We start from the raw sequence: 55,750 nt of genomic DNA on the forward strand, positions 1-55,750 counted from the left end.
TCGACGTCACCGACCGCACCGTCCGCAAGGACGTCGACCGGCTGCGCGCGCTCGGCTACCCGGTCGAGGCCGTACGTGGCCCGGGCGGTCACTACCGCCTCGGCGTCGGCAGCCGGCTCCCTCCCCTGCTGCTCGACGAGGACGAGGCGGTCGCGGTGGTGGTCGGCCTGCGGTCGGGCACGGCCATGCCGGGGATCGAGGAGATCAGCGCCCAGGCCCTGGCCAAGCTCGAGCACGTGCTGCCCGATCGCCTCCGCCGGCGGGTGGACGCCGTCCGCGAGGCCGTCACCGCCGGCCCGGAGAACACCGACACCAACGTCGAGGACCCGGTCGTCGACCCGGCCCTGGTCGCCGAGGTCGCGGCCGCCGTGCGCGACCGCGAGGAGCTGCGCTTCGACCAGCGCGTCGGCGACCGGGTCACCCGCCACCAGGTCGAGCCCTACCGCCTGGTGAGCTGGCAGCGGCGGTGGTGGGTGGTGGGCCGCGACGCGGCGACCGACACCTGGGCGCCGTACCGCCTCGACCTGATGGAGCTGCGCCGACCGGGCGGACGGCGGTTCGCGCCGCGGCCGCTCCCCGGCGAGGACTACACGGCCTTCGTGCTGCGCGAGGTCGCGCACGCCGGCTGGACCGTGCACGCGCGGATCGCGGTCGACGCCCCCGCCGAGGAGGTGATGGCCCGGATCAACCCTGCCGTCGGCGTCGTGGAGACCGTCGACGACGGGCACTGCGTGCTGGTCACCGGCGCCGACAGCGTCGAGATGATCGCGGTCTACATCGGCCTGCTCGGCCTCGACTTCCACGTCACCGACCCGCCCGAGCTGGTCGAGCAGGTCCGCGCCGTCGGGGAGCGCTACCGCAACGCGGTCCCGTAGCCGCCCGCTGGTCGAGCAGCGAGCGCCAGCGAGCGTCGTCGAGACCCGGTGGGACGAACGCCCTCCGGTGGGGACGGGAGGGCGTTCGGGTGCGGGGGTCTCGACGGACGCTCCTCGCTGGGGCTCGTCGCTGCTCGACCAGCGCGCGTCAGAGGCGCTCGATGATCGTGACGTTGGCCTGGCCGCCGCCCTCGCACATGGTCTGCAGGCCGTAGCGGCCGCCGGTGCGCTCGAGCTCGTTGAGGAGGGTGGTCATCAGGCGGGTGCCGGTGGCGCCGATCGGGTGGCCGAGCGCGATGCCGCCGCCGTTGACGTTGACCTTCTCGTGCGGCACGTCCAGCTCCTGCATCCAGGCCAGCACCACCGATGCGAACGCCTCGTTGCACTCGAACAGGTCGATGTCGTCGACGGTGAGGCCGGTGCGCTCGAGGGCGTGGCGGGTGGCGCGGATCGGGCCGGTGAGCATCCAGACCGGGTCGTCGCCGCGGACAGTGAGGTGGTGCACCCGGGCTCGCGGGGTCAGGCCGTGCTCGGCGACCGCGCGCTCGGAGGCGACGAGCAGCGCCGAGGAGGCATCGCAGATCTGGGAGGCCACCGCGGCCGTGATCCGGCCGCCGGGGGCGAGCGGCTCGAGCTCGGCCATCGTGGCCAGCGACGTCTCGCGCGGGCACTGGTCGGTGTCGACCACCGAGCCGTCGGCCAGCGTGACCGGCTCGACCTCGTCCTTGAACCGGCCCTCGCCGATCGCCGTGCGGGCCCGCTCGTGCGAAGCCAGCGCGAAGACCTCCATGTCCTCGCGGCTGATCCCCCACTTCTCGGCGATCATCTCGGCCGAGCGGAACTGGCTGACCTCCTGGTCGCCGTAGCGGGCCTGCCAGCCGGGCGACTCGGCGAACGGCGTGGAGAAGCCGTACTGCTGGCCCACGAGCATCGCGGCCGAGATCGGGATCGCGCTCATGTTCTGCACACCGCCGGCGACGACGAGGTCCTGGGTGCCGGACAGCACGCCCTGGGCGGCGAAGTGGACCGCCTGCTGCGACGAGCCGCACTGGCGGTCGATGGTCACGCCCGGCACGTGGTCGGGCAGGCCGGCGACCAGCCAAGCCGTGCGGGCCACGTCGCCGGCCTGCGACCCGATCGTGTCGCAGCAGCCGAGCACCACGTCGTCGACGGCGCCGGGGTCGATGCCGGTACGGCGCACCAGCGCCGAGAGGGTGTGGGCGGCGAGGTCGGCGGAGTGGACCTCGGCGAGCGCGCCGCGGCGCTTGCCGACCGGGGTGCGCACGGCGTCGACGATGTAGGCCTCGGGCATGTCAGGACTCCTGGGTCGGGCTGGCGGTCGGGCTGGCGGTCGGGCTGGCGGTCGGGCTGGCGGTCTGGCCGGCGGTCGGGCTGGCGGTCTGGCCGGCGGTCGGGCTGGCGGTCGGTCTGGACGAGGGACGGGCGATGCCGTCGAGCAGGATCGTGAGGTACTGCGAGGCGATCGCCTCGTGGCTGAGCTTGCCGCCGGGGCGGTACCACCGGACCGCGACCCACACGGTGTCGCGGATGAAGCGGTAGGTGAGCTCGATGTCGAGGTCGGCGTCGAGCACGCCCTCGCGGACGCCGTCGTCGAGCAACGTGATCCACACCTGTCGCGACTGGGCGTTGCGCTCGGCGAGGTAGGCGAACCGGTCGAACCCGCCGAGGTACGCCGCCTCGTTCTGGAAGATCGCGACCTCGTGGGGGTGCTCGTCGATCGCCGCGAACGACAGCCGCACGCACCGCTCGATCTTCACCCGCGCGTCGACGTCGCTGGCGAGCACCGCGTCGTACGCCGCGAACAGCTCGTCCTGGAAGGTGGACAGGATCTCGTCGACCATCGACTCCTTGGAGTCGAAGTGGTGGTAGAGGCTGCCCGACAGGATGCCCGCGGCGTCGGCGATGTCTCGCACCGTGGTGTTCTTGAAGCCCTTCTCGGCGAACAGGCGGGCCGCGATGGCCAGCAGCTCCTGGCGCCGGCTGTGGGCCGGTACGGCGTCGGCGGTCATGGCACCCAGTCTCCGGGTCAGGCCTGCTGGCTGCTGACCGCGACGACCTCGCCGGTCATGTAGGAGGTGTAGTCGCTGGCGAGCATCACCATCACGTTGGCGACCTCCCACGGCTCGGCGGCGCGACCGAACGCCTCGCGCTGCTTGAGCTCGGCCAGCAGCTCGTCGGAGGTGACCTTGGCCAGGAACGGGTGCATCGCGAGACTGGGCGAGACCGCGTTGACCCGGATGCCGTGGGGCGCGAGATCGATCGCGGCGCAGCGGGTCAGCGCCATCACCCCCGCCTTGGCGGCGGCGTAGTGCGCTTGGCCCTCCTGGGCGCGCCAGCCGATCACCGAGGCGTTGTTGACGATCACGCCCCGCCGCCCGGCCGCCGCCATCCGCTGGCCGGCGGCACGCACGCAGCGGAAGGTGCCGGTGAGCGTGATGTCGAGCACCCGCGACCACTGCTCGTCGGTCATCTCCAGGACGCTGGCCGTGCCGCCCAGGCCGGCGTTGTTGACCATCACGTCGACGCCGCCAACCTCGTCGGCGAGGTCGAGCAGCGCGCCCACCTGGGCCTCGTCGGTGACGTCGCAGACCCGCTGGCGCACCCGGTCGGCACCGAACTCCGCGGCCAGTGCCCCCTCCGCCTCGGCCAGGCGACGCTCGTGGGTGTCGCTGAAGACGACCGCGCGGGCGCCCTCCTCGAGCGCGCGTCGCACGACGGCGGCGCCGATGCCGGCACCGGCGGCGGCCGTCACGACCACCACCCGGCCGGCCAGCAGGTCGTGGCCGGGCACGTAGTCGGGCGCGGGCTGCTCGGGTCGGACGGTGGTCACTCAGGCCCCCTTGGGCTCTCGCGGGAGGCCGAGCACGCGCTCGGCCAGGATGTTGCGCTGCACCTCGTCGCTGCCGCCGTAGATCGTGTCGGCGCGGGAGAAGAGGAAGAGTCGCTGCCACGGGTCGAGCTCGTACGGCGCCGCGGCGATGGTCAGCCCGGCCGTGCCCAGCACGTCCATGGCGACCTCGCCGAGCCGGCGGTGCCAGCCGGCCCAGACGAGCTTGAAGATCGAGCCGGCGCCGCCGCCGGCCGCGGAGTCGTCGCCGCCGGTCACCTGGGAGAGGCCGCGCAGCGCCTGGAAGCGCAGCACCTCGAGCTCGACCTTGAGCGCGGCGAGCCGGTCGCGCAGCACCGGGTCGTCGAGGGCGCCGTGCTCGCGGGCCAGGCCCACGACGCCGTCGAGCTCGCGGGCGAAGCCGACCACCTGGCCGAGCACCGAGACGCCGCGCTCGAAGCCGAGCAGCCCCATCGCCACGCCCCAGCCGGACCCGGGCTCCCCCACCACGAGGTCGGCGTCGGTGCGGGCACCGGTGAGGAAGACCTCGTTGAACTCCGAGCCGCCGGTGAGCTGCTCGATGGGCCGGACCTCGACCCCCTCCTGGTCGATCGGCACCAGCAGGAAGCTGAGGCCGCGGTGGCGCTGCGAGCCGGGCTCGCTGCGCGCGACCACGAACAGCCACTGGGAGAAGTGGGCGTTGGAGGTCCACACCTTCTGCCCGTCGAGCACCCACGCGTCACCCTCGAGCCGGGCCCGGGTCTGCACGTTGGCGAGGTCGGAGCCGGCCCCGGGCTCGGAGTAGCCCTGGGCCCACAGCTCCTCGACGGCCAGGATCCGCGGCAGGAAGCGCTGCTGCTGGGCCTCGGTGCCGAAGGCTATCAGCGTCGGGCCGAGCAGCTCCTCGCCGAGGTGGTTGACTCGCGCCGGGGCGCCGGACCGGGCGTACTCCTCGTGGAAGATCACCTGCTGCCACAGGCTCAGCCCGCGGCCGCCGTGCTCGGTGGGCCAGCCCACGCACGTCCAGCCGTGCGCGGCGAGGTGGCGGTTCCACGCGAGCCGCTCCTCGACCGCCTCGTGGTCCTTGCCGGGCCCGCCCAGGCCGCGCAGCGCGCCCCACTCGCCGGCGAGGTGGTCCTCGAGCCAGGCACGGACCTCGACGCGGAACGCCTCGTCCGCCGCCGAGTAGCCCAGGTGCATGTTTGCTACAGTACCAAGCAACTGCTTGGTTGGGCACCCAGGAGGCGAGATGGAGCGCACCGTCCCCGGCGTGCTGCGTGCCGCGGCCGAGCGCCACGGCGACCGGCCGGCGTACGTCGAGGGCGGCGCCGCGACGTCGTTCCGCGAGCTCCTCGACCGGGTGCGGCAGGTCGCCGCCGGCTACGTCGGCCTCGGCGTCGGGCCCGGCGACCGGGTGTGCGTGTGGGCTCCCAACAGCGTCGACTGGGTGGTGGCCGCCCTAGCCGTCCACTACGCCGGCGGGACCCTGGTCCCCTGCAACTCCCGCTACACCGGTCACGAGGTCGCCGACCTGGTGCACCGCACCGGCGCCCGGCTGGTGCTGCTCGAGGACGGCTTCCTGGGCCGCACGCAGGCCGCCGACCTGCGCGCCGCGGGGGTCGGCGACGACGTGACCGTGCTCGACCTGCGCCGCGACCTCGACGGGCTGGCCCCCGGTGACGTCGACATCGACGCGGTGGCCGCCGCGGTCTCGCCGGACGACGTGGCCGATATCCTGTTCACCTCCGGCACGACCGGCCGCCCCAAGGGGGCCATGTCGGCCCATCGCCAGACCGTGGGCGTGGCCGCGGTCTGGGGCCGGCTCGGGGGCGTGACCGCCGACGACCGCTACCTGGTGGTCAACCCTTTCTTCCACTCCTTCGGCTACAAGGTCGGCATCGTCACCGGGTTGGTCACCGGGGCGACGCTCTACCCCCTGGCCACCTTCGACCTCGACGAGACGATGCGGCTGGTCGAGGAGGAGCGGATCACCGTGCTCCCCGGGGCGCCGACCATCTACCAGTCGCTGCTCGGCGCTCCCGGTCGCGACCGGCGCGACCTGTCGTCGCTACGGCTGGCGGTGACCGGCGCGGCCGTCGTGCCGGTGGTGCTGATCGAGCGGATGCGCGCCCCCGCCCCGGAGGGCCTGGGCATCGACCAGGTCGTGACGGCGTTCGGGATGACCGAGGCGGTCGTCGTGACGATGTGTCGCGAGGGCGACCCCGCAGAGCTGGTGGCGACCACCTGCGGGCGCGCGATCCCCGGCATGGAGATCCGCACCGACCCCGGCACCGGTGAGCTGCTGGTGCGGGGCGACCACGTGATGCTCGGCTACCTCGACGACCCCGCGGCCACCGAGGAGGCGATCGACGCCGACGGCTGGCTGCACACCGGCGACGTCGGCGAGCTCGACGCGGACGGCAACCTGCGGATCACCGACCGGATCAAGGACATGTACATCTCCGGCGGCTTCAACGTCTACCCCGCCGAGGTCGAGCAGGCGCTGATGCGGATGGACGGCGTCGCCGACGTCGCGGTCGTCGGGGTGCCCGACGAGCGGCTGGGCGAGGTCGGCCGGGCGTACGTCGTGCCGGCCGCGGGCGCGACCGTGGCACCCGACGAGGTGATCGCCTTCGCCCGGGAGAGGCTCGCGAACTTCAAGGTGCCGCGCGAGGTCGAGCTCACCGACGCGCTCCCCCGCAACCTGTCCGGCAAGGTGCTGAAGACGGCCCTTCGAGGCTCTCCGGCCGACACCTCAGGAACCGAGAAGGACTGACGCATGGATCTGGAACTCTCCGAGTCGGAGCTGGCCTTCCAGGCCGAGGCGCGGGAGTGGCTGGCCGCCAACGTGCCGGCCCAGCCGCTGCCCTCGATGGACACCGCGGAGGGCTGGGTCGCCCACCAGGAGTGGGAGCGCCGGCTCGCCGACGCGAGGTGGTCGGTCGTGTCGTGGCCGCGGGCCTACTCCGGCCGCGAGGCGTCACTGGTGGAGTGGGTGGTCTTCGAGGAGGAGTACTACCGCGCCGGGGCCCCGGGTCGGGTGTCGCAGAACGGCATCTTCCTGCTGGCGCCGATCATCTTCGACCACGGCACGCAGGAGCAGCAGGACCGGTTCCTGCCTACGATGGCCACGGGCGAGCAGGTCTGGGCGCAGTGCTGGTCGGAGCCGGAGGCCGGCTCGGACCTCGCCTCACTGCGCTCGACGGCCCGGCGCGACGAGGCGCGCGGCGGCTGGGTGCTCAACGGCCAGAAGACCTGGTCGTCGCGGGCGTCGTTCGCCCACTGGGGGTTCGGCCTGTTCCGCTCCGACCCGGAGGCGCAGCGGCACCAGGGGCTCACCTACTTCCTGTTCCCGCTCGACGCCGACGGCGTGACGGTGCGCCCGATCGCCCAGCTCGACGGCGAGGCGGGCTTCGCCGAGGTGTTCTTCGAGGACGTCTTCGTGCCCGACCGCGACGTGCTCGGCGCCCCCGGCGACGGGTGGCGGGTCGCGATGTCGACCGCGGGCAACGAGCGCGGGCTCTCGCTGCGCTCCCCCGGCCGGTTCTGCGCGGCGGCCGACCGGCTGGTCGAGCTCTGGCGCGAGCACGGCGACGCGGTGCCGACGGCGGCCGACGGCGTCGTCGACGCCTGGCTCAAGGCGCAGGCCTACCGCCTCTACACCTGGGGCACCGTGACCCGGCTCGCCGACGGCGGCGAGATGGGGGCGGCCGGCTCGGTGAACAAGGTGTGGTGGTCGGAGCTCGACATCGCGCTCCACGAGACCGCGCTCGACCTGCTCGGCCCGACGGCCGAGCTGGAGTCGCGGTGGCTCGACGGCTACACGTTCTCGCTGTCGGGGCCGATCTACGCCGGCACCAACGAGATCCAGCGCAACATCGTGGCGGAGCGGATCCTGGGGCTGCCCCGCGAGCCGAAGGCGAGCAGCAAGCAGGGCGAGCCGAAGGCGAGCAGCAAGCAGGGCGAGCCGAAGGCGAGCAGCAAGCAGGGCGAGCCGAAGGCGAGCAGCAAGCAGGGCGAGCCGAAGGGGGTGGCCCGATGAGGTTCGAGCCGACGAGCGACCAGCGCGACTTCGCAGCCGCGGTCGACGGGCTGCTGTCGGCGTCCGACACGGTGGCGGTGGCGCGGGCCTGGGCCGAGGGCGACACCGAGCCGGGGCTGCGGCTGTGGTCGCGGCTGGCCGAGCAGGGCGTCAACGCGCTGCTGGTCCCCGAGGACGTCGGGGGCCTGGGCGCGAGCCGCGTGGAGCTGGTGATCGCCTTCGAGCTGCTGGGCCGGCACGGCGTGCCCGGCCCGTGGGTCGAGTCGGCGGCGTACCTGCCGGTGGCGCTGACCGACACCGAGACCCTGGCTGCGCTGGCCGAGGGCGCCGTCGGCACCGTGGCGGCACCCCCGCACGCGCCGCTGGCGCTCGACGCCGACGTCGCCGACCACGTCTACCTCGCAACGGCCACCGGGCTGGTCGGCGGTGCGGTCGGCACCGGGAAGGTGTCGGTCGACCGGACCCGGCGGCTGTTCGAGGTGTCCGGGGTGGACGGCGACGGGTCGCCGGCGCCGCTCGACGCGGCGTTCGACTCCGCTGCCCTCGCGACCGCCGCCCAGCTGCTCGGCGCTGGTGAGCGGCTGCTCGCCGACTCGGTGACCTACGTCAAGCAGCGCAAGCAGTTCGGCCGCGAGATCGGTTCCTACCAGGCGATCAAGCACGCGCTCGCCGACGTGCGGATCGGGCTCGACTTCGCCCGCCCGCTGCTGCTGGGCGCCGCGCTCGGCGAGGTGCCGGCCGGCGCGGCGAAGGTCGCCTGCGGCGACGCCGCGTACCGCGCCTCGCGCACCGGCCTGCAGGTGCACGGTGCGATCGGCTACACCCAGGAGTTCGACCTCAGCGTCTGGGTCACCAAGGTGCGCGCGCTGGTGACCGCGTGGGGCACGCCCGCGCTGCACCGCGGCCGGCTGCTCGAGTCGCTCGTGGGGGCCTGATGGACTTCGCGCTGTCGGAGGAGCAGCAGGAGCTGGCCGCGACCGTGCGGTCGCTGCTCGCCAAGCGGGCCGACAGCGCCGCGGTCCGCGCCGCGGCGGTCTCGGAGCAGGGGCACGACCAGGAGCTGTGGCGCACGCTGTGCGAGCAGATCGGCGTGGCGGCCCTCGCGGTGCCGGAGGAGCTCGGCGGCGCCGGCTTCACCCTCTTCGAGTCCTACGTCGCGCTGGAGGAGCTCGGGCGCTCGCTCGCGCCCAGCCCGCTGCTGGCGTCGCTGGTGACCGCCGAGGCCCTGCTCGCCGGTGCGGACGACGACGCCCGCGCCCGGCTGCTCCCCCGCCTGGGGGCCGGTGAGGTCGGGGCGTTCGCCGACGGGGTCGAGGCCACGCACGTGCTCGACGGCGACCGCGCGACGGTGCTGGTCGTGGCCACCGACGACGGCCTGTTCGAGGTCGATCCGGCCGAGGCGACCCGTGCCTGGACCCCGACCATGGACCAGACGATCCGCCTGGCGTCGGTCACGTCGTCGCCGACCCGCCGGATCGGCGAGGCCGCCCCCGCGCGCGAGCGCGCCGCCCTGGTCGGCGCCGCCGGCGTCGCGGTGCTCCAGACCGGGCTGGCGGCGCGGGCCCTGGAGATGACGGTGGCCTACAGCAAGGAGCGGGTGCAGTTCGGGCGGCCGATCGGCTCGTTCCAGGCGCTCAAGCACCGGATGGCCGACATGCTGGTGCTCGCCGAGATGTGCCGCTCCGCGAGCTGGGCGGCGGCGTACGCCGTCTCGGTGGGCGCCGACGACGCCGCCCACCTCACCTCGGTCGCCAAGTCCTACTGCTCCGACGCCCTGGCCCAGCTCGCCGCCGAGACCGTCCAGCTCCACGGCGGCATCGCGATCACCTGGGAGCACGACGCCCAGCTGGTCTTCAAGCGCGCCCACGCGCTCGGTCAGCTCTTCGGTGCCGCTCACGAGCACCGCGCCCGGGTTCAGCTGTAGCCGGTCGGTCGTCGCCGACCCGGCGCTGGTTGACGCCGGGTCGGCGCGCACGGGCGTCGACAAGCGCCGGCTCGGGGATCACGGACGGGGCTGACCCACCGCTGCCGTGCCGGTCGGCGAGGCGGCGGTGACCAGGCCCCGGTCCGAGGTGGTCGGACGGCGGCTCACTCACCGCTGCCGTGCGAGTCGGCGGGGCGGCGGTGACCAGGCCCCGGTCCGGGTCGGTCGGACGGTGGCTGACCCACCGCTGCCGTGCGGGTCGGCGGGGCGGCGGTGACCAGGCCCCGGTTCGAGTCGCCCGGAAGGCGGCTGACCCACCGCTGCCGTGCGGGTCGGCGGGGCGGCGGTGACCAGGCCCCGGTTCGAGTCGGTCGGACGGCGGCTGACCCACCGCCGCCGTGCGGGTCGGCGGGGCGGCGGTGACCAGGCCCCGGTTCGAGTCGCCCGGAAGGCGGCTCACTCACCGCTGCCGTGCGGGTCGGCGGGGCGGCGGTGACCAGGCCCCGGTTCGAGTCGGTCGAACGGCGGCTGACACACCGCTGCCGTGCGGGCCGGCGGGGCGGCGCTGACCAGGTCCCGGTCCGGGCCGGTCGGACGGCGGCTGACACACCGCTGCCGTGCGAGTCGACGGGGCGGCGGTGACCAGGCCCCGGTTCGAGCAGGTCGGACGGCGGGTCACTCACCGCCGCCCCGCGGGCCACCGTGGCGAGCGGGTGCGCCTGGTCGTCACGGTCCGGTCATCACGGTCCGGCGTCCCGCCTACGGGGATCTGGTGTTCAGGTTCGTGTCCGGCAGGGTCCGGCGCTCCTGAGACCGGCTCGCACTACCCCAGCTCGATCCGCATCACGACCCGGCGCGGGGTGGGGCGGTGCACGACCTCGAGGCCGGCGGCCTCGAAGGTCGGCACGGTGCCGACGTGGAGCTCCTCAGCGATGACCGAGGTCGTGGTGATCGGGTACGCCTCGAGCGCACGGGCACCCGTCGTTCGCGCGTGGCCGACCGCGGCGACGGCCAGCGCCCGGCTGGTGCCGCGGCGGCGGTGGCCGGCGCGGACGAACAGGCAGGTGACCGCCCACACCGACGCGTCGGTACGGTCCTCGTCGCGGCCCTCCCACGGCACCTTGCCGACGCGCACCAGCCCGGTGTACGCCGGCCGCGGCTCGACCGCACACCAGCCGACCGGGGTGCCGTCGTCGTCGTAGGCCACCAGGCCGCTGCTCGGGGAGCCGGGATCGTCGCAACCGGCCTGCTCGCGCAGCCGCCAGGCCCGCTCCTCGGCCGGTGTGCCGGCGAACGTCTCGCGGGGGGCCAGCTTGTAGCGCTGGCACCAGCAGCGGGCGCCGGTGCCGCGGGTGCCGAACACCGCGGCGAGGTCGTCCCACGGGGCGCGGTCGGCGGTCACGATCTCCACGCGGTCGATGCTGCCAGCAACCATCCCCACCCGGCACCGGCTGTCGGTGGCCGCCCCTAGCGTGGAGGCAGCCATGGCGACCCTGCAGCGCATCCTCGACGTCCGCACCATCTTCCACGAGCCCGACGTGCCCGACCGGCCGCGCGGGGCGGAGGTGCTGGCGCGGTTCCCCGACGCCGAGCGCGTCGTGGTGCCCTCCCACCAGGACATCCCCGGCCTCTACGGCAACCCCGGCAGCGTCGACGACTGGGTGCGCACCAAGCAGACCGTGCTGGTGCTGGGCAGCAAGAAGAGCCTGCAAGCGCGTCCCAACGGGCGCTCGGCCGACTTCATCGGCCCCTCGACGTCCAACGGTTGCGCGATGGCGTGCAGCTACTGCTACGTCCCGCGCCGCAAGGGCTACGCCAACCCGATCACCGTCTTCGTCAACATCGAGCAGGTGCTCGGCTACCTCGAGCGCCACGCCGGCCGGCAGGGCCCGAAGACCACGCCCAACCAGTGCGACCCCGTCGACTGGGTCTACGACATCGGCGAGAACGGCGACTGCTCGGTCGACGCGCGGGTCAGCGACAACGTGCGCGACCTCGTCGACCTGTTCGCCCGCCTCGACGGGGCCAAGGCCAGCTTCGCCACCAAGCACGTCAACCGCGACCTGCTCCACTGGGACCCGCGCGGCGGCACCCGGGTGCGCTTCTCGCTGATGCCCGACCGGATGGCCAAGAGCCTCGACCTGCGCACGTCGCGGGTGGCGGAGCGGATCTCGGCCGTCGACGACTTCGTGGCCGCGGGCTACGAGGTGCACCTCAACTTCTCCCCCGTCGTCGTCCACGAGGGCTGGTACGAGGAGTGGTCCGAGCTCCTCGACCAGGTCGCCGACGGCGTCGGCCCGGCCGCCCGGCGCCAGCTCGCCTGCGAGATCATCTTCCTCACCCACAACCAGGGCCTCCACGAGGTCAACCTCGGCTGGCACCCCCGCGGCGAGGAGTGGCTGTGGCGCCCCGACCTCCAGGAGGCGAAGCGCAGCCAGAGCGGCCAGGACAACGTCCGTTACCGGGCCGCCTGGAAGCGGCGCTGGGTCGACCAGCTCACCGGCCTGGTGGCCGAGAAGCTCCCGGAGTGCCGGGTGCGCTACGCGTTCTGACCCGGGCCGGACACCCGAGGCCGGGCCCACCTCGGCTTCCTACACTGGTGCCGTGGCTGAGCAGCGGACCGAGTGCAGCGACACCGGCTCCGAGTTCGACCACCAGGTCGCCTCGCCGCTGCGCCACTTCATCCACACCGAGTCCGGCAGCGCCGGCATCCTCGTCGTCGCCTCGCTGGTGGCGCTGCTGTGGGCCAACTCGCCGTGGTCCGACGCCTACGAGTCGCTGCTGCACAGCACGGTGTCGCTGACGGTCGGCGGCCACGGCATCACCATGGACCTGCACCACTGGGTCAACGACGGCCTCATGGTGCTCTTCTTCTTCGTCATCGGGCTGGAGGTGCGCCGCGAGCTCTCGCTGGGCGAGCTCACCGACCGGCGCCGCGTGGTGGTGCCCCTCGTCGCGGGGGTCGGCGGCATGGTGGTGCCCGCGCTCGTCTACCTCGCGATCAACCGCGACGCCGACGCGCTCGGCGGCTGGGGCATCGTCATCGGCACCGACACCGCGTTCCTGCTCGGGGTGCTGGCGCTGGTCGGGCCGGCGGTCTCGACCCAGCTGCGGATCTTCCTGCTCACCCTCACCGTGATCGACGACGTCGTCGCGGTCAGCGTGATCGGCGTCGTCTACTCCGACGAGGTGCGGCTGGTGCCGCTCGCGGTCGCCGCGGCCGGGCTGGTCGCCCTGGTGGCGCTCGCCCGCGTCGGCGAGTGGCGCGCGTCGCCGTACGTCGCGGTCGTGGTGGTGATGTGGCTGGCGACGCTGGAGTCGGGCATCCACGCCTCGATCGCGGGCATGCTGGCCGGCCTGCTGGTGCCGGCGGCGGCGCCGCGCCGCGAGCTGGTGGAGTCGGCCGCCTCGCAGTTCCGCGCCTTCCGGCAGTCGCCGCTGCCCGACGTGCAGCGCTCCGCGCGCCAGGGCCTCAACCGGGCGATCTCGGTCAACGAGCGGCTGCAGGAGGTGCTGCACGGCTGGACCAGCTACGTGGTCGTGCCGGTCTTCGCGCTCGCCAACGCCGGGGTCGACCTGCGAGACGGCGTGCTCGGCGACGCCCTCACCTCCTCGCTCACCTGGGGCATCGCCCTCGGCCTGGTGCTCGGCAAGCTGGTGGGGATCGGCAGCGGGGCGCTCCTCGCCGTGCGGCTCGGCTGGGGCCGCCCACCGCAGGGGGTCGGCGGCGGGCACGTGCTGGCCGGAGCCGCGCTCTCCGGCATCGGGTTCACGGTGTCGCTGCTGATCGCCGGGCTCGCCTTCGACGATCCCGTGCTGCGCGACCGGGCCACCGTCGGCATCCTGCTCTCCACCGTGCTCGCCAGCGCCACCGGCTGGCTGCTGTTCCGCTGGGCCGCGACCATGCTCGGGCAGCGCGACGCCGCGCTGCCCACCGTGCTCAGCGACCCGGTCGACCCCGACCTCGACCACGTCAAGGGACCGGTGGGGGCGCCGCTGACGCTGGTGGAGTACCTCGACTACGAGTGCGAGTTCTGCGCCCGGGCCACCGGCGCCGCCCGCGAGGTGCGCGAGCACTTCGGCGACCGGCTGCGCTACGTCGCCCGCCACCTGCCCCTCGACGTCCACCCGCACGCCGAGCTCGCCGGCATCGCGGCCGAGGCCGCGGCCCGGCAGGGACGGTTCTGGGAGATGCACGACCTGCTCTTCGAGCGCCAGGACCGGCTCACCCGCGACGAGCTGGTCGGGCACGCCGCCGAGCTGGGCCTCGACCTCGGCACCTTCGAGGTCGACCTCGACGACGAGGCGCTGGCCGCCCGGCTGCGTCGCGACGTCACCAGCGCCGAGGCCAGCGGCGTGCGCGGCACCCCGACGTTCTTCGTCGGCGACCGCCGCCACGAGGGCCCCTACGACGCCCGCTCGCTCATCGAGGCGCTGGAGCGCTCGCGAACGCGCCGCTGATCCACGACCACCCGGCGCCGACCTCCACCACACCTCCACATCTCCTCCACCCGTCCCGCCGGGACCAGCCCCTACCGTCGGGGCATGACCTCCACCCCGCTCCCCGCCACCTCGCCCCGTCCGCTGCGGCACACCCTCGGCTGCCTGCTCGGCCTGACCACCACCCTGCTCCTCGTGCTGTCGGTGGGCGCGGTCGGCATGGTCGGCGACGGCGGGCGCAGCGACCTGCTGTGGGCCGCCGTCCCGGTGGTCGGCGTCGCGGGCGTCGCACTGGCGCGGCTGCGCCCGACGGGCACCGCGGCCGCGCTGCTGGCGATGGCCGCCACCCAGCTGGTCGTGACCGCGGTCGCGCTGGTCGCGGTGGTGCCCGGTCGCAGCGACGCCTCGGTGCTCGACCTGCTCTGGGTCAACGGCGGGTTCGCCGTGCTCTACGTCGCGGCGGCGGGGCTGTGCGCGAGCGCGGCCGGCGGCCGGGTCACAGGCCGAGCTCGGTGAGCCGGGCGTAGTAGGCGTCCTCGATCTCCTCCTCGGGGAGGTCGAGCTCCCAGAGCTGCTCCAGCTCGGTGCGGGTGGCCTCGGGCAGCGCCTCCCAGCGGGCGTTCCACTCCTCGACCTTCTCGGTCCAGTACGCCACCACCTTGTACGCCGACGCGGGCCGCCCCAGCTCGTGGCGCACGTGCTTGCGGACGCCGCGCAGCACCCGTGACTCCCCCACCACCCACAGGTAGCCGATTCCGTCGGGCCACTCCAGCCCGCGGACCACCTGCTCGATCCGGCTCGGCCCCACGCCGTTGCCGCCGGTGATCCACTCGACGTCGACGTGCGCCGGGATCTCGTCGCTGAACCGCTGCGCCACCCCCGGCACCTCTACGACCAGCCGCGACCGGACCCGGGGGTCGGCCTGGCGGAGGATCCGGGTGGCCGCGGGCAGCCCGGTGAGGTCGGTGACCAGCACCTGCCACTCGAGGTCGTCGGGGGCGTCGTACATCCCGGACGGGGTGTTGACGCCGCACACCTGGCCAGGCGCGACCTGGCGAGCCCACTCCGCGGCCACGCCGCCGGCGTGGAGCACCACGTCGATGGTCAGCAGCCGCCGGTCGACGTCCCAGTCGCGCACGGTGTAGGTGCGCAGCGCGCAGGGCTCGACCCCCTCGGGCCAGTCGAGCCAGGTCTCGGTGGCCACGGGCAGCCGCGGCTCGGCCTCACCGGGGTCGGGTAGCAGCAGCCGGAGGTACTCGTCGCCGACCCCCGTGGTCTCGAAGTCGGCGAGCCCGTCGCCGCCGAGCACCAGCCGGCGCAGCCCCGGCACGAGGTCGGTGACGGACTGCACGACGGCGCGGTGCACGCGCATGGGTAGCTGGCGCACGAGGAGACCCTTCGCTGGTGGTTAGGGTGACCTTACCTTCTGGGGCGGCGACGACCGGTGCCGGGTCAGTCCGTGGTGTGGTAGCGCCCGGTGTAGTAGAGCAGCGGCTTCTCGGCCTCGCCCACGGCCAGGTCGAGCACCTGCCCGATGACGACGTAGTGGTCGCCGGCCTCGTGGACGGCGTGGATCCGGCAGTCGACGAAGCCCACGGTGCCCTCGAGCAGGGGCGACCCGGTCGCCGGGGCAGGTCGCCACGACACGTCGGCGAACTTGTCGATGCCCTTGCTGGCCATGGTGTTGGAGAGGTCCTCCTGGCCGCTGGCCAGGAAGTTGACGCAGAACTTGCCGGAGCGCTGGATCATCGGCCACGCCCGCGAGGTGCGGGCCGGGATGAACAGCACGAGCGGCGGGTTCAGCGAGACGCTCGAGAACGACTGGCAGGTCATCCCCACCGGCTCGCCGCCGCTCAGCGCGGTGACCACGGTGACGCCGGAGCCGTAGCGGCCCAGCACGTCGCGGAACCGGCGCGCCGCCTCGACCGCCTCCGCGTCGTCGTGGTCGAGCGAGACGTCCTCACCGGGACGCAGCTGGAAGTCGTACATCGAGTCGCCGAGCCACGACTCGATGAGGTCGTGGCTGGGCCAGGTCTCGCGCGCATCGGGGCGCATCCCCTCCGGGACGGCGGCGTCCGAGTCCATGCGCACCACGGTAGGCCCCTACTGCCCGCCGCCGAAGTCGTGGCCCCAGTACGAGACCGCGGTCGACTCGCGGGCCACCCAGCGGGCGTCGTCGACCTGGAGGCCGTCGGTGCCGAACTCGACGTCGAAGCCGCCCGGCGACCGGACGTAGAAGCTGACCATCTCGTCGTTCATGTGCCGGCCCAGGGTGGCCGACAGCGGCGCGCCGTGCTTGCGCACCCGCTCCAGCGCGCGGCCGACGTGGTCGAGGCTGTCGACCTCGAGCATGATGTGCACGCACTTGCTGGGGTTGGGCATCGGCAGGAACGCCAGCGAGTGGTGGCGCGGGTTGACGCCGAGGAAGCGCAGCCAGACCTTCGAGCCGGGCTCCTTGCCGACGAACTCCCCCGGCATGCTCATCGAGTCGCGCAGCCGGAACCCCAGCACGTCGGTGTAGAACCGCAGCGCCTCCACGTCGTCGAGCACCGGCAGCACGATGTGGCCCATGCCCTGGTCGCCGGTGACGAACCGGGCGGCGTACGGCGTGACGACCGGCCGCGACTCGTAGGTGATGCCGTGGAAGAGCTCGAAGACGTTGTCCCACGGGTCGCTGAACCGCACCAGCTCCTGGACCCGGCGCTCGTCGAGCTCCTCGCGGGTGCCCTCCTCGTAGGGCACGCCGGCCTTCTCGAGGTGCTCGCGGGCGTCCTGCAGCGCCTGGTGGTCGGCGAGCTCCCAGCCGGTGGCCGCGAGCTGGTCGACGTCGGAGGGGAAGACCACGAGCCGGGCCGACACCTCGTCGATGCGCCAGTACTGGTGGGTGGGGTCGGGGCCGCGGCCCTCGGCGAGCCCCAGCACCTTGCCGGCGAACGTGCGCCACTGCTCCAGGTCGGTCGAGGCCACCCGGACGTAGCCCATGGACTTGACGTCGATCGTCATCGTCGCCTCACTTCGCTCGTTCGACGTGGCGGGCCAGGAACGCGGTCGCGACCTCGGCGAACTCGTCCGCCGCCTCGATCTGTGCCCAGTGCCCACAGTTGGGGAAGACGTGCAGGGAGGCCTTCGGGATCAGCTTGAGCGCGGCGAACGCGCCGTCGAGCGGGTTCACACGGTCCTCGCGACCCCAGGTCAGCAGGGTGTGCTTGCGCAGCCGGTGCGCCTCGCGCCAGAGCATGCCGTCCTCGGCGGTCTCGGGGTTCCAGAACGACATGCCCATCGAGCGCATCGCCTCCTGGGCTCCGGGCGCCGTGGCGTCGGCGAACCGCTGCTCGACCAGCTCGTCGGTCACCAGCGACTGGTCGACGACCATGGTCGAGATGAACGCGCGCAGCGACTCGCGGGTCGGGTCGGCGCCGAACGCCATCAGCCGCTGCACGCCCTCGGTGGGGTCGGCGTGGAAGAGATTCAGCGAGAGGCCGCCCGGCCCCATCAGCACCAGGCGCCCGACCCGGTCGGGGTGCTCGAGCGCCAGGCGCATCGCCGTACCGCCGCCCAGGCTGTTGCCGAGCAGGTGCACCCGGTCGATGCCGAGCTCGTCGAGCAGCGCGACCACGTGGTCGGCGGCGTGGCGGTAGTAGTTGCCGACCACCGGCGGCTTGTCGGAGCCGCCGAAGCCGGGCTGGTCGACCAGCAGGGTGCGGAACGACGCCGCGAACCGCGGCAGCGCCGGGCCGAAGTTGCTCCACGCCGAGGCGCCGGGGCCGCCGCCGTGGAGCAGCACGAACGGCAGCCCGCCGCCGACCTCGGTGACCGAGCCGGCCTCGTAGTAGTTGAGGGTGATGTCGCGGGCCTTGGCGGACCGGCGGGTGGACTCCTGGGAGTAGTCCGTCATCGGCTCAGTACATCCCCGGGTCGATCTTGTGGCCGAACTCGTGGGCACCGAACATCTGCAGCGCGCGCTCGGGGTCGTTGGCGGCGTGCACCCGGCCGGCGTGGGCGTCGCGCCAGGCGCGCTGGAGGTGGGTGCCGTTGGTGAGCGCCCGGCCGCCCGAGGCCTCGAAGAGCGCGTCGATGGCGTCGATGGCGCGCTGGCTGCCGAGCACCTGGTCGCGGCGCACCTTCAGCCGCAGCCCGAGCGGGATCTGCTCGCCGCGCTCGACGTGGGCCATCTCCTCGCGGATGTTGTTGACCAGCAGCGCCCAGGCGGCGTCGATCTCCGAGGACGCCCTGGCGATCCGCACGGCCGCGAACGGGTCGAGCGAGGCCTTCTCGCCGAGGTAGGCGGCCCGGGTGCGCTTCTGCTGCATCTCGACGTGCTCGGTGTAGGCGCCCACGGCCATCCCGATGATCGGGGTGGTGATGGTGCCGGTGAAGATCGAGTGGAACGGCAGCTTGTAGAGGTCGGAGGTGTTCTGCTCCTGGCCCGGTCCCTTGCACTGGCCGGTCTGGCCCATGCTCAGCGTGAACGCCTCGGGGATGAACACGTCCTCGACCACGATGTCGTTGGAGCCGGTGCCGGCGAGGCCGACCATGTGCCAGACGTCGACGATCGTGTACTTCTCGCGGGGCACCATGAAGGTCTTGAAGTCGACGACCTGCCCCTCGTCGTTGAACACCAGGCCGCCCAGCAGCACCCACTGGCAGTGGTCGCAGCCGGAGGAGAAGCTCCACTTGCCCGACAGCACGTAGCCGCCGTCGGCCACGGTCGCCTTGCCGGTGGGCGCGTAGGAGGAGCTGAGCCGGGTGGTGGTGTCCTCGCCCCAGACCGCCTGCTGCGCCTCGTCGGCGAAGAGCGCGACCTGCCAGGGGTGCACCCCGACCACGCTGGAGACCCAGCCGGTCGAGCCGCAGGCCGAGGCGATGTCGCGGACGGCGGTGTAGAACGTCACCGGGTCGGCCTCGAAGCCGTCGAACCGCCGGGGCTGCAGCAGCCGGAAGAACCCGGTCTCCTCCAGCTCCTTGATGGACGCCTCGGGCACCACCCGGAGTCGTTCGGCCTCGTCGGCGCGCTCCCGGAACGTCGGAAGCAGGTCGCGGACCCCGTCGAGAACAGCCTGGGACATGGGAGCACTCCTATTCGGAACCTGTACCGGGCAAGACTAGAACACGTTCTCGTTTTGCGCGAGTGCTGGGCGTCGGGTGTCGCCGGTGTGAGGCGTGGCGGGTCTCCCGGCGGCGGTAGGTCTCCCGGCGGCGGTGAGCCAGCCGCCGTTCGGCCGGCCCGAACCGGGGCCAGCTCGCCGCCGCCCCGCCGCCACCCCAGGCAGCGGTGAGCCAGCCGCCGTTCAGCGAGCCCGGACCGGGGCCAGCTCACCGCCGCCCCGCCGCCACCCCAGGCAGCGATGAGCCAGCCGCCGTTCAGCGAGCCCGGACCGGGGCCTGCTCACCGCCGCCCCGCCGGCACCCCAGGCAGCGGTGAGCCAGCCCCCATCCGCCCCGCCAGAACCGGGGCCTGCTCACCGCCGCCCCGCCGGCACCCAGGCAGCGGTGAGCCAGCCCCCGTCCGCCCCGCCAAAACCGGGGCCTGCCCACCGCCGCCCGGCCGGGGCCACCGTCAGCCAGCGCGCTGGTCCCGATCGCCCCCGGCCCGGATGGCGGCCTCGCGCACCTGCTCGGCGATCAGCTCCGCGATCCGGCCGGGGTCGTCGTACATCGGCACGTGGCCCACGCCCCGCAGCCGCACCACGTCGACGTCGGGCAGCTGGTCGGTGAACGGCGCGACGTGGCGCGCCGGGGGCAGCAGCCAGTCGTCCTCGCAGATCACCAGCCGCACCGGGGCGTCGACCTCGGTGAGGTCGAGGAGCCCGCCGCGGCGCAGGTCGGACCAGAGGTACGGCAGGAACGCCGAGCAGTGGGTGGCCGCTCGGACGAACGCGTCGCGCTGGTGCTGCGGCACCCGGTCGGGGTCGACGCTGACGACCCGCAGGCCGAGGCGGACCAGCCAGCGCGGCCGTCGGGCGAGGTCGCCGAGCAGCCGTCCCAGCAGGGCGAGCGGCGCGAGGGCGAGGAACTTCAGCCCCACCAGCTGCTGGGTCACCGAGAACCGCCGCCAGCCGCCGGCCGGGGCGATCGCGGTGACGCTGCGCGCCCGGCCGCGGCGGGCGAGCTCGAGGGCGACCCAGCCGCCGATCGAGTTGCCGGCGACGTGGCAGGTCTCCCAGCCGAGGTCGTCGAGCAGCGCCTCGACGCCGTCGACGAACGCGTCCAGGCCGACCTCCCGCCAGGGCAGCCGCGGACCGCCCCAGTGGCCGGGCAGGGTCGCCGCGACCACCTCGTGGTCGCGGGCCAGGGTCGGCACCACGTCCGACCAGACCTCGTGGCTCAGCATGAACGGGTGGATCAGCAGCACCGGCTCCCCGGCGCCGGTGTGCACCGACGGCGTGGGCTCGGGCATCCGGAGCCAGGGCCGGCGCCGGCGAATCGCCTGCGACCGAGTTGTCTGTGACCGAGTTGTCTGTGACACGGTGTCACGCTAGCGCGGTTCAGCCCACCCGCGCGACCTCGTCCCGGCCCGCGGCGGCGGGCTCGGCGCCGTCGGCCTCCCGGCGCAGCCTCAGCGCGATGTCGATCAGCTGGTCCTCCTGGCCACCGATCAGCTTGCGCCGGCCCGCCTCGAGCAGGATCTTGGCGCCGGAGACGCCGTAGCGCTCCGCCGCGTTGCCGGCGTGCTTGAGGAAGGAGGAGTAGACCCCGGCGTAGCCCATCATCAGCGTCATCCGGTCGAGCCGGCACTCCTCGGGCATCGCGGGCCGGATCACGTCCTCGGAGGCGTCGACGACCTGGAGGAAGTCGACGCCGGTGGTCCAGCCGAGCTTGTCGCAGACACCGATGAACGCCTCCAGCGGCGTGTTGCCGGCGCCGGCCCCGAAGCGTCGCACCGAGCCGTCGATCTGGGTCGCGCCCGCGCGGGCGGCGATGACGGTGTTGGCGACGCCGAGACCGAGGTTCTCGTGGCCGTGGAAGCCGACGTCGGCCTGGGCGCCGATCTCGGCCACCACCGCGGAGACCCGGTCGGCGGTCTGCTCCATGATCAGCGCCCCGGCCGAGTCGACGACGTAGACGCACTGGCAGCCGGCGTCGACCATGATCCGGGCCTGCTTGGCCAGCACCTCGGGCGGCTGGGTGTGGCTCATCATCAGGAACCCGACGGTCTCCAACCCCAGCTCGCGGGCCAGGCCGAAGTGCTGGATCGACACGTCGGCCTCGGTGCAGTGGGTCGCGATCCGGCAGATCTGGCCGCCGTTGTCCTGGGCCGCGCGGATGTCGTCCTTGGTGCCGACGCCCGGGAGCATGAGGAACGCGATCCGGGCCCGCTTGGCGGTCTCGGCAGCGATCCGGATCAGCTCCTGCTCGGGCGTGCGCGAGAAGCCGTAGTTGAACGACGACCCGCCCAGCCCGTCGCCGTGGGTGACCTCGATGACCGGGATGCCGGACGCGTCGAGGGCCTCGACGATGTCGTGCACCTCCTGGGCGGTGAACTGGTGCCGCTTGTGGTGCGACCCGTCTCGCAGGCAGGTGTCGGTGAGGCGGAGGTCGAGCCGACCCCACGGCTCCTCGCCGTGGGTGCCGGACCAGGTGCGCTCGAGTGCGTTGGGATCGGTCATGTCAGCGGCCCTCGCTTGCCATCGATCGAGCAATGTTCTCGCCGACCCGGGCGGCGGCGGCGGTCATGATGTCGAGGTTCCCGGAGTAGGGCGGCAGGTAGTCGCCCGCGCCCTCGACCTCGACGAAGATCGAGACCTTGGTCTGGCCCCGGGTGGCCGCCGACGGCTCGTCGACCTGCGGCTCCTGCAGCAGCCGGTAGCCCGGCACGTACTCCTGGACCGCCCGCTCCATCTCCAGCACCGACGCCACGATCGCATCGGTGTCGGCGTCGGGGGGCACGGCGCAGAAGATCGTGTCGCGCATGATCATCGGCGGCTCGGCGGGGTTGAGGATGATGATCGCCTTGCCGTGCGCGGCCCCGCCGATGGTCTCGACGCCCGCGGCGGTGGTGCGCGTGAACTCGTCGATGTTGGCGCGGGTGCCGGGGCCGGCCGAGACCGACGAGACCGACGCCACGATCTCGGCGTACGACACGCCGCCGTAGGGCTGCGCGGCCCGCGACACCGCCGCGACCATCGGGATGGTGGCCTGCCCGCCGCAGGTGATCATGTTGACGTTCATCGCGCCGACGTGCTCCTCGCCGTTGACCGGCGGGATCACGGCCGGCCCGACCGAGGCCGGGGTGAGGTCGACCGCGCGGATGCCGGCCTCCTCGTAGCGGGGCGCGTACTCGCGGTGCACGTAGGCCGAGGTCGCCTCGAAGATCAGGTCGGGCAGCTCGTCCTGCTTCAGCAGCCAGTCGACCCCCTCGTGGGAGGCCACCAGGCCCCGCTCGGTGGCCAGCCGCAGCCCCTCCGACGAGGGGTCGACCCCGATCATCCAGCGCGGCTCGATGCTCCCGCCGTTCTCGGCCGAGCGCAGCAGCTTGTACATGAGGTCGGTCCCGATGTTGCCGGGACCGACGATCGCGGCGGTCTTCCTTGCCATCTCTGCTCCTCGGGCTTCAGTCCACGAATCGGGCGGTCAGGGTGTCGAACCCGCTGATGGAGGCCTCTACGACGTCGCCGGCGCCGAACGGCACGAACGGGCCCAGGGCCCCGGACAGCACGAGGTGCCCAGCGCGCAGCGGGTCGCCGAAGCGGTGCGCCTGCACGGCCAGCCAGCGCAGCGCCTCGAGCGGGTCGCCCAGGCACGCGGCGCCGGTGCCGCTGGAGCGCTCCTCGCCGTTGATCCGCAGCGACATCGCCACCTCGCGCGGCTCCACCTCGTCGAGGGAGCGCGCGTCGCTGCCGACGACGTAGAGCCCGCTGGAGGCGTTGTCGGCCACGGTGTCGGTGAAGCCGATGTCCCAGTCGGCGATGCGGGAGTCGACGATCTCCAGGGCCGGCAGCGCGACCTCGACGGCGTCGCGGACCGCGGCCAGGGTGATGTCAGCCTCGTCGCCGGGGTCGACGTCGGAGGCCAGCACGAAGGCGACCTCGGCCTCGACCCGCGGCTGCACCAGGCGGACCATCGACACCGGGTCGTCGCGGCTGACGTCCATCTCGTCGAGCAGGTAGCCGAAGTCGGGCTGGTCGACGCCCAGCTGCTGCTGCACCGCCACCGACGTCGCACCGATCTTGCGCCCCACCACGCTCGCTCCGGCGGCCAGCCGGGCCTGCACCAGCCCCTGCTGCACGGCGTACGCCGCGGCTAGGTCGTCGGTGCCGATCAGGTCGCGCACGGGCGGGCAGGGCACCCGCGTCTCCAGCGCGTCGGCCAGGCGCGCGACGGCGGCCGCGACGGCGTCATCCGAGGTCACGTCACCGATACTAGAACCTGTTACAGTTTCGCGCCATGACGGGTCATGCAGGAGCGGCTGCCCCGGCGGCGCTGCCGGCCGAGGTCGACGTGGTCGTGGTGGGCGCCGGCGCCGCCGGGATGAGCGCCGCCCTGGCCGCCGACGCCCGCGGCCTGGAGACCGTGCTGCTCGAGAAGAGCGGCTACTTCGGCGGCTCGACCGCACGCAGCGGCGGCGGCGTCTGGATCCCGGGCAACTACGCGCTGGTCGAGGCCGGCCAGGCCGACGACCCCGAGGAGAGCAAGCGCTACCTCGACTCGATCGTGGGCGACGACGTGCCCAAGGTCCGCCGCGACACCTACGTCGACCGCGGCCCCGAGGCGCTGGAGTTCGTGCGCGACCACACGCCGCTGCGGTTCACCTGGGTGCCGCAGTACGCCGACTACCACCCCGAGGCGCCCGGCGGCCGCGCTGCCGGCCGCTCGTGCGAGCCGGTGCCCCTCGACGCCAGCTTCCTGGGCGCCGAGCTCGACCGGCTGCACCCGCAGTACACCAAGGCGCCGGCGAACATGATCGTGACCCAGGCCGACTTCCGGAAGATCAGCCTCGGCCTGCGCACCCTGCGCGGCCCGGTGACGATGGTGCGGGTGCTGCTGCGGCGGATCTGGGCCGGCCTGCGTCGGCGGCGGATGTTCGCAATGGGCAACGCCATCGCGATCGGGCTGCGCAAGGGGATGATCGACGCCGGCGTTCCGCTGCACTACGACACCGAGCTGACCGGGCTGCTGCTCGAGGACGGTCGGGTGACCGGGGTGCGGGTGCTGCACGACGGGGTGGAGTCGACCGTGCGCGCCCGGCGCGGCGTGGTGCTCGGCAGCGGCGGCTTCGAGCGCAACCTCGAGATGCGCGAGAAGTACCAGCCCCAGCCGACGTCGGTGGAGTGGACGACCGGCTCGCAGTTCAACACCGGCGGCGGCATCCTGGCCGGGATCGCCGCGGGCGCCCAGACCGACCTGCTCGACGACTCCTGGTGGGGGCCGACGATCCCGCTGCCGAGCGGCCCCTGGTTCTGCCTGGCCGAGCGCAACCTGCCGGGCTCGATCATCGTCAACCAGGCCGGCCGCCGCTACATGAACGAGGCGCTGCCCTACGTCGAGGCGGTGCACGAGATGTACAAGGGCGAGGCCACCGGTGTCGGCCACGTGCCGAGCTGGATGATCATCGACCAGCGCTACCGCGACCGCTACCTCTTCGCGGGCCTGTTCCCGCGCCAGCCGTTCCCGGGCCGCTGGTACAAGCACGGCACCATCCGCAGAGCCTCGACCCTGGCCGGGCTGGCCGAGGAGATCGGGGTGCCGCCGGAGGCGCTGACCGAGACGGTCGAGCGGTTCAACGGCTTCGCCCGCACCGGCACCGACGAGGACTTCCACCGCGGCGAGAGCGCCTACGACAAGTACTACTCCGACCCCACGGTCAAGCCGAACCCGTCGCTGCACACCATCGACAAGGGTCCGTTCTACGCCGTCAAGATCGTCCCCGGCGACCTCGGCACCAAGGGCGGCCTGGTCACCGACGAGCGGGCCCGGGTGGTGCGTCCCGACGGGTCGGTCATCCCCGGCCTCTACGCCGCCGGCAACGTGTCGTCGGCGGTGATGGGTCACACCTACGCCGGCCCCGGCGCGACCATCGGCCCCGCGATCGTGTTCGGCTACCTCGCCGCCGAGGACCTCGCCGAGGACCGTGCCGAGGACCGGGCCCCGGCCTGAGCCGCCGCCCGCGTCCGATCCGGGCGTCCGATCCGAGCGTCCGAGCCCCGCCCCTCCGAAGGAGCCCCACGTTGCCCATCGACCCGTCCGTGGCCATCGGTGCCCACGTCGGCACCCGCGAGTTCTCGTGGACCGAGAGCGACGTGCTGCTCTACCACCTGGGCATCGGTGCCGGCTCCCGCCCCGGCGACCACACCTCCCCCGCGGCGCTGCGCTACACCCTCGACGGGCCCGACCTCCAGGTGCTGCCGTCGTTCGGAGTCGTGGTGCCGACCTTCCACGAGACCGACCCGCCGCCGCTGGACCTGCCCGGCTGCGACATCGACCTGGCCCAGGTCGTGCACGGCTCCCAGTCGATCCGGGTGGCCGGGCCGCTGCCGACGTCGGGCACCGCCACCCTGGCCACCACGCTCACCGACGTGTGGGACAAGGGCAAGGCGGCGGTGATCTGGCAGGAGGGCGTCGCCACCGACGCCTCCGGGCGCGAGCTGTGGCGGGTGCGGTCCTCGATCTTCGTGCGCGGCGAGGGCGGCTGGGGCGGTGAGCGCGGCGGCTCCGAGCCGGTCGTGCTGCCCGACCGGGCGCCCGACCTGGAGGCGTCGTACGCCGTGACCCCGCAGCAGGCGCTGCTGTACCGGCTCTGCGGCGACCGCAACCCGCTGCACGCCGACCCGGCGTTCGCCGCCGGCGCCGGTTTCCCGGCCCCGATCCTGCACGGCCTGTGCTCCTACGGCGTCGTGCTCCGCGAGCTGACCGACGGGTTGCTGGCCGGTGACGCGACCCGGATCGCGGGCTTCGGCGGCCGGTTCTCCGGCGTGGTGTTCCCGGGCGAGACCATCGCGGTGCGCGGGTGGCTCGAGGACGGTCGGGTGGTCGCGGCCGCCACCATCGCCGGTGGCGGGCGCGACGGCTCCCCCGTGCTGTCCGACGTGGTGCTCGACCTGGCCTGACCCGGCGGACCGGGGCCGGTCAGGGCGACCCCGCGGCGGCGGCGTAGCGCGCCGCCAGCACCCGGAGCCGGTCGCGGAGCTCCGGGGGGTCCTCGACCACCAGGTCGAGGTCGAGTCGGGTCAGCCAGCCGACGAGGTCGTCGAGGGAGTCGCTGCCGGTCTCGAGCCGGCAGCTGCCGTCGTCGAGCCCGGTGAGCAGCCCGGCCTCGGGCGGCACCCGCTCCCCCACCACGTCGAGCGGCGCCAGCAGGCGCACGCTGGCGTGGTGGCGCCACTGGGTCTGCCCGACGCCGCGCACCACCCGGGTCGCGGCGTCCTCCGGCAGCTCGCGGGGCGCGAACCTCGGGCCGGTCGGCAGGCTCGGCCGCACCCGGTCGAGGCGGAAGGTGCGCCAGTCGTCGCGGTCGCGGTCCCAGCCGAGCAGGTACCAGCGCCGCCCCGTGTAGACCAGCCGGTGCGGCTCCACCAGCCGCCGAGACGGGTCGCCGTCGCGGGTGGCGTAGGCGAAGCGCAGGCACTCGTGGTCGCGGACGGCGCCCGCCGCCGCGGCGAGCACGTCGACGTCGACGCTCGGACCGGCCCCGGTCGCCGAGACCGTGGCGGCGGCGACGGTGTCGACCCGGTGGCGCAGCCGGGCGGGCAGCAGCTGGCGCAGCTTGGCCAGCGCCCGCACGGAGGTCTCCTCCAGCCCCGCCACCGACCCCGCGGCCGCGGCGGCCAGCCCCACGCCGACGGCGACGGCCTCCTCGTCGTCGAGCAGCAGCGGCGGCACCGCCGCGCCCGGGGCGAGCCGGTAGCCGCCGGCGACACCGCGCGCCGAGCGCACCTCGTAGCCCAGCAGGCGCAGCCGCTCCACGTCGTTGCGCACCGTGCGGGTGGTCACGCCCAGGCGCTCTGCCAGCTCGGCCCCGGCCCAGTCGCGCCGGGTCTGGAGCAGCGACAGCAGGCGCAGCAGCCGTACGGAGGTGTCGAGCACATGCCGATCCTGCCACCGATTGCGGAACCGCACGTTCCGCAAGCACCCCTAGCGTGCGGAGCACACCATCCCCACCACACGAGAGGCACCCTGATGACCCTGCGCGGCTTCGCCACCCTCAACCACTGGGCAGACGACGTCCCGGCCGCCGTCGACTGGTACGCCGAGCTGCTCGGCGTCGCGCCGTACTTCCAGCGCCCGGGGCCCGACGGGCGTCCGGCGTACGTCGAGTTCCGCGTCGGCGACCTGGAGGCCGAGCTCGGCATCGTCGACGCCCGGTTCCGGCCGGCCGGCGCATCGCCGGGCACCGGCGGTCCCCTGGTCTACTGGCACGTCGACGACCTCGCCGGCACGGTCGACCGGCTGCTGGCGCTGGGCGCGACGCTCCACGAGCCGGTGACCCCGCGCGGTGACACCGGCTTCGTGACCGCCTCGGTCGTCGACCCGTGGGGCAACGTGCTCGGCGTGATGGCGAACCCCCACTACGTCCAGGTGATCGAGGCGGTCGGGCGCTACGAGGGGGCGCGATGACGACCCCGGAGGTGCTCGACCTGCCCGACGCGACGGCCTGGGAGGCGTGGCTCGAGCGCCACCACGCCGAGCGCCCCGAGGCGTGGCTGCGGATCGCCAAGCGCGGCCGCGGGCACGTCTCGCTCTCCATCTCCGACGCGCTCGACGGCGCACTGTGCTTCGGCTGGATCGACGGGCAGCGCCGGGCGCTCGACGAGGTGTCCTACCTCCAGCGCTACTGCCCCCGGCGACCGCGGAGCACCTGGTCGCAGGTCAACGTCGAGAAGGTCGAGGCCCTGGTCGCGGCCGGCCGGCTGCGACCCGCCGGGCTCGCCGAGGTCGAGCGGGCCCAGGCCGACGGACGCTGGGCGGCGGCGTACGAGCGGCAGGCCACGGCCACCACGCCGCCCGACCTGGCCGCCGCCCTCGACGCCAGCCCCGCCGCCCGCACGGCGTACGACGCGCTCGGGCGCTCGGAGCGCTACGCCGTCGCCCTCCCCGTGCTCCGCGCCGTCGGCGAGGCGGCCCGCGCCCGTGCCGTCACCCGCGCGGTGACCCGGCTGACCGACGCGGCCCGGTAGTCCGTGACGTTTCGGCCCCTCCGCGGCCCGATCAGGGGCCCGAACGTCACGGACTACCGCGGCTTGCGGCCCAGCACGTAGATCCGGTCGGTGGTCTCGCCGCGGTCGGGGCGGGCGCCGCGGTGGTACCACTCGAGGTCGACCAGACCGGCCGACTCCAGCAGGGCGACGACGTCGGCCCGCTCGTGCAGCACGAAGTCGAGGTCGACGGGCAGGTCCCACCACTCGTCGTGGTGGCGCACCTCGCCGCCCGCGTGCAGGGCGACCACGAGCAGGCCGCCGGGCACGATCGGGCGCACCAGCGCCGCGACCGCGTCGGGCAGCTCGGAACCGGCGAGGTGGATCAGGGAGTACCACGCCAGCACGGCCGACCAGCCCTCGGCGGTGGCCGGGCGCATCAGCCGCCGCAGGTCGCCGACCTCGTAGCGGCCCTCGGGGTGGCGCTGCCGTGCCTGGGCGACCATCTCCGGCGAGAGGTCGAGCCCGGTGGCGTCCGCCCCCGCCCGGCGCAGGTGGTCGGTGACGTGGCCGGGCCCGCAGCCCACCTCGACCACCGGCCCGCCGGCCGCCTCGGCGGCCACCCGGTCGAGCAGCCAGGTCTCGAACGGCAGGTCGCGCAGCAGCTCGTCGCCGAGGCGGTCGGCGTACGTCGCCGCGACCGTGTCGTACGACGAGCGCACCCGCGCGTCGCGGGCCTCGGCCCCGCCGGCCAGCACCACGTCGCGGTCGACCGCGGCCGCCTCGGGCGCCGCACCGGCCGGCCCCGAGCCCTCGACCGGCCCGAGCAGGTGGACCCAGCGGCTGTCCTGCTCGCGCGGCCCTCGCGGCAGCTCGCGCACCAGGGGCGGCTCCAGGGCGGCCATCGCGGTCAGGCACGCCTCGACCTCGCCCCGGTCGGCGAACGGGTGCAGCCGCTCGGTACGGCTGCGCAGCGCGCCGGGCGGTTGGGGCCCACGCAGGAGCAGCACGGTGAGCAGCGCCCGCTGGTCGGGCCCGAGACCCAGTCGCGGCACCAGGCTCTGGACGTACTTCATGGTCCGGCGACCGGAGTCCTGCCAGGTCACCGCGACCAGGTCCTTGGCCTTGAGCGCGCGCAGCGTCTCGTGCACGGTGCGCTCGTCGTAGTCGACCACCGGGTCGCGGCTGCTGGCCTGGTTGCAGGCCGAGCGCACGGCGTTGACGGTCATCGGGTAGGTCGCGGGGACGGTGACCTCCTTCTCGAGGAGGCTCCCCAGGACCCGCTGCTCAGTGGCGTCCAGCACCGGGAGGTCAGGCACGCCCCCGAGGCTAGGACACCGCCGGCAGGCCGGGCAGGCCGGGCAGGGCGGCTCAGGCGGCGAGGCGGGTGCGCTGCGGGTTGGCCACCGGGTCTGCCGCCGGGGTGGTCGGCTCGGCGGTCGGCTCGGCGGTGACGGCGAGCGCCTTGTCGAGCCGGCGGGCGACCCGGGCCCGGCGCCACTCGGTGAGCAGCGTGCGCAGCACCCGGAGGCCGTCGCGGACGGCGTGCAGGTTCGACTCGCCGTGCACCCGCAGGCGCTCGACGCTCGGGACCTCGGAGATCGTGGCCTCGGCGGCGGCGAAGCGACAGGCGATGACGGTCTCGATCTCGAAGCCGTCGCCCCAGAACATCTCGCCCCGGGGGTGCACCAGACGGTGGTCGGGCAGGTCGAGCACCGGGATCATGTCAGCCCAGAAGGCGTTGTAGCCGTAGCATAGGTCGCTGTAGCGGGTGCGGAAGGAGAGGTTGAACACCTGGTTGAGGCCCCAGTTGCCCAGCGAGCGGACCGGGGTGATGTCGGCGGAGCCGCCGCCCTCGCAGAAGCGCGACCCCTTGGCGACGTCGGCGCCGGCGACCAGGGCCGCGACGAAGCGGTCGATCTCGGCCGGGTCGGCGGAGACGTCGGCGTCGAACATCACCACGACGTCGCCGGTCACGGCAGCGAAGCCGGCGGCCAGCGCGTTGCCCTTGCCCTTGCGGACCTGGCGGACGACCTTGAGGCCGGGTACGGCGCGACGCGCCACCTCGACGGTGTCGTCGACCGAGCCGCCGTCGACCAGGATCACCTCGTGGCAGTCGACGGTGGCCACCAGGTCGGGCAGCACGATCTCGAGGTTCCGGGCCTCGTTGAGCGCCGGCACGACGACGCTGATCCGCGGTGCGGCGGTGTTGCGTCGGGCGGCCTGCTCGGCGGTGAAGATGCTCATCTGCGGTGTGTCCCCTGTGTGCACGTGTCCGTGTCCTCGGCCGACCGGGCCCCTCGGCCGGTCGTCCGCCGACCCCCCATGGCCGGTCCGACACGAGGAACCCTAGGCACCCGCGAGCGGCGGCGCGACCCGCCGCGACACGGCAACCGCCGGGTAACACGGACGGCATCGTCGCAGGTCAGAGCGGGTGCCGCAGCTCGGCCGCCTGACACCCCCCGGGGTTTGCGTGACCGAGTTGTGCACCCCATGGACGTCTTGTTACCGCCCGGTTACCGAGCGGTGCACCTGCCGCGTGTCCCGGCCCACACCGCGGCGCCCGCGGTCTGGACCACCCCGCTCCGACCAGGGCCCGGCGACCACGACCGACTACGGCCCGGCGACCAGGGTGGTGATCGTCGCGGCGTCCGGGTCCCAGAGCCGCAGCCTGGCCAGCGACACCGCGCGCCGGCCGTGGTCGAGCACCCGCACCGCCGCCTCCAGCTGCTCGCGCGGCAGGCGACGGGCCAGGGTCAGGTGGGGCAGCCAGCCGCGGTGGCGGTGACCCCGGGTCTCCGCCCGAAGCCGCAACGCGAGGCCGGTCACCTCGTCGGGCACCTCCAGCGCCCAGGCGAGCGTCACCCGCGGGCCACCGAAGACCACCAACCCGGCCACCTGGGCCGGCACCGGCAGCAGCGGCCGGGTCAGCGCAGCGGCCAGCTCGCGGACCGTCGGCGTGACCGGCTCCTCGGTGGCGACCAGCGTCACGTGCGGCTCGTTGGTGGTGCCCCGGTGGTCCAGCTGCGAGGGCAGCCCGGCGTCGCGCAGCGCCTGCCAGTCGGCGCGCACGGCCGTCTGCCCCGCGTCGTCCGGGGTGAGCTCGAGGGCGTGCAGGCGGACCACGCCGGCCACCGTGCCACACGACACCCGCCGGGCCCCCACCCGGCGGGACGGATCAGCGCGAGAGCACCAGGCCCGAGGTCGGCACCCCGGTGCCGGCGGTGACCAGCACGTGCTCGGCCTCGACGGGGTTGACCGAGGTGCCGCGCAGCTGGCGCACGGCCTCCGCGATGCCGTTCATGCCGTGGATGTAGGCCTCGCCGAGCTGACCGCCGTGGGTGTTGAGCGGCAGCCGACCGCCCACCTCGATCGCGCCGTCCGCGATGAACCCGGGCGCCTCGCCCCGACCGCAGAAGCCCAGCTCCTCCAGCTGCATCAGCACGTAGGGCGTGAAGTGGTCGTAGAGGATCGCCATCGGCACGTCGTCCGGGGTGAGCCCCGACTGGCGCCACAGCTCGCGGCCCACGACACCCATCTCCGGGATGCCGATGTCGTCGCGGTAGTAGGAGGTCATCACGAACTGGTCGCGACCGCTGCCCTGCGCCGCCGCGGTGACCACCGCGGGGGTCTGGGGCAGGTCGCGGGCCCGTTCGGCCGAGACCACCACCAGCGCCACCGCGCCGTCGCTCTCCTGGCAGCAGTCGAGCAGGTGCAGCGGGTCGACGATCATCCGCGAGGACTGGTGGTCCTCGAGGGTGATCGGCCGCTCGAAGAAGAACGCCGCCGGGTTGGTCGCCGCGTGCCGACGGTCGGCGACGGCCACCCGCCCGAAGTCCTCCGACGTGGCGCCGTACTCGTGCATGTAGCGGCGGGCCTGCATGGCCACGGTGGCCGCCGGCGTGCCCAGCCCCATGGGGTAGGACCAGGCGTTGTCGAGGCCGTTGGTGTTGACCTGGGTGGCCGCGGCCAGCGAGAACTGCCCGAACCGGCTCTCGGAGCGCTCGTTGAAGCCGCGGTAGCAGACCACGACGTCGGCGACGCCGGTCGCGACCGCCATCGCCGCCTGCTGCACGGTGGCGCACGCCGCGCCGCCGCCGTAGTTGATCCGGCTGAAGAAGCGCAGCTCGGGGATCCCGAGCTCGCGGGCCACCGCGATCTCCGAGGAGGTGTCCATCGTGAACGTCGTGAGTCCGTCGACGTCGGCGGCGGTGAGGCCGCAGTCGGCGAGCGCCGCCCGCACCGCCTCGACGGAGAGCTGGAGCTCGGAGCGACCGGAGGCCTTGGAGAACTCGGTGGCGCCGATGCCGGCGATCGCGGCCCGGCCGGAGAGCCCGCTCACGCGACCGCCACCGTGACGGTGCCGGTGACGTGGTCGCCCAGGGAGACGCGGCCGACGACGGCGATGGTGGCCCGCCCGTCGACCACCTCGGTGACCTCGCCGCTGAACGTCAGCGTGTCGTAGGGGTGGGCGGGGGCGCCGAGCCGGATCGCGATGCCGCGCAGCTCGGTGTCGTGGCCGGCCCAGTCGACGACGAACTTCTCGACCAGCCCGTTGGTGGTGAGGATGTTCATGAAGATGTCCCTCGACCCCGACGCCTGGGCGATGTCGCGGTCGTGGTGGACGTCCTGCCAGTCGCGGGTCGCGATCGCGGTGCTGACGATCGTGGTGGGGGTCAGCGGCAGGCTCCACTCCGGGATCGTGTCGCCGGCCTGGATCGTCCTCATGCCTCCACCTTCCGCCACACGGGCAGGGTCAGCTCGTCGTCGACGGGGTTGAAGTCCACCCGCAGCCGGGTGCCGATCTCGAGGTCCGGCCCGTCGGGCCCGTCCGGGACCCCGACCACCTCCCCCACCATCCGGACGCCCTCGTCGAGGTCGACCAGCGCGATCACGATCGGCAGCTCCTTGCCCGGCACCGGCGGGTGACGGTGGACGACGTAGGAGAAGACGGTGCCGGTGCCGGCGGCGACCAGGTGGCCGCGGTCGTAGGCCTCGCACGACTGGCAGGCCGGGCCGGGCGGAAACCGCTTGGCCCCGCAGGCGTTGCAGACCTGGATCCGCAGCTCGCCCTGCCGGGTGCCGTCCCAGAAGAACTGCGAGTCGCGGTTGACCATGGGTCGGACGGCCATTCAGCGCTCCCTCGGGACGAACTTGAGCACGCGGAAGAGCATGGTGGCGACCTTCTCGGTGGAGCCGTCGGGGTGGTCGACGTACCAGGTGTTGCGCGAGGTCACGAAGTAGCCCTCGCCCATCGCGGTCCGCTTGGGCCCGACGACGGATTCGAGGGCGCTGGTGACGCGCACCTCCTCGCCGACCCGCAGGTAGCGCTCGTAGGTCTGCTCGCAGTTGGTGCCGAGGACGGCGGCGTAGCCCTCCTCGGTGAGCAGCTCGGTCATCCGGCTGAGCGGGTCCTCCGGCGGCCGCTTGCGGCCCAGGCCGGGCATCGTCCAGACCTGGGCCATCGACGGCGGGGCCTCGCCGCGGCGGAACCGCTCGTTGTCGTAGCCCATCGCGTCGAGCCAGGTGCCGATGGTCGCCTGGTTGACGGCGTACGGCGCCCGCGACTCGGCCGCTTCGCCGAGCGCCTTGATCTCCTCGGCCGCGGCCATGATCCGTTCGTGCCGCGCGGCGCTCCCCTGCGCCGCGCTCATCGCGGCACCCGCGGCAGCCCGAGGCCGAACATCGAGATCAGCTCGCGCTGCACCTCCTGGACGCCACCGCCGAAGGTCAGCACCAGGTTGCGCTTCTGCTGGGCGTCGAAGTACTCCACCAGCTGGCGGGTCTCGGCGTCGGAGGGGTCGCCGTAGCGGTGCACGACCGCGACCAGGTCGGCGGCGAGGTGCTGCACCTGGTCGGCGGCGAACACCTTCGACGACGACGCGTCGCCCACCGAGATCTCGCCCTGCGCGGCCGCGCGGGCAACCTCCCAGTTGAGCAGCTCGTTGACGCGGAACACCGCGGTGGTGCGGCCGATGACCTCGCGCACGTCGGGCCGGTCGACCACCCCCGCCTTGGTGGCCCACTCCACGACCCGGTCGCGCAGCCCCTCGATCCGGCCGGCCGGGCCCAGCATCACCCGCTCGTGGTTGAGCTGGGTGGTGATCAGCTTCCAGCCCTGGTTCTCCTCGCCGACGAGCATGTCGACCGGCACCCGCACGTCGTTGAAGTACGTCGCGTTGACGTGGTGGGAGCCGTCGGCGGTGATGATCGGCGTCCAGGAGTAGCCGGGGTCGCTGGTGTCGACGATGAGGATCGAGATGCCCTTGTGCTTCGGGGCGTCGGGGTCGGTGCGCACCGCGAGCCAGAGGTAGTCGGCCTGGTGGCCGCCGGTGGTCCAGAGCTTCTGCCCGTTGACGACGTAGTGGTCGCCGTCGCGGCGCGCGGTGGTGCGCAGCGAGGCGAGGTCGGTGCCGGCGTCGGGCTCGGAGTAGCCGATCGCGAAGTGCACGTCGCCGGCGAGGATCCGCTTGAGGAACAGGTCCTTCTGCTTCTGGGTGCCGTAGCGGATCAGCGTCGGGCCGACGGTCTGCAGCGTCACCGCCGGCAGGTGCACGTCGGCGAGCTGGGCCTCGTTGGCGAAGATCGTCTGCTCGACCTCGCCGAGCCCGTGCCCGCCGTACTCCTTCGGCCAGCCGACGCCCATCCAGCCGTCGGCGCCCATCTGTCGGATCACCCGCTGGTAGGTCTCGCCGTGCCGGTCGCGACCCATGTCGACGTGCTCGTCGTGGCTGGCCAGCCCGGCGAAGTAAGAGCGCAGCTCGGCCTTGAGCGCGCGCTGGTCGGCGCTGAGCTCGAGGTTCTTGGCGGTAGGGTCCTCGACGCGCACGTCGCCGGCGAGCGTGCCGAGGGCGTGGGCGATGTCGGTGACCCAGGAGAAGTAGTGGTGCAGCGGGTAGGTCTCGTCGACTCCCATGCCGCCGTGGAGGTGGTGGCAGGTGCGCAGCGCCCGCGGCGCCTCGGTGGTGACCCAGTGCGCGGCCACCGCGAGGTCGTCGGTGGCGTCGAGCCCCTGGGCGACCCGCCAGGCGGCGTTCTCGGCGGCCAGGTCGACGGTGCGCGAGGCGATGTAGATGTCGGCCGCCTGCATCGCGACCGCCTGGAACTGGGCCAGCGCGCGGCCGAACTGGGTGCGGCCCTTGATGTAGGAGGCGGTGAGGTCGCGCGCGCCCGCGACCAGCCCGGCGGCGGTGAGGCAGAGCCCGGCGACGGCGAGCTCGCGCAGGGTGCGGCCGGCGCCGTCGCCCAGGGGCTCGGCGGTCGCGCCCTCGAGGACGACGGTGTGGCGGGTGATCCGGGCCGAGCTGGACGACTCCAGCAGCGTGACGCCGGGGTCGTCGACGTCGACGAGCACCACGACGTCGCGCTCCCCCTCCGTGGCGGTGACCAGCAGGCGGCCCGAGCCGGCGACGTCGGAGACGTCGATCTTGCGGCCGGTGACCCGGCCGTCGGCGTACGTCGTCGCGGCGGGCTCGCCGATGGGCGTGCCGACCTCGCGCACCGCGGGGGTGAGCCGCAGGGTGCCGGCGGCCACGGCCGGCAGCAGCGCGGCCTGCTGCTCGGGGCTGCCGTGCGCCGCCAGGGTCAGCGCGCCGCAGCAGAGCGTCTCCCACACCGGCAGGTGCCGGGCGCGGGCACCGGTCTCGCGCAGCAGCACCCCGACGGCCTCGAGGCCGAGCCCCTCGCCGCCGTGCTCGGTCGGCACCGCCAGGCCGAGCAGCCCGGCCGCCGCCAGGTCGGCCCACCCCGCATCGCGGTCGAGGGCCTCGCGGACCACCGAGCGCACCGCGTCGAGTGCCTCCCGCTCGTCCTGGTCGGGGAGGAGGTAACCATCGGTGGCCACGCTGTGTGCTCCTGACTTCGGGGTACCGGTGCCTGCTCGGGCACCGAAACTGTAACGTGTTCTACCTCAGATCGAGCCGAGCGTCGAGAGCCGGCCAGCGAGCGGGGTGGGAGATGCGTCCGTCACCGCGGGTGCTGCTGCGCCGAGCGGTGCACGTGCCGTCGCCCGCGATCCCGCGCGGTCGGCTGGTCGACCTGGCGGGTCGCGGCACGACCTGGGTCACCGACACGCCCGGCCCCACCCCCGAGGCGCCGACCCTGGTGCTGCTGCACGCGCTGGGCTGCACCGGGCTGCTCACCTGGTTCCCGTCGGTGGCCCCGCTGGCCCGGCGGTTCCGCGTGGTCACCCTCGACCAGCGCTGGCACGGGCAGGGCATCCAGTCCCCGGAGTTCTCGCTGGCCGACTGCGCCGACGACGTCGCGGCGCTGGTCGAGGTGCTCGGCCTGGACCGGGTGGTCGTGGCCGGCTACTCGATGGGCGGCGTGGTCGCCCAGCGGGTCTGGCGCCAGCACCCCGCGATCGTCGACGGCCTGGTGCTGTGCGCCACCACCGACCGGTTCCAGGGCTCGCCGGCCGAGCGGCTGTTCTTCGCGGGGATGGGCACGGCGATGCTCGGCACCCGCGGCATCTCCCGGTCGCGGACGGCGCGCCGCGCGACCCGCTCGGCCGCCCGCGCCCTCGACCTGGAGCCGTCGGACGTGCACGACTGGGCGCTGGCCGAGTTCCGCTCCACGAGCCCGTGGGCGGTCGGCCAGGCCCTGGCGGCGCTGGGCCGGCACCACTCGCGGCCCTGGCTGGGCCGCATCGACGTGCCGACCGCGGTGGTCGTCACCACCCGCGACCGGGTGATCGCCGCGGAGCGCCAGGTGGCGCTGGCCCGCGCGATCCCCGGTGCCACCACCCACGAGGTGGCCGCCGGCCACGCCGCCTGCGTGCTCGAGGCCGAGGTGTTCGTGCCGGCCGTGGTGGAGGCGGCACGCACCGTCCACGCCCGCCGGCGCGACTTCCGCCGCGAGGCGCCCGGCGTCGTCCCCCCGGGACCGGCGGCCTGAGCCCGCCGGTCAGTCGGCGAGCGGCCGCGCCACGACCGCGGCGCGCAGCGTCGCCAGCTCGGTCGGGAACCGCTGCACGAGGTCGTCGACGTCGGGCATCGACTCGCGGCAGGCGATGATCCCGACGTGCAGCCGGCCGTTGTTGGACATCACGGTGATGTTGACGCCGGCCCCGTGGAAGACCGGGCCGAGCGGCTGCAGCGCCAGGATCTCGGCGCCCATGAAGTACAGCGGCACCGGCGGCCCCGGCACGTTGGAGATCACCAGGTTGTGCACGACGGGGTGCTTCTCGGCCAGCCGCAGCCCGGCGTACGCGCGGACGGCCAGGCCGAAGGTGCGCGGCGCGGCGAACTCGGCCCAGTCCTGCAGCGAGTCGGCGCTGATCGCCTGGTGGTGGTCCTTGGCGTGGCGGTTGGCGACCGCGAGCTGCTCCAGCCGCTCCAGCGGGTCGGCGACGTCCGTCCCGAGCCGGGTGAACAGCGCCGAGACCTTGTTGGCCCCGCCCGAGCGCTGCGACTCCTCACGCACCGAGACCGGCACCGTCGCCAGCAGCGACGACTCCGGCAGCTCCTCGCGGGCCTCGAGGTAGGAGCGCAGCGCTCCCCCCGCGACCGCGAGCACCACGTCATTGACCGTGGTGCCGGTGGCCTGCTTGACCTGCTTGACGTCCTCGAGCGACAGGTCGGCGGTGCCGATCGCCCGGTGACCGGTGATGGTGCCGTTGAACGACGTGCGGGGCGCGGTGAGCGGGGCGGCCATGGCGGTGCCGGCGCGCACCCGGCCGATGGTGCGGGTGATGCCCTTGCCGGTGGGGCTGAGCAGGCGCACGGCGTTCAGCGGCCGGGAGCCGGTGCTGACGACCGCGCGCCCGAGCAGCTCGAGCTGGCCCGGCTCGCGACCGAAGCCGTGCGGCTCGGCCGGCGCCAGCGGGGGCGCGTCGGGCTCGAGGCTGCACAGGTGGGAGATCAGGTTCGCCCCCGAGACGCCGTCGACGGTGGCGTGGTGCATCTTGGCGAACACCGCGACCAGCTCGTGCCCGAGCCCGGCGTCGTACTCCTCGATGACCCACATCTCCCACAGCGGGCGCGACCGGTCCAGCGGCTGTCCGGCGAGGTGGGCGCACAGGTCCATGAGCTCGCGGTAGCCGCCGGGCCGGGGCAGCGCGAGGCGGTGCACGTGGCGCTCGATGTCGAACTGCTTGTCCCGCACCCACACCGGGTGGTCGAGCCCGAGCGGCACCCGGCGCAGCTTCCGGGTGAACGCCGGCACGTCGCGGACGTGGTCGCCGATCGCGGCCTGCAGGCCGGCGAAGGAGTACGGCGTGGGCATCGTCGACGGGTCGAGCACGATCAGCCCGCACACGTGCATGAGCTGGGCCGGTGTCTCCAGGTAGAGGAAGCTGGCATCGAGGCCGGAGAGTCGGTCCATGACCGGCCATCCTAGGCGCGGAACTGGAACGTGTTCCACGGGTCGGGGACACCCCGCCGTGACGGCGGTCACGGCCTAGGCTGGCTCCATGGGGTACCTCCGCCGCCAGGTCGTGACCGCAGCGCTCACCGCCAACGCGATCCGTCCGGTACCGGGCTTCCGCGCCGGCATCCCGGCGTTCTTCGCCGGCTGGCTGACCGGCGAGCTGGCCCCCCACGTGCTGGCCGTGACGGCCGGCGACACCGCCGTCCACCTGGCCTCGGCGCGCCGTAGGGGTCGCCGCGGCCGGCCCGGCGGCCGCAGCCGGCTGGGCCTCGCCCTGGCGGGCGCCAGCACCCTCGGGCTCGGCTTCCTGGTGGCGCAGAGCCGCCGGGTCGGCGACCAGGCCGAGGACGCGCTCACCGAGGCGCTCGGCGTCGACTACGGCGCCGAGCTCGACCGGCTGCCGACACCCGCCGAGGTCGCGCGACCGTGGCGCCGGCTGGTCAACCCGTTCCGGATGCGCGAGCCGCGGGTGCGGGTGCACCGCAACCTCTCCTTCGGCGACGCGGGCCGCCGCAACCACCTCGACGTCTACGTCCCGGCCGAGGGCCCGGTCGAGGACGCCCCGGTGCTGCTCCAGGTGCACGGCGGCGCCTGGACCATCGGCACCAAGGACCAGCAGGGCATCCCGCTGATGCAGCACCTCGCCGCCAAGGGCTGGGTCTGCGTGGCCATCAACTACCGGCTCGCGCCGCGTGACCCGTTCCCCGCCCAGGTGGTCGACGTGAAGAAGGCGATCGCCTGGATCCGCGACAACATCGCCTCCTACGGCGGCGACCCCGACTACATCGCGATCACCGGCGGCTCGGCGGGCGGCCACCTGTGCGCGCTGACCGCGGTGACGCCCAACGATCCCGACCTCCAGCCCGGCTTCGAGGACGCCGACACCTCGGTGCAGGTGGCGGTCCCCCACTACGGCGTCTACGACTTCGCCGGCTCCACCGGCCTGCGCAGCGCCGAGCTGATGCGCGACCGGTTCCTCGGCCCGCGGGTGCTGCGCAAGCGCTGGCGCGACGACCCCGACGCCTTCGAGGCGGCGTCGCCGATCCTGCGGGTCACCGCCGACGCCCCCGACTTCTTCGTGCTCCACGGCAGTCGCGACACGCTGGTCGACGTCGGCCAGGCCCGGCTGTTCGTGGAGCGGCTCCGCTCGGTCTCCAAGCGCAGCGTGGTCTACGCCGAGCTCCCCGGGGCCCAGCACGCCTTCGACGTGTTCCCCTCGATCCGCTCCCAGCACGTCGTCCGCGCCATCGACCGCTACCTCCACTGGCACTGGAACGGCTACCGCCGCGAGCGCACCCCTCCCCCCGCCGCCTGATCCCGCCACGCCCGACCCTGCCGCCCGACCCCGCGCCGCGCGACCGGGGTAGTCACGGGCGTTCGGCAGGGGGCTCGGTCCGTTTCGGGTGCCGAACGTCCGTGACTACCGCGCCGCGGCCGGCCCTGGAGGAGGCCCCCCGCGAGGGCCCTGGTCAGCGCGGGAGGCCGAGGATGCGCTCACCGGCGACGTTGCGCAGGATCTGGGTGGTGCCGCCGGCGATGGACAGGCAGCGGGTGTTGAGCAGCTCCCAGACGTCGCGGGCGAGCGCCTCGGTGGGCACGGCGACCGCGCCGCCCTGGAGGTCGACGACCAGCTCGGCGCCGTCCTGGCGGTTGCGGACGCCGAGGAGCTTGGCGACGCTCGACTCGGGCCCGGGGCCCTGGCCGGCCAGCGAGCGCAGCACCGTGCGCACGCCGAGCAGCGAGCAGACCGTCGACAGCGCGACCGAGTGCCCCACCCGGGCCAGCTCGGTGGGGCCGAGGTCGCCGAGAGCCGCGAGCTCCACGGCCCGCTCTGTCGAGCGGCTCAGCCGCGAGGTGGCCATCGCGACCCGCTCGTTGGCCAACGTGGTGCGGGCCAGCCGCCAGCCGTCGTGGAGCTCGCCCACCAGGCAGTCGTCGGGCACGAAGACGTCGTCGAGGAACACCTCGTTGAACAGCGCCTCGCCGGTGATCTCGCGCAGCGGCCGGACGTCGATGCCGGGCGAGCGCATGTCGACGAGGAAGTAGCTGATGCCGCGGTGCTGCGGGGCCTCGGGATCGGTGCGCGCCAGGCAGATCCCCCAGTCGGCGCGCTCGGCCACCGACGTCCAGACCTTCTGGCCGGTGAGCCGCCAGCCGCCGTCGACCCGCTCGGCCCGGGTGCGCAGCGACGCCAGGTCGGACCCCGACCCCGGCTCGGAGAACAGCTGGCACCAGACCAGCTCGCCGAGCAGCGAGGGCCGCACGAAGCGCTCGCGCTGCGCGTCGGTGCCGTGCTCGAGGATCGTCGGCACGGCCCAGCCGGCGATCACGATGTCGGGCCGGGTCACGCCGGCGCGGACCAGCTCCTCGTCGAGCACGATCTGGGTGACGGCGTCGGCGCCCAGGCCGTACGGCACCGGCCAGTGCGGCGCGAGGTAGCCCAGCTCGACCAGCCGGGCCCGCCGCTCCTCCTCGGGCAGGGCCGCGACCGAGGCGACCCCGGCGCGCAGCCCCTCCCGCACCTCCGCGTCGCGTCCCTCGAGGTCGACCTGCACCCGGCGGCGGGTGCCCGCCACGGCGCGGGCGGTGAGCCGGGCCGCGGCGGCGTCGGCGCCGCCGAGCAGGCCGCGCAGCGACAGCGCCCGACGCAGGTAGAGGTGGGCGTCGTGCTCGAAGGTGAAGCCGATCCCGCCCAGCACCTGGATGCAGGCCTTGGCGTTGGCGACCGCGCCGTCGAAGCAGGTGGCCTGCGCGACGTCGGCGGCGAACGACCACTGCTCGACCGCCTCGGCGTCGCCGCGCCCGCCCGCCGCGAGCACGTGGTCGGCGGCCGCTGCGGCGTCCCACGCCGCGGCGGTGACGGCCTCGGCCGTCTCGAGCATCTCGGCGCACAGGTGCTTGATCGCCTGGAAGGCGCCGATCTTCTGCCCGAACTGCTCGCGCACCTTCGCGTACGACACGGCCGTCTCGAGGCACCAGCGCGCGACCCCGGTCGCCTCGGCGGCGGCGAGCGTCACCGCGACCCGGCGCACCAGGTGGGCGTCCACGCCCGGCAGGGGCAGCGCCTCGGCGGCCGCCGGGAGCGACACCGACCCGAACCGCCGGCTCAGGTCGATCCCGGTGGTCGAGGTGGCGGCATCGGGGGTGACCTCGAGCAGCGACCAGGCGCCGTCGGCACGGGGCGCGAGGAGGTGGGTGGCCGAGGGGGTGTCCCACACCAGGTGGAGCGAGGCGTCCAGCGCGAGGCCGACCACGGCCCCGTCGGCGACCGTGCGGGCGGCGTCGTCGGCTGCCGCCTCGCCGCCGAGGCCGCCCAGCAGGGTCGCGGCCACCGCCGTGCCGAGCAGCGGGCCCGGCACCAGCGCGTGGGCGCAGGCCTCGAGCGCCACCGCCACGTCGAGCGCGCTCCCCCCGCCGCCGCCTACCCGCTCGGGCAGGCCGATCGTCGGCACCCCCATCGACACGGTGGCCTTCCACGCATCGGCGAACGTCGCGCCGGCGTCGTCCTCGGCCGCGCGCACGGCCTCGGGGCCGCCCACCGAGGCCGCCCAGGTGCGCAGGCTGGCGGCGAGGTCGACGTGCTCCTCGGAGATGCCGATCGACATGGGGCGGGTCCTCCTCGGGACTAGAACGTGTTCTAACTCTATAGGCTGACGGCGTGACCGTCATGCCTCCCGACCTGCTCGTCCACGCCCTCGCGGCCAAGGGCTTCATGCCCGAGGACGAGGGCGACCTGCTCCACCGGCACGCGCTCGAGCGACTCCCCCACGGCCCCGCCCTGGAGGTGGGCACCTACTGCGGCAAGTCCGCGATCTACCTGGGCGCGGCCGCGCGCGAGGTCCGCGGCACGGTCTTCACCGTCGACCACCACCGGGGCTCGGAGGAGAACCAGGCGGGCTGGGAGCACCACGACGCCTCGCTGGTCGACCCGGCCACCGGGCTGATGGACACGCTGCCGGTCTTCCGCGCCACCCTCGCCGCGGCCGGGCTCGAGGACCAGGTGGTCGCGGTGGTCGGGCGCAGCACCACGGTGAGCGCCTGGTGGCGCACGCCGCTCTCGCTGCTGTTCATCGACGGCGGGCACGCCGAGGAGCACGCCCAGAACGACTACGCCGGCTGGGCGCCGTGGCTGCAGCCCGGCGGCCACCTGGTGATCCACGACGTCTTCGAGCGTCCCGAGGACGGCGGGCAGGCGCCGTTCCACGTGTGGCAGCGCGCGCTCGCCAGCGGCAGCTTCGCCGAGGTCGAGCAGGTGGGGTCGATGCGGGTGCTACGACGGACGGCCGGGGAGGCCGGGGACCCGGTCGGCTGACTCCGGCGACGGGCAGCCGCACTCCAGCGCGAGCTCGTCGAAGTGCGGGGCCAGCGAGGTCCCGCGCATGATCCCGGAGCCCGCGGTGCTGTGGCCCGCGACCTCGCCCAGGGCGTCGACGGCCAGCACCACCGCGGCCGCGGTGTACGTCGTGCGCTCGTCGGGCCAGTAGACGCCGCGCGCGTCGGGCACCCCGGCGGCGCGCGCCTGGGCGGCGGCCTCCTCGCCGTAGACCCAGCCGGTCCAGTAGGCGCCCGACTCGGTGCGCAGGTGCTGCATGTCGCGCAGCAACGCCAGCGCCCTCCGGTGGTCGCCCAGCAGGTCGAGGGCCAGGGCGAGCTCGCAGGTCTCGGCGCCGGTCACCCACGGGTTGGTGTCGACGCAGTGGATGCCCAGGCCGGGCACCACGAAGTCGTCCCAGCGGCTCTCGAGCAGCTCGAAGGCCGCCCGGCCGCGCACCGCGCCGCCGAGCACCGGGTAGTACCAGTCCATCGAGTACGACGACTTGTCCTCGAACAGGTCGCGGTGCTCGCGGACGGCGTGGCCGAGCCGGCCGCCGACCAGCTCCCACTCCGGCTGGGGGTCGTCGAGCAGGTCGGCGAGCGCCACGCCGGCGCGCAGCGAGTGGTAGATGCTCGAGCTGCCGGTGAGCAGCGCGAACGACTCGGTGGGGGTCCACCGGATCCCGCCGAACGCCAGCTGCTGGCTGACCACCCAGTCGAGCCCGGCCCGCACCGAGGGCCAGTAGCGGCGCACGAAGTCGATGTCGCGCCGGACCAGCCAGTGGTGCCACAGGCCCACCGCGAAGTAGGCCGACATGTTGACGTCGCCGCGCTCGTCCTCGGGGCGGCCGTCGACGATCTTCATCGGCCACGATCCGTCGGCGCGCTGGAGGGTCGGGATCCAGGCGTACGCGCGCTCGGCGGCCTCCACCTGGCCGCCGACGAGCATCGCCATCGCGGCCTCGACGTGGTTCCAGATGTCCACGTGCTCGCCGACGGTCCACGGCACGGCACCGCAGGGCTCCTGCATCGAGGCGATCGAGGCGGCCGTCAGCGCGACGTCCTCGGCCGAGACGACGCCCTCGACGAACGGGATCCGGGCGAGCTCACCCGCGGTGAGGTCGAGCGGCACGTCAGGCCGCCGTCGGCTTGCGGAAGTACAGCACCATGCTCTTGCCGATGAGCGGGTCGAGCACCTTGCCGGCGAGCCGCAGCGCGGTGGGCTGCTTCATGATCTCCCACACCAGCAGCCTGTGGTAGGCACGGGCCAGCGGGTGCTCGTCGTTCTCGACACCGACGGCGCACTTGATCCACCAGTACGGCGCGTGCAGGCCGTGGGCGTAGGACTTGCCCTCGAAGACCATCGCGTCGCCGGGAGTGCCGTCGTTGGGGCGCCCCGCCTTGGTGACCTTGTCGACCAGCTCGTGGTCGGTGTAGATCCGGATGTGCCCGCCCTCGGCGTTGTGGTAGTCGTCGGAGAGCTTCCAGTTCACGACCTCGGGCAGCCAGCGCGGCACCGAGACGGCCAGGGTGCCGCCCGGACGCAGCACCCGCACGAGCTCCTTGATCGCGTCGACGTCGGCGTGGATGTGCTCGAGCACCTCGGCGGCCACCACGCGGTCGAACTCGCCGTCGGCGAACGGCAGCTGCAGTGCGTCACCCTCCTTGACGTCGGCGGAGGCGCCGTCCGGCACCTCGCCGGCCTCGGCCATGGCGACGAAGAGCTCGCGCACCTTGGCGAGCTCGTCGGCGTCCATGTCGAAGGCGACGACGTCGGCGCCGCGGCGGTACATCTCGAAGGCGTGGCGCCCGGCGCCGCACCCCATGTCGAGCACCCGGTCACCGGGGCGGAGCCCCAGGCGGTCGAAGTCAACGGTCAGCACGGTGGTTCTCCTCCTGGGTGGTGCGGGTGAGCACGCCGGGCGCGGGCGTGGTGCCCCGCTCGGCGTGGAAGGCCTCGACGACCTCGCGGTAGGCGTCGGCGACGGTGGCGGCGACGGCGCGCCAGCTGAACAGCTCCTCGACGCGCTCGCGACCGGCGCGGCCCATCCGGGCGCGGCGCTCGGGGTCGTCGAGCAGCGCGCCCAGCGCCGCCTCGAGCTCGCCCACGTCGCCGGGGGTCACCAGGTCGGCGCAGAGGCCGTCGGGGCCGACCACCTCGGGGATGGCGCCGGCGCGGGAGACGATGAGGGGCGTCGAGCAGGCCATCAGCTCCGCGGTCGGCAGCGAGAACCCCTCGTAGAGCGACGGGACGCAGGCCACCTCGGCCGAGCCCATCAGCTCGACGAGCTCGGCGTCGCTGACGCCGTGGACGAAGCGCACGGAGTCCTGGATGGCGAGCTTGTCGATCAGCTTCTCGGTGCGCCCGCCGGGCTGGGGCTTGGTGACGAGCATCAGCTCCAGGTCGCGCTCGGTGCGCAGCTTGGCGAACGCCTCGAGCAGTGTTGCGATCCCCTTCATGGGCGCGTCGGCGCTGGCCATCGCCAGGATCCGGCCCGGCACCCGCGGCTTGCTAGGTGGCACGAACCCGTGGTCGACGCCGAGCAGGATCACCTGCATCCGGGCCGGGTCGACGCCGAAGTCGGTGGCGATGTCGCGCTTGGAGGTCTCCGACGGGGTCAGCACCTTGCGCGCGGCGCGCGCCACCCGCCCCTGCATCTTCAGGAACCCGTACCACCGGCGCAGCGTGAGCCGGCGCCACGGGTTGCGGGTCTGGGCCAGGTCGATCCGGCGGTCGAAGGTGATCGGGTGGTGCAGCGTGGTGATGAGCGGCAGCCCCATCTGCTCGATCTCGAGCATGCCGTAGCCCAGCACCTGGTTGTCGTGGACGACGTCGAAGTCGTCGAGCCGCTCGCGCAGCGCCCGCGCCGCCCGGGCGCTGAACGTCTTCGGCTCGGGGAACCCGGCCGTGCACATGGTGGCGAACTCCTCGACGTCGATCCGGTCGCGGAACTCGCGGAAGCGCGGCACGCGGAACGGGTCGGGCTCGCGGTAGAGGTCGAGGCTGGGCAGCTTGGTGAGGGCGACGCCCTCGTCGAGCTCGGGGTAGGGCTGGCCCGAGAACACCTCGACCGAGTGACCGAGCGCGACCAGCTCACGGCTCAGGTGGCGGATGTAGATCCCCTGGCCGCCGCAGTGCGGCTTGCTGCGGTAGGACAGCAGTGCGATGCGCATCGACGCGACGCCTCCCCTTGTGACAACCCGGTCGTGGACCGGGTGCGATGACAGCGCGCCGGGCCGGACAAACTGGAACGTGTTCCTATTATGTCCCACTCGTTGCTAACCTTCTCGACCGACCCGAACCAGGACACCGTGGTCCCGATTCCCGCAGGGGGTCACGGATATCATGACGTCCAGCCCAGTCCGAAGCACAACCGAAGACAGAACGGTAGCCATGACCGGCCGTCACCCGTCACGAGCATGGGGGTCCGCGTGAGCAGCACCAACTCCTTGACGGTCGAGGACCTCGGGTCCGCCGCGCAGCGGGACCGTCGCAAGCGCATCCTCGACGCCACCATCACGCTGGCCTCCCAGGGCGGCTTCGACGCCGTCCAGATGCGGGCCGTCGCCGAGAGCGCCGACGTCGCGCTCGGCACCCTCTACCGCTACTTCCCCTCCAAGGTGCACCTGCTCGTCTCGGCGCTCGGCCGCGAGTTCGACCGCGCCGAGAAGGTGCTGCGCGACCAGCCGATCCCCGGCGACACGCCGGCCGAGCGGGTGATCGAGGTGCTGCGCGTGGTCTCCCGCGGCTTGCAGGCCGACCCCCAGCTCACCGAGGCGCTCACCCGCTCGTTCATGTTCGCCGACGCCTCGGTCGCCCAGGAGATCCACCACGTCGGCATGGTGATGACCACCCTGGTCACCCGCGCCATGCACCCCGAGGACGCCGAGGTGAGCGAGGACGACATCGCGATCGCCAAGGTGATCGGCGACGTCTGGCTCTCCGCCCTGGTCGCCTGGGTCACCGGGCGCCAGACCCCCGCCGAGACCGTCCAGCACATCGAGGTCGCGGTCAAGCTCCTCCTGCGCGACTGACCCGCGCCCGGCGCCGTTGGTTGAGGAAGTTGCGCTAGCAACTGTCTCGAAACCTCCGTCGGCCGAACGCCCTCCCTGCTCACGGGAGGGCTCTCCTCTCACCGGGTTTCGAGAGAGGACTTCGTCCTTCCTCAACCACCGGTGGTCGAGGCAGTCGCGCTAGCCACTGTCTCGAAACCCCTGCACCCGAACGCCCTCCGTCCTCGGGCAGGCGCGCCGACCCGGCGCTTGTTGTCACCCAGGTGCGCCGACCCGGCGTTAGTTAACGACGGCTCGGCGAAACCTGGCGCGCTCGCTTCTCGACCAGCGGTGGTTGAGGAAGTCGCGCCGGCGACTGTCTCGAAACCCCCGCCGGCCGAACGCCCTCCGATAGGAACGGGAGGGCTCTCGGCTCACCGGGTCCCGACGACGCTCGCTAGCGCTCGCTGCTCGACCAGCGGTGCTCCCTGCGCGGGCGGCGGCGCCGACCCGGCGCTCGTTGTCACCGAGGTGCGCCGACCCGGCGTCAACTAACGACGGCTCGACGAAACCTGGGGGCGCTCGCTGCTCGGCCAGAGGTACGCGAACGATCCACCTGCCGGCGTGCCGCGCCGCCGGCACGGAGGCGGCGGAGCGACGGGCGGCGTTCGGCACGTAGACGGCGGCGTGGCGCCGAAGCGGACACCGGGGAACGGCAGGGCAGGGTCCGGCGACACGGCAACGAGTGCCGAACGACGTCCGGCGCGCAGCAGTCGCAGTGCCCACCAGCGCGGCACCCCGCACCCCCCCACCAACAGTCACCCGCGCCCCGCATCAGACGGCGAGGAGTCAGCACCCGCCCGACCGCCGTCCCCGGAGTCGCCCGCTACAGGGAGGGCTCTCGGCGCACCGGGTCTCGATGACGCTCGCTGGTGCTCGCTGCTCGACCAGCGGTACGCCGGCGGCCTACTCCAGGAACTCCGCGGTGGTGCCGCCCAGGTCGATCGGGTCGAGGCCGAGCTTGCGGTGGTCCCAGGAGCGGACCCGGTCGGCCTCGAGGCGCACGACGACCCGGTTGTGCGCCATCAGCTCCACGAACGGCTTGAGCTCCTCGGTGTACGGCGCGTTGTAGCGCTCGAAGATCCGCACGCACACGTCCCAGACGACGTCCTCGTCCTCGATCACGACGCCGGTGCCCTCGAGCGCCACCCCGCGCAGCTGGTCGTAGGTGTGGCCCGCCTCGGCGAGGAAGCTCATCCGGGGGTCGCGGCGCAGGTTCACGACCTTCTGCGACTTGCGCTTGGTCTCGATCCACACGTGCCCGTCGTGCCACGCGTACCACATCGCGACCAGGTTGACCTGGCCGCGCGGGCCGATGGTCGCGATCGTGCTGCTGCGTTGCTGGGTGAGGAAGGTGTCGACCTCGTCGTCGGACATCACGACCTGGCCGCGCTGGTTCGCCATGCTCCCGATCCTCCCGCAGCGGCTCAGCCGCCGAAGGCGTGGGTGGAGGTCACGCCCCCGTCGATGGCGATCTCGGCGCCGTTGACGTACGCCGACTCGTCGCTGGCGAGGTAGAGGTAGAGCGGCGCGATGTCCTCGGGGTGGCCGACCCGGCGCAGCGGCACCCGCGAGGCGCCGTACTCCATCGCGGCGTCGCCGCCGTGCACGCGCGTCATGGGGGTGTCGATCATCCCGGGGTGCACGGAGTTGACGCGGATGCCGTGGGGGCCGAGCTCCATCGCCGCGCACTTGGTCATGCCGCGGATCGCCCACTTGGTGGCGGCGTACGCCGTGCAACCGGCCATGCCGGCCAGGCCCTCCACCGAGGAGGCGTTGATGATCGAGCCGCCGCCGTTCTCCTTCATGGTGGCGGTCACGGCCTGCATCCCGAGGAAGCAGCCGAGCTGGTTGATCCGCCACAGCAGCTCGACCTCGTCGGCGCCCATGGTCGCGATGTCGCCGAAGCGCAGGATGCCGGCGTTGTTGGCCAGCACGCCGACCGGGCCGAACCGGCTGCCCGCCTCGGCGACCACGGCCTGCCACGAGCCGGGGTCGCTCACGTCGTGGCGCACGAACGCCGCGGCGTCGCCCAGCGAGGCGGCGAGCGTCTCGCCCTCGTCGACGGCGACGTCGGCGACCACGACTTGGGCGCCCTCCTCGACGAAGAGCCGGCTGATGCCGGCGCCCTGGCCCTGCGCGCCACCGGTGACGATCGCGACCTTTCCGGCGAGCCGGCCCATCAGGAGTCCACCGTCAGCTGCATGACCGAGTCGGCGGCGAACCCGCGGTGGGGGTCGCGACCCTCGAAGAAGCCACCGAGCTGGCGGTCGAGGTCGTCGAGGTCCCAGGTGGCGCCGGCGGCGTCGAAGCGCTGCTCGACCACCGGGGCGGCGACCAGGGCCACCATCCCGCCGTAGACCACGAAGACCTGACCGGTGATGGCGGCTGCCGCCGGCGAGGCGAGGTAGGCGACCAGCGGCGCGACGTGCTCCGGCGAGTAGGGGTCGATCTCGAGGCCGGAGCTGTCCTCGCCGAACACCTCGGCCGTCATCGCGGTGCGGGCCCGCGGGCAGATCGCGTTGGCGGTGACGCCCACCCGCGACAGGCCGCGGGCGGTGGAGAGGGTGAGGGCGGCGATGCCGGCCTTGGCCGCGGCGTAGTTGGCCTGGCCCGGGGAGCCGCCGAGGAACGCCTCGGAGGCGGTGTTGACGACCCGGCCGTAGACCGGCTCGCCGGCGGCCTTCGACTTCTCCCGCCAGTACGCCGCGGCGTTGCGCGAGAGCAGGAAGTGCCCGCGCAGGTGCACCCGCACGACCGCGTCGAACTCCTCGTCGGACATGTTGAACAGCATCCGGTCGCGGGTCATGCCGGCGTTGTTGACGACCACGTCGAGCGAGCCGAGCCCGGTCGCGGCGGCGAGCATCGCGTCGGCGGTCGAGCGCTCGCCCACGTCGCCGGCCACGACGACGGCCTCGCCGCCGCGGGAGCGGATCTCCTCCGCGGTCTCGTCGCCGGCGCCGGGGAGGTCGTTGACGACCACCCGCGCGCCGGCGTCGGCCAGGGCGAGGGCCTCGGCGCGGCCGAGGCCGGCACCGGCTCCGGTCACGACGGCGACCTTGCCGTCCAGGGACAGGTTGGCGTTACTCACCGGGGTCCTTTCGGTGGGCTGGGAGGGCGGGGGTGACCGGGGAGGTCCGGGTCACTCCTCCAGGGAGATGGCGGCACGCGGGCAGGCCGCCACGGCGCGCCGGACCTCCGCCTCGTTCTCGGGCGTGGTCTCGTCGGTCTTGACCACGAGGTAGTCGTCGTCGTCGAGCTCGAACACGTCGGGCGCCATCGCCTCGCAGAGGGCGTTGGACTCGCAGAGGTCGAAGTCCACCTTGATCTTCACTTCTCAGCTCCCTTCACTCGAGTGCCCGGGGAACACCTTCGCGGTCGGGTCGATCGCGACGGTGGCGTTGTTGACCGCGGTGGCGGCCTCGCCGAAGCCGACGGCGATGAGGCGCACCTTGCCGTCGTACTCCGTGATGTCGCCGGCGGCGAAGACCCGCGGCAGGTTGGTGCGCATGGAGGCGTCGACGACGATGTGGCGCTTGCGGACCTCCAGGCCCCACTGCTGGATCGGGCCGAGGTCGGCGACGAAGCCGAGCGCCGCCACCACGGCCTGTGCCGGGCGGGTCGTGGTGACGCCGTCGACGACGAGGTCGACGGCCTCCAGCCCGGTGTCGCCGCCCTTCAGCGCGGCCACCTCGGCCTTGGTGATGATCTCGACCGACGAGGCCCGCACCTGCTCGACGGTGCGCTCGTGGGCGCGGAACGCGTCGCGGCGGTGGACCAGCGCCACCGAGCGCGCGACCGGCTCGAGGTGCAGCGCCCAGTCGAACGCCGAGTCGCCACCGCCGACGATCACGACGTCCTTGCCGGCGTAGGGGGCGAAGCTGGGCACGAAGAACTCCATGCCGCGGCCCAACCAGCCGTCGCCCGCCGGGAGCGGCCGGGGGCTGAACTTGCCGATGCCGGCGGTGATGATCACGGCGCCGGCGCGCACCGTGGTGCCGTCGTCGAGGGTGACGGTGACGCCGTCGTCGTCGTGCTCCATCGCCGCCGCGGTGCGGTCGAGCAGGTAGGTGGGGTCGGCGGTCGCGGCCTGCTGCACCAGTCCCTCGACCAGCTCGCGGCCCTTCACCGACGGGAAGCCGGCGACGTCGAGGATCGCCTTCTCCGGGTACATCGCCGTGATCTGGCCGCCCAGCTCGGGCAGCGAGTCGACGACGGCGACCCGGTGGCCGCGGAACCCGGCGTAGTAGGTGGCGAAGAGCCCGGTCGGGCCGGCTCCGATGACGAGGATGTCGGCGTCAACCGTGTGGGGTGCGTTCACGCCCGCGATCCTTCTCCCTGTCGACACCGGTGCCAAGGGGCTGACGGGGCCCGGGGGACCGCCTGACCCAGATGGAACGTGTTCTAGTTTCGACCGCAACGTAGCCGCCGGCCGGGCGGAAGTCCAGCACCCGCGGGTCAGGTCGTCTCGAGGTCGGAGACCAGCCAGCCCTCGTCGGTGTTCACGACCGTCACCAGCGTGCGGTACGGCGTGTAGGTGGTCCCGTCGCCGCCCTTGGTGACGTACTGGTTGAGGAAGATCAGCGCCTGCACCTCGGTGCGGTTGGCGGCCACGACGCCCTGGGCGACCACCCGCACCTGCACCTCGGTCTTCTGCTCGACGATCTCCTCGCGCACCGCCTCGGCGGTCTCGAGGTACTCCTCGGCGCACTCCGGGGTCATCAGCGCGGTGGCCTCGTCGACCTGGTCGTCGTAGTTGCGCCAGCTGGTCGACACGATCGTCGCGGCGTGCTCCGCGGCCGCCGCCACGGCCCGCTGGGCGTCCTCGGCGCCGAGCAGCACCGGCTCCTCGGCACTGGTCGCGATGCCGCCCTCGGGCGCCGCGCCCAGCGGCGTGGGGTCGTCGCCGACCACCCGCAGCACGCCGAGCACCCCCACGACGACCGCCATCACCGCCGCCACCACGCCCAGCCAGCGGGTGGTCCGGGCGCCGCTCAGGACGCTCGGCGCGGGCTGGGTCGTGGGCTGGGTCGTGGGCTGGGTCGTGGGCTGGGGCGTGGGCTCGTCGGGTGCCGAGTCCCGGTCGTGGTCCGGGCCCTCGACCGACACCCCTGCGTCACCGGACGGCCCTGGTTCGTCGGCCACCCGCGGGTCGTCGAGCGGCTCCTCCGGCTCACGGTCCGGGGCGCCCGGTCCGACCTCGTCGGACCGGGGCGGGCGGCCCCGGCCGGCCACCCGGCGGGGCCGGGGGGTCGGGGCACTGGAGCGGGTACGACGGGGTGGGGTCGCCATCAGCACCGCCCCCGGCCCACGGGGTGTCCGGTCACGGCACGAACTGCAGGTCGCTGGTCAGCCACCGGTCCCCCTCCCGCTGGAGCTCGAGCTGCACGCGGAAGGGGCGCGCCTGCTCGTCGCCGGCCAGGTTCTTGTTGGTCACCCGGGTGGTGACCGCGGCGACCAGGGTCGCCGAGTCGGGGTCGGAGGCGACGATGCCCACCGAGTGGATCTCGCCCTCCTGCACCGCCTCGTTGTCGCGCAGGATCTGGATCATCGGGTCGGTCGCCTTCTCGTACTGCTCCAGGAACGCCCCGGTGCTCAGCCCGCGCACCCGCTCCAGCGACGCCTCGAGGTCGTCGTGGCGGATCGTGAAGAACGCCTCGCACATCTCCCGGGCAGCCGCGAGCACGTCGGCCTGCCGCCCCCGCTCCTCGTCGCTGCCGGCCTCGAGGGCGACGACGTCGGCGGCGCCGGCCCGCGGCAGGGTGGCGGGCACGCCGTCGTCGCCGCGGTCCTGCACCAGGCGGACGACGAGCACGACCGCGACCGCCGCGAGCACCAGCACGAGCAGGTAGAGCGCGGCGTTGAGGCGACCCCGCTGCTCGGTCACGGGGCGGCCACCGGGCCCACGAGCAGCCACTTCCACGCGTCGCCGCCGAGCACCGAGAGGTTGCCGGGGTCGGCGTAGCGCACCGGGCCGCCCTGGGCGTCGACCGCGCCGTCGATCACCCCGGTGGTCGGGTCGTAGCTGCCGCGGTAGGCCCGGCCGGGCACGCCCTGGGGCCGGGGCACGTTCGGTGTGCCACGCATGACGTACGGCGGCCCGGCCGTGCACCGGGCCGGGAAGATCGGTCCGTCGGAGAGGTCGCTCATCGGTCGCCAGTCCTTGCGTGGCTTGTAGCCCTTCGTGCAGGGCGGGACGGAGTAGTCGAGCTGGAGGTTGACGTGGCCGTAGCCGTCGCCGGGGGTGCCGGTGAACCCCGAGGAGATCACCCGGGGGAAGGTCACCAGGAGCTGCTCGACGCCGGCCAGGTGGGAGACCACCACCTGGTTGACGCTCACGGCGTTGGCCAGCAGCACCGGCAGCGTCGGCTCGAGGTCGGTGAGCAGCCGCTCCACCTGGCGGGTGGCCCCGGGCGTGCCGTCGAGCACGCCGCGCAGGTCGCGGTCGCTCTCGCGCAGCGACGCGGTGATCCGGCGCAGGTCGCGCGACAGGCTGCGGATGTTCTCGCCCTGCCCCTGCTGGGTCTGCAGCACCGTGAGCCCGGAGTCGAGCAGCCGGACGGTCTCGTCGGTGTGGGCCGAGGCCTCGTCGACGAAGCGGCCACCCTCGTCGAGCAGCGTCTGCAGCGCCTCGCCGGTCTCGCCGAACATGGTGCCGAGCTCGTCGACCACGACCCGTAGGTTCTCCCGGTCCACCGAGCCGACGAACTGGTCGATCTCCTCGAGCAGGTCGGCCTCGTCGACCGGCAGCGACTCCTCGGAGCCGACCAGCACCGAGCCGTCCTCGGCGTACGGCCCCTCGTCGTCGGGGGGCTCGAAGTCGAGGTACTGCTCCCCCACCGCGGAGAGGTTGTGCACGAACATCGGCGAGTCCTCGGGCAGCCGGGTGCCCTCGTCGAGGCGCAGGGTCAGCCGGACGCCGTCGGAGTCCGGGACCATCCGGGTGACCTTGCCGATCTTCACGCCGCGGTAGGTGACCTCGCTGCCCTCGAACAGCCCGCCCGAGGCGGGCAGCTCGGCGGTGACGGTGAGGCCGCGGCCGAGCACGCGGTCGACGAAGCCCAGGTAGCTGGCCGTGATGTAGACGATCCCGACCGCGCTGAGCACGAGGAACGCCGCGATCCGGACCCGGTTGCCGCGGGTCATCGGGCACCACCTCCGTAGAGCTCGCGCAGCGACCCCGCGGGGCCGGGTGTGGTCGTGGCGGCGCCGCGCCCGAGACCGAGCCCGGCGAGGATGTCGTCGAGCAGCTGGGGCACCTGGTCGAGGCCCGCGGAGTCGGGCACCTGGTTGAGCACCACGCAGACGATCTTGCGCCGGTGGGCCTCGGTCCGGCAGGCCTTCTTGAGCCTGGTCAGCAGGTCGGCGTCGGCGAGCACCTTGCGGCAGGCCGCGCTCGTCAGGCTCCCGCTGCGCAGGCAGCGACCCACCTGGGCCAGCAGCTCGCCGGGGTCGGGCACCTCCAGGGGCGGGAGGATGCCACCACCGGGCAGCAGGTTCTCGAGGCTGATGTCGGCGCGGATCGAGGTGTTGGCGTAGTCGCCGCGCACCACCTCCGAGGCCTCCTTGGGGAACGGGAAGCTGATCAGCAGGTTGAGCCCGGGGGCCAGCTCGTCGCCGGCCGCGCGCAGCCGGTTGAGGATCGGCCGGAGGTGGCGCAGCGACCGCACCAGGTCGTCCTTGGCCGCCCCGATCACCCGGGTGCCGACGACGCCGAGCTCGTCGAGGGCGCCGAGCATGGCGACCAGCTCGTCGTGCTGGTCACCGAGCACCTTGATCGCCGGCCCGGTCACGTCGATCGCCTCGCCGATGGTGCGCCGCTCGCGGTTGAGCGTGGCGGTGAGGTCGTTGACCGACTCCAGCGCGCGCACGATGTCGGCCTTCTGCTCGTCGAGGGTGCCGACCACGCCCTCCAGCGAGCCGAGCAGGTGCCGCAGCCGGCCCTCGCGCCCGCTCATCACCTCGTTGAGCTCGGCGGTGATGGTGCCGAGCTGGGCAACCCCGCCGCCGCTGAGCAGGAACGAGAGGGCGCCCAGCACCTCCTCCACCTCCGGGTTGCGGCCGGTGGCGGCCAGCGGGATGGTGTCGCCGTCGCCGAGCCGCTCGTCGGCGGCACCCTGCTCGGGGGCCTCGAGCGCGACGTACTTCTCCCCCAGCAGGCTGACCTGGCGGATGTCGGCGATCGCGTTGTCGGGCAGCACGACGTCGTCGCGCACCCGCAGCCGGACCCGGGCGTGCCAGCCCACCCGCTCGACGTCGGTGACCTCGCCGACGGTGACGTCGTCGACCATCACCGGCGACCGGGGCACGACGTTGAGGATGTCGGCGAACTCCGCCGTCACCTCGAACGAGTCGTCCTCGTCGACCGGCGAGCCGGGCAGCGGCAGGTCGTAGGCGCCGTCGAAGTCGCAGCCCGAGAGCAGCAGCGCGCCGGCCAGCGCGCCCGCGCCCAGCCGCAGCAGGCGGGTCCGGCGACGGGCGCTCACGGGGTGCCTCCCAGCAGCCCCGACAGGCTGGCGTCGCCGGGCCCGACGTAGCGCTCGGTGCCGGCCCCCGGCGCCGCGCCGCCAGCCCCGCCCCCATTGGCGGTCCCGCTGCCGCCCCCACCGCCGCGCCCGGCACCCGAGCGGCCGTACGGCGGCGGCACCTCGGGCACCTGGTTGAGCACCGGCTCGAGCAGCCGCTTGAAGATGTTGCAGGCGAGGTCCTTGGTGGGCCGCGGCAGCCGCGGCGCCTGCTGCACGATCGCGCAGAGCAGCCCGTCGGCGTCCCAGACGTTGCCCTGCACCCCGATCCGCGACCCGATGGTGCCGGTGG

Annotated in this window: 54 protein-coding genes (2 of these 54 only partly in view); 16 read left to right on the plus strand and 38 right to left on the minus strand. The window is 73.7% G+C overall.

The window, feature by feature from the left end:
• Positions 1-875, plus strand: partial view of a YafY family protein gene (locus tag JT721_RS08040; RefSeq protein ID WP_205472429.1) — the 3' portion only. It extends 88 nt beyond the left edge of the window; 875 of the gene's 963 nt are visible here — the last part of the coding sequence; the start codon falls outside the window, past its left edge; the stop codon is at positions 873-875.
• Between the two features lie 148 nt (positions 876-1,023).
• Here JT721_RS08040 and JT721_RS08045 read toward each other — a convergent pair whose 3' ends face one another.
• The 4 genes from JT721_RS08045 to JT721_RS08060 are packed head-to-tail and all read right to left on the minus strand — an operon-like array spanning position 1,024 to position 4,923.
• Positions 1,024-2,187, minus strand: a complete 1,164-nt coding sequence (locus tag JT721_RS08045; protein ID WP_205472430.1) for an acetyl-CoA C-acetyltransferase — start codon at positions 2,185-2,187, stop codon at positions 1,024-1,026.
• 1 nt (position 2,188) lies between these two features.
• On the minus strand, positions 2,189-2,905 hold the full coding sequence (locus tag JT721_RS08050; RefSeq protein WP_205472431.1) for a TetR family transcriptional regulator: 717 nt from the start codon (positions 2,903-2,905) through the stop codon (positions 2,189-2,191).
• 17 nt (positions 2,906-2,922) lie between these two features.
• Positions 2,923-3,726 carry an SDR family oxidoreductase gene (locus tag JT721_RS08055; protein WP_205472432.1) on the minus strand — a complete coding sequence of 268 codons (804 nt, stop codon included), beginning with the start codon at positions 3,724-3,726 and terminating at the stop codon, positions 2,923-2,925.
• Positions 3,727-4,923 (minus strand): acyl-CoA dehydrogenase family protein, encoded by a 1,197-nt coding sequence (locus tag JT721_RS08060; RefSeq protein WP_205472433.1) that lies wholly within the window; start codon positions 4,921-4,923, stop codon positions 3,727-3,729. It abuts the gene before it with no gap.
• A 49-nt stretch (positions 4,924-4,972) separates the two neighbouring features.
• On the opposite strand from JT721_RS08060, the gene JT721_RS08065 reads away from it, so the two are divergent.
• Genes JT721_RS08065 through JT721_RS08080 form a run of 4 tightly spaced genes read left to right on the plus strand, consistent with a single transcriptional unit; the run spans position 4,973 to position 9,689 of the window.
• On the plus strand, positions 4,973-6,499 hold the full coding sequence (locus JT721_RS08065; protein ID WP_205472434.1) for a FadD3 family acyl-CoA ligase: 1,527 nt from the start codon (positions 4,973-4,975) through the stop codon (positions 6,497-6,499).
• 3 nt (positions 6,500-6,502) lie between these two features.
• Entirely contained in the window at positions 6,503-7,765 is a 1,263-nt protein-coding gene (locus JT721_RS08070) for an acyl-CoA dehydrogenase family protein (protein ID WP_205472435.1), read from the plus strand.
• Entirely contained in the window at positions 7,762-8,700 is a 939-nt protein-coding gene (locus tag JT721_RS08075) for an acyl-CoA dehydrogenase family protein (RefSeq protein ID WP_205472436.1), read from the plus strand. The genes JT721_RS08070 and JT721_RS08075 overlap by 4 nt, the downstream gene beginning before the upstream one ends.
• Positions 8,700-9,689 carry an acyl-CoA dehydrogenase family protein gene (locus JT721_RS08080; protein ID WP_205472437.1) on the plus strand — a complete coding sequence of 330 codons (990 nt, stop codon included), beginning with the start codon at positions 8,700-8,702 and terminating at the stop codon, positions 9,687-9,689. The genes JT721_RS08075 and JT721_RS08080 overlap by 1 nt, the downstream gene beginning before the upstream one ends.
• A gap of 823 nt (positions 9,690-10,512) precedes the next feature.
• Here JT721_RS08080 and JT721_RS08085 read toward each other — a convergent pair.
• Entirely contained in the window at positions 10,513-11,100 is a 588-nt protein-coding gene (locus JT721_RS08085; RefSeq protein ID WP_205472438.1) for a GNAT family N-acetyltransferase, read from the minus strand.
• A 73-nt stretch (positions 11,101-11,173) separates the two neighbouring features.
• Between JT721_RS08085 and JT721_RS08090 the strand changes: the two genes are divergently transcribed.
• From JT721_RS08090 to JT721_RS08100, 3 genes are all read left to right on the plus strand, one after another.
• Complete coding sequence (locus tag JT721_RS08090; protein ID WP_205472439.1) at positions 11,174-12,241, plus strand: spore photoproduct lyase family protein; 1,068 nt, start codon at positions 11,174-11,176, stop codon at positions 12,239-12,241.
• Positions 12,242-12,293: 52 nt separating this feature from the next.
• Positions 12,294-14,150 (plus strand): Na+/H+ antiporter NhaA, encoded by a 1,857-nt coding sequence (gene nhaA / locus JT721_RS08095; RefSeq protein WP_205472440.1) that lies wholly within the window; start codon positions 12,294-12,296, stop codon positions 14,148-14,150.
• Between the two features lie 84 nt (positions 14,151-14,234).
• Entirely contained in the window at positions 14,235-14,645 is a 411-nt protein-coding gene (locus JT721_RS08100) for a hypothetical protein (protein WP_205472441.1), read from the plus strand.
• Here JT721_RS08100 and JT721_RS08105 read toward each other — a convergent pair.
• The 9 genes from JT721_RS08105 to JT721_RS08145 all read right to left on the minus strand — a co-directional run bounded on the left by JT721_RS08105 (position 14,626) and on the right by JT721_RS08145 (position 23,478).
• Positions 14,626-15,516 carry a siderophore-interacting protein gene (locus tag JT721_RS08105; RefSeq protein WP_205472442.1) on the minus strand — a complete coding sequence of 297 codons (891 nt, stop codon included), beginning with the start codon at positions 15,514-15,516 and terminating at the stop codon, positions 14,626-14,628. The genes JT721_RS08100 and JT721_RS08105 overlap by 20 nt on opposite strands.
• Positions 15,517-15,581: 65 nt before the next feature.
• The gene (locus JT721_RS08110; protein ID WP_240340314.1) at positions 15,582-16,214 is read right to left on the minus strand and encodes a flavin reductase family protein; all 633 of its coding nucleotides are present in this window, start codon (positions 16,212-16,214) and stop codon (positions 15,582-15,584) included.
• A gap of 18 nt (positions 16,215-16,232) precedes the next feature.
• Positions 16,233-17,132, minus strand: a complete 900-nt coding sequence (gene hsaC / locus JT721_RS08115; protein WP_240340315.1) for an iron-dependent extradiol dioxygenase HsaC — start codon at positions 17,130-17,132, stop codon at positions 16,233-16,235.
• 7 nt (positions 17,133-17,139) lie between these two features.
• On the minus strand, positions 17,140-18,024 hold the full coding sequence (gene hsaD, locus JT721_RS08120; protein WP_205472443.1) for a 4,5:9,10-diseco-3-hydroxy-5,9,17-trioxoandrosta-1(10),2-diene-4-oate hydrolase: 885 nt from the start codon (positions 18,022-18,024) through the stop codon (positions 17,140-17,142).
• Between the two features lie 4 nt (positions 18,025-18,028).
• Entirely contained in the window at positions 18,029-19,195 is a 1,167-nt protein-coding gene (gene hsaA / locus JT721_RS08125) for a 3-hydroxy-9,10-secoandrosta-1,3,5(10)-triene-9,17-dione monooxygenase oxygenase subunit (RefSeq protein ID WP_205472444.1), read from the minus strand.
• 491 nt (positions 19,196-19,686) lie between these two features.
• The gene (locus JT721_RS08130) at positions 19,687-20,526 is read right to left on the minus strand and encodes an alpha/beta fold hydrolase (RefSeq protein WP_205472445.1); all 840 of its coding nucleotides are present in this window, start codon (positions 20,524-20,526) and stop codon (positions 19,687-19,689) included.
• An 88-nt stretch (positions 20,527-20,614) separates the two neighbouring features.
• The gene (gene dmpG / locus JT721_RS08135; protein ID WP_205472446.1) at positions 20,615-21,736 is read right to left on the minus strand and encodes a 4-hydroxy-2-oxovalerate aldolase; all 1,122 of its coding nucleotides are present in this window, start codon (positions 21,734-21,736) and stop codon (positions 20,615-20,617) included.
• Position 21,737: 1 nt separating this feature from the next.
• Positions 21,738-22,664: an acetaldehyde dehydrogenase (acetylating) gene (locus JT721_RS08140; RefSeq protein ID WP_205472447.1), complete on the minus strand. Its 927-nt coding sequence runs from the start codon at positions 22,662-22,664 to the stop codon at positions 21,738-21,740.
• Positions 22,665-22,680: 16 nt separating this feature from the next.
• Positions 22,681-23,478 carry a fumarylacetoacetate hydrolase family protein gene (locus JT721_RS08145; protein WP_307827949.1) on the minus strand — a complete coding sequence of 266 codons (798 nt, stop codon included), beginning with the start codon at positions 23,476-23,478 and terminating at the stop codon, positions 22,681-22,683.
• Between the two features lie 35 nt (positions 23,479-23,513).
• Here JT721_RS08145 and kstD point away from each other — a divergent pair, with 35 nt between their 5' ends.
• Complete coding sequence (gene kstD / locus JT721_RS08150) at positions 23,514-25,223, plus strand: 3-oxosteroid 1-dehydrogenase (RefSeq protein WP_205472448.1); 1,710 nt, start codon at positions 23,514-23,516, stop codon at positions 25,221-25,223.
• 71 nt (positions 25,224-25,294) lie between these two features.
• The gene (locus JT721_RS08155; protein ID WP_205472449.1) at positions 25,295-26,173 is read left to right on the plus strand and encodes a MaoC/PaaZ C-terminal domain-containing protein; all 879 of its coding nucleotides are present in this window, start codon (positions 25,295-25,297) and stop codon (positions 26,171-26,173) included.
• Positions 26,174-26,192: 19 nt separating this feature from the next.
• Here JT721_RS08155 and JT721_RS08160 read toward each other — a convergent pair whose 3' ends face one another.
• Positions 26,193-27,149 (minus strand): YafY family protein, encoded by a 957-nt coding sequence (locus tag JT721_RS08160; RefSeq protein ID WP_205472450.1) that lies wholly within the window; start codon positions 27,147-27,149, stop codon positions 26,193-26,195.
• Positions 27,150-27,242: 93 nt separating this feature from the next.
• Here JT721_RS08160 and JT721_RS08165 point away from each other — a divergent pair, with 93 nt between their 5' ends.
• Both JT721_RS08165 and JT721_RS08170 read left to right on the plus strand, forming a co-directional pair.
• On the plus strand, positions 27,243-27,680 hold the full coding sequence (locus JT721_RS08165; RefSeq protein WP_205472451.1) for a VOC family protein: 438 nt from the start codon (positions 27,243-27,245) through the stop codon (positions 27,678-27,680).
• Positions 27,677-28,240: a YdeI family protein gene (locus JT721_RS08170; RefSeq protein ID WP_205472452.1), complete on the plus strand. Its 564-nt coding sequence runs from the start codon at positions 27,677-27,679 to the stop codon at positions 28,238-28,240. Before JT721_RS08165 ends, JT721_RS08170 begins: the two co-directional genes overlap by 4 nt.
• Positions 28,241-28,293: 53 nt before the next feature.
• Here the strand turns inward: JT721_RS08170 and JT721_RS08175 are convergent, their stop codons facing one another.
• The 8 genes from JT721_RS08175 to JT721_RS08210 all read right to left on the minus strand — a co-directional run bounded on the left by JT721_RS08175 (position 28,294) and on the right by JT721_RS08210 (position 36,041).
• Positions 28,294-29,517 (minus strand): DUF480 domain-containing protein, encoded by a 1,224-nt coding sequence (locus JT721_RS08175; RefSeq protein ID WP_205472453.1) that lies wholly within the window; start codon positions 29,515-29,517, stop codon positions 28,294-28,296.
• Between the two features lie 52 nt (positions 29,518-29,569).
• Positions 29,570-30,445, minus strand: coding sequence for a glycosyltransferase family 2 protein (locus JT721_RS08180; RefSeq protein ID WP_240340317.1), 876 nt, complete (start codon positions 30,443-30,445; stop codon positions 29,570-29,572).
• Positions 30,446-30,811: 366 nt separating this feature from the next.
• Positions 30,812-31,324, minus strand: coding sequence for a 2'-5' RNA ligase family protein (locus JT721_RS08185; protein WP_205472454.1), 513 nt, complete (start codon positions 31,322-31,324; stop codon positions 30,812-30,814).
• A 52-nt stretch (positions 31,325-31,376) separates the two neighbouring features.
• A complete protein-coding gene (locus JT721_RS08190) occupies positions 31,377-32,540 on the minus strand; it encodes a lipid-transfer protein (protein WP_205472455.1) in 1,164 nt (387 codons plus the stop codon).
• Complete coding sequence (locus tag JT721_RS08195) at positions 32,537-32,926, minus strand: MaoC family dehydratase (protein ID WP_205472456.1); 390 nt, start codon at positions 32,924-32,926, stop codon at positions 32,537-32,539. The genes JT721_RS08190 and JT721_RS08195 overlap by 4 nt, the downstream gene beginning before the upstream one ends.
• On the minus strand, positions 32,923-33,330 hold the full coding sequence (locus JT721_RS08200) for a Zn-ribbon domain-containing OB-fold protein (RefSeq protein WP_240340318.1): 408 nt from the start codon (positions 33,328-33,330) through the stop codon (positions 32,923-32,925). The genes JT721_RS08195 and JT721_RS08200 overlap by 4 nt, the downstream gene beginning before the upstream one ends.
• Positions 33,331-33,852, minus strand: a complete 522-nt coding sequence (locus JT721_RS08205) for a MaoC family dehydratase N-terminal domain-containing protein (RefSeq protein WP_205472457.1) — start codon at positions 33,850-33,852, stop codon at positions 33,331-33,333. It lies immediately after the preceding gene.
• Positions 33,849-36,041: an acyl-CoA dehydrogenase gene (locus JT721_RS08210; protein WP_205472458.1), complete on the minus strand. Its 2,193-nt coding sequence runs from the start codon at positions 36,039-36,041 to the stop codon at positions 33,849-33,851. Before JT721_RS08210 ends, JT721_RS08205 begins: the two co-directional genes overlap by 4 nt.
• 113 nt (positions 36,042-36,154) lie before the next feature.
• Here JT721_RS08210 and JT721_RS08215 point away from each other — a divergent pair, with 113 nt between their 5' ends.
• Positions 36,155-37,093 carry an alpha/beta fold hydrolase gene (locus JT721_RS08215; RefSeq protein ID WP_205472459.1) on the plus strand — a complete coding sequence of 313 codons (939 nt, stop codon included), beginning with the start codon at positions 36,155-36,157 and terminating at the stop codon, positions 37,091-37,093.
• A gap of 9 nt (positions 37,094-37,102) precedes the next feature.
• Here the strand turns inward: JT721_RS08215 and JT721_RS08220 are convergent, their stop codons facing one another.
• Entirely contained in the window at positions 37,103-38,521 is a 1,419-nt protein-coding gene (locus tag JT721_RS08220) for a wax ester/triacylglycerol synthase family O-acyltransferase (RefSeq protein WP_205472460.1), read from the minus strand.
• 88 nt (positions 38,522-38,609) lie between these two features.
• Between JT721_RS08220 and JT721_RS08225 the strand changes: the two genes are divergently transcribed.
• A complete protein-coding gene (locus tag JT721_RS08225; protein WP_205472461.1) occupies positions 38,610-39,881 on the plus strand; it encodes an alpha/beta hydrolase in 1,272 nt (423 codons plus the stop codon).
• Positions 39,882-40,035: 154 nt separating this feature from the next.
• Here JT721_RS08225 and JT721_RS08230 read toward each other — a convergent pair whose 3' ends face one another.
• Positions 40,036-42,171, minus strand: coding sequence for an acyl-CoA dehydrogenase (locus JT721_RS08230; protein ID WP_205472462.1), 2,136 nt, complete (start codon positions 42,169-42,171; stop codon positions 40,036-40,038).
• A 62-nt stretch (positions 42,172-42,233) separates the two neighbouring features.
• On the opposite strand from JT721_RS08230, the gene JT721_RS08235 reads away from it, so the two are divergent.
• Complete coding sequence (locus tag JT721_RS08235; RefSeq protein ID WP_205472591.1) at positions 42,234-42,878, plus strand: class I SAM-dependent methyltransferase; 645 nt, start codon at positions 42,234-42,236, stop codon at positions 42,876-42,878.
• Here JT721_RS08235 and JT721_RS08240 read toward each other — a convergent pair.
• The 3 genes from JT721_RS08240 to JT721_RS08250 are packed head-to-tail and all read right to left on the minus strand — an operon-like array spanning position 42,837 to position 46,054.
• On the minus strand, positions 42,837-44,012 hold the full coding sequence (locus JT721_RS08240) for a prenyltransferase (protein WP_205472463.1): 1,176 nt from the start codon (positions 44,010-44,012) through the stop codon (positions 42,837-42,839). The genes JT721_RS08235 and JT721_RS08240 overlap by 42 nt on opposite strands.
• 1 nt (position 44,013) lies before the next feature.
• A complete protein-coding gene (locus JT721_RS08245) occupies positions 44,014-44,763 on the minus strand; it encodes a class I SAM-dependent methyltransferase (protein WP_205472464.1) in 750 nt (249 codons plus the stop codon).
• Positions 44,750-46,054, minus strand: coding sequence for a glycosyltransferase family 4 protein (locus JT721_RS08250; RefSeq protein WP_205472465.1), 1,305 nt, complete (start codon positions 46,052-46,054; stop codon positions 44,750-44,752). Before JT721_RS08250 ends, JT721_RS08245 begins: the two co-directional genes overlap by 14 nt.
• 258 nt (positions 46,055-46,312) lie before the next feature.
• Here JT721_RS08250 and JT721_RS08255 point away from each other — a divergent pair, with 258 nt between their 5' ends.
• Entirely contained in the window at positions 46,313-46,915 is a 603-nt protein-coding gene (locus tag JT721_RS08255) for a TetR family transcriptional regulator (protein WP_307827950.1), read from the plus strand.
• 924 nt (positions 46,916-47,839) lie between these two features.
• Here JT721_RS08255 and JT721_RS08260 read toward each other — a convergent pair.
• The 10 genes from JT721_RS08260 to JT721_RS08305 all read right to left on the minus strand — a co-directional run.
• Positions 47,840-48,337: a pyridoxamine 5'-phosphate oxidase family protein gene (locus JT721_RS08260; protein WP_205472467.1), complete on the minus strand. Its 498-nt coding sequence runs from the start codon at positions 48,335-48,337 to the stop codon at positions 47,840-47,842.
• Positions 48,338-48,360: 23 nt separating this feature from the next.
• The gene (locus JT721_RS08265) at positions 48,361-49,116 is read right to left on the minus strand and encodes a glucose 1-dehydrogenase (RefSeq protein WP_205472468.1); all 756 of its coding nucleotides are present in this window, start codon (positions 49,114-49,116) and stop codon (positions 48,361-48,363) included.
• A complete protein-coding gene (locus tag JT721_RS08270; RefSeq protein ID WP_205472469.1) occupies positions 49,116-50,024 on the minus strand; it encodes a 3-oxoacyl-ACP reductase in 909 nt (302 codons plus the stop codon). The genes JT721_RS08265 and JT721_RS08270 overlap by 1 nt, the downstream gene beginning before the upstream one ends.
• Positions 50,025-50,075: 51 nt before the next feature.
• Entirely contained in the window at positions 50,076-50,267 is a 192-nt protein-coding gene (locus JT721_RS08275) for a ferredoxin (RefSeq protein WP_205472470.1), read from the minus strand.
• Positions 50,268-50,270: 3 nt separating this feature from the next.
• On the minus strand, positions 50,271-51,254 hold the full coding sequence (locus tag JT721_RS08280) for an NAD(P)/FAD-dependent oxidoreductase (RefSeq protein WP_205472471.1): 984 nt from the start codon (positions 51,252-51,254) through the stop codon (positions 50,271-50,273).
• Between the two features lie 137 nt (positions 51,255-51,391).
• Complete coding sequence (locus JT721_RS08285) at positions 51,392-52,078, minus strand: hypothetical protein (RefSeq protein WP_205472472.1); 687 nt, start codon at positions 52,076-52,078, stop codon at positions 51,392-51,394.
• Between the two features lie 178 nt (positions 52,079-52,256).
• Positions 52,257-52,820, minus strand: a complete 564-nt coding sequence (locus JT721_RS08290; RefSeq protein WP_205472473.1) for a hypothetical protein — start codon at positions 52,818-52,820, stop codon at positions 52,257-52,259.
• Positions 52,817-54,079, minus strand: a complete 1,263-nt coding sequence (locus JT721_RS08295; RefSeq protein ID WP_205472474.1) for an MCE family protein — start codon at positions 54,077-54,079, stop codon at positions 52,817-52,819. The genes JT721_RS08290 and JT721_RS08295 overlap by 4 nt, the downstream gene beginning before the upstream one ends.
• Positions 54,076-55,419: an MCE family protein gene (locus tag JT721_RS08300; RefSeq protein ID WP_205472475.1), complete on the minus strand. Its 1,344-nt coding sequence runs from the start codon at positions 55,417-55,419 to the stop codon at positions 54,076-54,078. Before JT721_RS08300 ends, JT721_RS08295 begins: the two co-directional genes overlap by 4 nt.
• Positions 55,416-55,750, minus strand: the 3' portion of a protein-coding gene (locus JT721_RS08305) for an MCE family protein (RefSeq protein WP_205472476.1). 934 nt of this gene lie beyond the right edge of the window; 335 of the gene's 1,269 nt are visible here — the last part of the coding sequence; its start codon lies beyond the right edge, outside the window — the gene reads right to left on this strand; its stop codon occupies positions 55,416-55,418. The genes JT721_RS08300 and JT721_RS08305 overlap by 4 nt, the downstream gene beginning before the upstream one ends.

Origin of the sequence: Nocardioides sp. SYSU D00038 (genome assembly GCF_016924665.1) — a bacterium.
GTDB lineage: Bacteria > Actinomycetota > Actinomycetes > Propionibacteriales > Nocardioidaceae > Nocardioides.

What these genes read in the sequence shown, in the direction of transcription:
- JT721_RS08070 (WP_205472435.1), top strand. Translation starts at nt 6,503, where the DNA reads ATGGATCTGGAACTCTCCGAGTCGGAGCTGGCCTTCCAGGCCGAGGCG.
- hsaC (WP_240340315.1), bottom strand. Translation starts at nt 17,132, where the DNA reads ATGACGATCGACGTCAAGTCCATGGGCTACGTCCGGGTGGCCTCGACC.
- JT721_RS08225 (WP_205472461.1), top strand. Translation starts at nt 38,610, where the DNA reads ATGGGGTACCTCCGCCGCCAGGTCGTGACCGCAGCGCTCACCGCCAAC.
- JT721_RS08235 (WP_205472591.1), top strand. Translation starts at nt 42,234, where the DNA reads ATGCCTCCCGACCTGCTCGTCCACGCCCTCGCGGCCAAGGGCTTCATG.
- JT721_RS08065 (WP_205472434.1), top strand. Translation starts at nt 4,973, where the DNA reads ATGGAGCGCACCGTCCCCGGCGTGCTGCGTGCCGCGGCCGAGCGCCAC.
- JT721_RS08260 (WP_205472467.1), bottom strand. Translation starts at nt 48,337, where the DNA reads ATGGCGAACCAGCGCGGCCAGGTCGTGATGTCCGACGACGAGGTCGAC.
- JT721_RS08265 (WP_205472468.1), bottom strand. Translation starts at nt 49,116, where the DNA reads ATGGGCCGGCTCGCCGGAAAGGTCGCGATCGTCACCGGTGGCGCGCAG.
- hsaA (WP_205472444.1), bottom strand. Translation starts at nt 19,195, where the DNA reads ATGTCCCAGGCTGTTCTCGACGGGGTCCGCGACCTGCTTCCGACGTTC.
- JT721_RS08110 (WP_240340314.1), bottom strand. Translation starts at nt 16,214, where the DNA reads ATGGACTCGGACGCCGCCGTCCCGGAGGGGATGCGCCCCGATGCGCGC.
- JT721_RS08165 (WP_205472451.1), top strand. Translation starts at nt 27,243, where the DNA reads ATGACCCTGCGCGGCTTCGCCACCCTCAACCACTGGGCAGACGACGTC.
- JT721_RS08060 (WP_205472433.1), bottom strand. Translation starts at nt 4,923, where the DNA reads ATGCACCTGGGCTACTCGGCGGCGGACGAGGCGTTCCGCGTCGAGGTC.
- JT721_RS08100 (WP_205472441.1), top strand. Translation starts at nt 14,235, where the DNA reads ATGACCTCCACCCCGCTCCCCGCCACCTCGCCCCGTCCGCTGCGGCAC.
- JT721_RS08220 (WP_205472460.1), bottom strand. Translation starts at nt 38,521, where the DNA reads ATGGACCGACTCTCCGGCCTCGATGCCAGCTTCCTCTACCTGGAGACA.
- JT721_RS08295 (WP_205472474.1), bottom strand. Translation starts at nt 54,079, where the DNA reads ATGACCCGCGGCAACCGGGTCCGGATCGCGGCGTTCCTCGTGCTCAGC.
- JT721_RS08130 (WP_205472445.1), bottom strand. Translation starts at nt 20,526, where the DNA reads ATGCCCGAGCCCACGCCGTCGGTGCACACCGGCGCCGGGGAGCCGGTG.
- JT721_RS08215 (WP_205472459.1), top strand. Translation starts at nt 36,155, where the DNA reads ATGCGTCCGTCACCGCGGGTGCTGCTGCGCCGAGCGGTGCACGTGCCG.
- JT721_RS08090 (WP_205472439.1), top strand. Translation starts at nt 11,174, where the DNA reads ATGGCGACCCTGCAGCGCATCCTCGACGTCCGCACCATCTTCCACGAG.
- JT721_RS08075 (WP_205472436.1), top strand. Translation starts at nt 7,762, where the DNA reads ATGAGGTTCGAGCCGACGAGCGACCAGCGCGACTTCGCAGCCGCGGTC.
- JT721_RS08080 (WP_205472437.1), top strand. Translation starts at nt 8,700, where the DNA reads ATGGACTTCGCGCTGTCGGAGGAGCAGCAGGAGCTGGCCGCGACCGTG.
- JT721_RS08170 (WP_205472452.1), top strand. Translation starts at nt 27,677, where the DNA reads ATGACGACCCCGGAGGTGCTCGACCTGCCCGACGCGACGGCCTGGGAG.
- JT721_RS08050 (WP_205472431.1), bottom strand. Translation starts at nt 2,905, where the DNA reads ATGACCGCCGACGCCGTACCGGCCCACAGCCGGCGCCAGGAGCTGCTG.
- dmpG (WP_205472446.1), bottom strand. Translation starts at nt 21,736, where the DNA reads ATGACCGATCCCAACGCACTCGAGCGCACCTGGTCCGGCACCCACGGC.
- JT721_RS08045 (WP_205472430.1), bottom strand. Translation starts at nt 2,187, where the DNA reads ATGCCCGAGGCCTACATCGTCGACGCCGTGCGCACCCCGGTCGGCAAG.
- JT721_RS08195 (WP_205472456.1), bottom strand. Translation starts at nt 32,926, where the DNA reads ATGAGGACGATCCAGGCCGGCGACACGATCCCGGAGTGGAGCCTGCCG.
- JT721_RS08200 (WP_240340318.1), bottom strand. Translation starts at nt 33,330, where the DNA reads ATGGCCGTCCGACCCATGGTCAACCGCGACTCGCAGTTCTTCTGGGAC.
- JT721_RS08180 (WP_240340317.1), bottom strand. Translation starts at nt 30,445, where the DNA reads ATGAGCATCTTCACCGCCGAGCAGGCCGCCCGACGCAACACCGCCGCA.
- JT721_RS08250 (WP_205472465.1), bottom strand. Translation starts at nt 46,054, where the DNA reads ATGCGCATCGCACTGCTGTCCTACCGCAGCAAGCCGCACTGCGGCGGC.
- JT721_RS08205 (WP_205472457.1), bottom strand. Translation starts at nt 33,852, where the DNA reads ATGAGCGCGGCGCAGGGGAGCGCCGCGCGGCACGAACGGATCATGGCC.
- JT721_RS08230 (WP_205472462.1), bottom strand. Translation starts at nt 42,171, where the DNA reads ATGTCGATCGGCATCTCCGAGGAGCACGTCGACCTCGCCGCCAGCCTG.
- kstD (WP_205472448.1), top strand. Translation starts at nt 23,514, where the DNA reads ATGACGGGTCATGCAGGAGCGGCTGCCCCGGCGGCGCTGCCGGCCGAG.
- hsaD (WP_205472443.1), bottom strand. Translation starts at nt 18,024, where the DNA reads ATGACGGACTACTCCCAGGAGTCCACCCGCCGGTCCGCCAAGGCCCGC.
- JT721_RS08140 (WP_205472447.1), bottom strand. Translation starts at nt 22,664, where the DNA reads ATGGCAAGGAAGACCGCCGCGATCGTCGGTCCCGGCAACATCGGGACC.